Annotated in this window: 55 protein-coding genes, 1 tRNA gene and 1 pseudogene (1 of these 57 running past the window's edge); 28 read left to right on the top strand and 29 right to left on the bottom strand. The window is 64.2% G+C overall.

Annotated features, from left to right (window positions below):
• Window positions 1-263 carry the beginning of an acetyl/propionyl/methylcrotonyl-CoA carboxylase subunit alpha gene (locus Q2100_RS03645; protein WP_172527842.1) on the bottom strand. Its footprint begins 1,753 nt before the window's first position, so the window shows 263 of its 2,016 coding nt (coding positions 1-263); its start codon is at window positions 261-263; its stop codon lies beyond the left edge, outside the window.
• 5 nt (window positions 264-268) lie between these two features.
• Window positions 269-1,870, bottom strand: a complete 1,602-nt coding sequence (locus tag Q2100_RS03640) for an acyl-CoA carboxylase subunit beta (protein ID WP_067992181.1) — start codon at window positions 1,868-1,870, stop codon at window positions 269-271.
• Between the two features lie 106 nt (window positions 1,871-1,976).
• Between Q2100_RS03640 and Q2100_RS03635 the strand changes: the two genes are divergently transcribed.
• The gene (locus Q2100_RS03635; protein WP_370492758.1) at window positions 1,977-3,176 is read left to right on the top strand and encodes an acyl-CoA dehydrogenase family protein; all 1,200 of its coding nucleotides are present in this window, start codon (window positions 1,977-1,979) and stop codon (window positions 3,174-3,176) included.
• A 147-nt stretch (window positions 3,177-3,323) separates the two neighbouring features.
• Here the strand turns inward: Q2100_RS03635 and Q2100_RS03630 are convergent, their stop codons facing one another.
• Window positions 3,324-3,998: a TetR/AcrR family transcriptional regulator gene (locus Q2100_RS03630; RefSeq protein ID WP_011895453.1), complete on the bottom strand. Its 675-nt coding sequence runs from the start codon at window positions 3,996-3,998 to the stop codon at window positions 3,324-3,326.
• Window positions 3,999-4,106: 108 nt separating this feature from the next.
• Here Q2100_RS03630 and Q2100_RS03625 point away from each other — a divergent pair, with 108 nt between their 5' ends.
• The 8 genes and pseudogenes from Q2100_RS03625 to Q2100_RS03590 all read left to right on the top strand — a co-directional run bounded on the left by Q2100_RS03625 (window position 4,107) and on the right by Q2100_RS03590 (window position 13,783).
• Complete coding sequence (locus Q2100_RS03625; protein ID WP_011895452.1) at window positions 4,107-4,943, top strand: SDR family NAD(P)-dependent oxidoreductase; 837 nt, start codon at window positions 4,107-4,109, stop codon at window positions 4,941-4,943.
• A gap of 31 nt (window positions 4,944-4,974) precedes the next feature.
• Window positions 4,975-5,898 (top strand): hypothetical protein, encoded by a 924-nt coding sequence (locus Q2100_RS03620; RefSeq protein ID WP_011895451.1) that lies wholly within the window; start codon window positions 4,975-4,977, stop codon window positions 5,896-5,898.
• Window positions 5,895-7,565 carry a flavin-containing monooxygenase gene (locus Q2100_RS03615; protein ID WP_011895450.1) on the top strand — a complete coding sequence of 557 codons (1,671 nt, stop codon included), beginning with the start codon at window positions 5,895-5,897 and terminating at the stop codon, window positions 7,563-7,565. The genes Q2100_RS03620 and Q2100_RS03615 overlap by 4 nt, the downstream gene beginning before the upstream one ends.
• 71 nt (window positions 7,566-7,636) lie before the next feature.
• Window positions 7,637-9,151 (top strand): flavin-containing monooxygenase, encoded by a 1,515-nt coding sequence (locus tag Q2100_RS03610; protein ID WP_041800854.1) that lies wholly within the window; start codon window positions 7,637-7,639, stop codon window positions 9,149-9,151.
• Window positions 9,148-10,110 carry an alpha/beta hydrolase gene (locus Q2100_RS03605; RefSeq protein WP_067992185.1) on the top strand — a complete coding sequence of 321 codons (963 nt, stop codon included), beginning with the start codon at window positions 9,148-9,150 and terminating at the stop codon, window positions 10,108-10,110. The genes Q2100_RS03610 and Q2100_RS03605 overlap by 4 nt, the downstream gene beginning before the upstream one ends.
• A 62-nt stretch (window positions 10,111-10,172) precedes the next feature.
• A complete protein-coding gene (locus Q2100_RS03600) occupies window positions 10,173-11,762 on the top strand; it encodes a flavin-containing monooxygenase (RefSeq protein ID WP_068001988.1) in 1,590 nt (529 codons plus the stop codon).
• A gap of 352 nt (window positions 11,763-12,114) precedes the next feature.
• Window positions 12,115-12,819 (top strand): annotated as a pseudogene (locus Q2100_RS03595) (cytochrome P450); the annotation flags it as partial.
• Window positions 12,820-12,982: 163 nt separating this feature from the next.
• Entirely contained in the window at window positions 12,983-13,783 is an 801-nt protein-coding gene (locus Q2100_RS03590; RefSeq protein ID WP_109558230.1) for an SDR family NAD(P)-dependent oxidoreductase, read from the top strand.
• Between the two features lie 53 nt (window positions 13,784-13,836).
• Here the strand turns inward: Q2100_RS03590 and Q2100_RS03585 are convergent, their stop codons facing one another.
• Window positions 13,837-14,514, bottom strand: coding sequence for a TetR/AcrR family transcriptional regulator (locus Q2100_RS03585; protein ID WP_225397498.1), 678 nt, complete (start codon window positions 14,512-14,514; stop codon window positions 13,837-13,839).
• A 143-nt stretch (window positions 14,515-14,657) separates the two neighbouring features.
• On the opposite strand from Q2100_RS03585, the gene Q2100_RS03580 reads away from it, so the two are divergent.
• Complete coding sequence (locus Q2100_RS03580) at window positions 14,658-15,803, top strand: acyl-CoA dehydrogenase family protein (protein ID WP_011895443.1); 1,146 nt, start codon at window positions 14,658-14,660, stop codon at window positions 15,801-15,803.
• A 604-nt stretch (window positions 15,804-16,407) separates the two neighbouring features.
• On the opposite strand, the gene Q2100_RS03575 is transcribed toward Q2100_RS03580, so the two are convergent.
• The 7 genes from Q2100_RS03575 to Q2100_RS03545 form a co-directional block, all read right to left on the bottom strand.
• Window positions 16,408-16,605, bottom strand: a complete 198-nt coding sequence (locus Q2100_RS03575) for an adenylate cyclase regulatory domain-containing protein (RefSeq protein ID WP_231963591.1) — start codon at window positions 16,603-16,605, stop codon at window positions 16,408-16,410.
• A gap of 106 nt (window positions 16,606-16,711) precedes the next feature.
• Window positions 16,712-17,374 carry a TetR/AcrR family transcriptional regulator gene (locus Q2100_RS03570; protein WP_011895441.1) on the bottom strand — a complete coding sequence of 221 codons (663 nt, stop codon included), beginning with the start codon at window positions 17,372-17,374 and terminating at the stop codon, window positions 16,712-16,714.
• Window positions 17,375-17,787: 413 nt separating this feature from the next.
• Window positions 17,788-19,524, bottom strand: coding sequence for an acyclic terpene utilization AtuA family protein (locus Q2100_RS03565; protein WP_067992188.1), 1,737 nt, complete (start codon window positions 19,522-19,524; stop codon window positions 17,788-17,790).
• Window positions 19,521-20,333: a TIGR03084 family metal-binding protein gene (locus Q2100_RS03560; protein WP_011895439.1), complete on the bottom strand. Its 813-nt coding sequence runs from the start codon at window positions 20,331-20,333 to the stop codon at window positions 19,521-19,523. The genes Q2100_RS03565 and Q2100_RS03560 overlap by 4 nt, the downstream gene beginning before the upstream one ends.
• A gap of 2 nt (window positions 20,334-20,335) precedes the next feature.
• Entirely contained in the window at window positions 20,336-21,103 is a 768-nt protein-coding gene (locus tag Q2100_RS03555) for an enoyl-CoA hydratase/isomerase family protein (RefSeq protein ID WP_011895438.1), read from the bottom strand.
• Between the two features lie 386 nt (window positions 21,104-21,489).
• The gene (locus Q2100_RS03550; RefSeq protein WP_067992190.1) at window positions 21,490-22,998 is read right to left on the bottom strand and encodes a carboxylesterase/lipase family protein; all 1,509 of its coding nucleotides are present in this window, start codon (window positions 22,996-22,998) and stop codon (window positions 21,490-21,492) included.
• Between the two features lie 221 nt (window positions 22,999-23,219).
• Window positions 23,220-24,233: a helix-turn-helix domain-containing protein gene (locus Q2100_RS03545; protein ID WP_041800299.1), complete on the bottom strand. Its 1,014-nt coding sequence runs from the start codon at window positions 24,231-24,233 to the stop codon at window positions 23,220-23,222.
• Window positions 24,234-24,355: 122 nt separating this feature from the next.
• On the opposite strand from Q2100_RS03545, the gene Q2100_RS03540 reads away from it, so the two are divergent.
• The 8 genes from Q2100_RS03540 to Q2100_RS03505 all read left to right on the top strand — a co-directional run bounded on the left by Q2100_RS03540 (window position 24,356) and on the right by Q2100_RS03505 (window position 32,818).
• Entirely contained in the window at window positions 24,356-24,676 is a 321-nt protein-coding gene (locus Q2100_RS03540) for a 2Fe-2S iron-sulfur cluster-binding protein (RefSeq protein WP_011895435.1), read from the top strand.
• Window positions 24,677-24,698: 22 nt separating this feature from the next.
• On the top strand, window positions 24,699-26,090 hold the full coding sequence (locus Q2100_RS03535) for a cytochrome P450 (protein WP_011895434.1): 1,392 nt from the start codon (window positions 24,699-24,701) through the stop codon (window positions 26,088-26,090).
• On the top strand, window positions 26,087-27,289 hold the full coding sequence (locus Q2100_RS03530) for an NAD(P)/FAD-dependent oxidoreductase (protein ID WP_067992193.1): 1,203 nt from the start codon (window positions 26,087-26,089) through the stop codon (window positions 27,287-27,289). Before Q2100_RS03535 ends, Q2100_RS03530 begins: the two co-directional genes overlap by 4 nt.
• A 265-nt stretch (window positions 27,290-27,554) precedes the next feature.
• Entirely contained in the window at window positions 27,555-27,965 is a 411-nt protein-coding gene (locus tag Q2100_RS03525) for an SCP2 sterol-binding domain-containing protein (protein WP_067992196.1), read from the top strand.
• Window positions 27,966-28,013: 48 nt separating this feature from the next.
• A complete protein-coding gene (locus tag Q2100_RS03520; RefSeq protein ID WP_078290122.1) occupies window positions 28,014-29,630 on the top strand; it encodes a fatty acid--CoA ligase in 1,617 nt (538 codons plus the stop codon).
• 45 nt (window positions 29,631-29,675) lie between these two features.
• Window positions 29,676-30,782 carry an NDMA-dependent alcohol dehydrogenase gene (locus Q2100_RS03515; RefSeq protein ID WP_067992199.1) on the top strand — a complete coding sequence of 369 codons (1,107 nt, stop codon included), beginning with the start codon at window positions 29,676-29,678 and terminating at the stop codon, window positions 30,780-30,782.
• Window positions 30,783-31,052: 270 nt separating this feature from the next.
• Window positions 31,053-32,153, top strand: coding sequence for a BtrH N-terminal domain-containing protein (locus Q2100_RS03510; RefSeq protein ID WP_067992202.1), 1,101 nt, complete (start codon window positions 31,053-31,055; stop codon window positions 32,151-32,153).
• Window positions 32,150-32,818: a transglutaminase-like domain-containing protein gene (locus Q2100_RS03505; RefSeq protein ID WP_043985051.1), complete on the top strand. Its 669-nt coding sequence runs from the start codon at window positions 32,150-32,152 to the stop codon at window positions 32,816-32,818. The genes Q2100_RS03510 and Q2100_RS03505 overlap by 4 nt, the downstream gene beginning before the upstream one ends.
• A 224-nt stretch (window positions 32,819-33,042) precedes the next feature.
• On the opposite strand, the gene Q2100_RS03500 is transcribed toward Q2100_RS03505, so the two are convergent.
• Window positions 33,043-33,276, bottom strand: coding sequence for a hypothetical protein (locus Q2100_RS03500; protein WP_162291742.1), 234 nt, complete (start codon window positions 33,274-33,276; stop codon window positions 33,043-33,045).
• Between Q2100_RS03500 and Q2100_RS03495 the strand changes: the two genes are divergently transcribed.
• Together Q2100_RS03495 and Q2100_RS03490 are read left to right on the top strand one after the other, a co-directional pair.
• The gene (locus Q2100_RS03495; RefSeq protein WP_078281697.1) at window positions 33,244-33,627 is read left to right on the top strand and encodes a PaaI family thioesterase; all 384 of its coding nucleotides are present in this window, start codon (window positions 33,244-33,246) and stop codon (window positions 33,625-33,627) included. The two genes, Q2100_RS03500 and Q2100_RS03495, sit on opposite strands and share 33 nt — an antisense overlap.
• Before the next feature lie 181 nt (window positions 33,628-33,808).
• Window positions 33,809-34,858, top strand: coding sequence for an LLM class flavin-dependent oxidoreductase (locus Q2100_RS03490; RefSeq protein WP_062655119.1), 1,050 nt, complete (start codon window positions 33,809-33,811; stop codon window positions 34,856-34,858).
• A 47-nt stretch (window positions 34,859-34,905) separates the two neighbouring features.
• Here Q2100_RS03490 and Q2100_RS03485 read toward each other — a convergent pair whose 3' ends face one another.
• The 3 genes from Q2100_RS03485 to Q2100_RS03475 form a co-directional block, all read right to left on the bottom strand.
• A complete protein-coding gene (locus tag Q2100_RS03485; RefSeq protein ID WP_062655118.1) occupies window positions 34,906-35,370 on the bottom strand; it encodes a DUF6188 family protein in 465 nt (154 codons plus the stop codon).
• Window positions 35,371-35,445: 75 nt separating this feature from the next.
• A complete protein-coding gene (locus Q2100_RS03480; protein ID WP_067992207.1) occupies window positions 35,446-36,117 on the bottom strand; it encodes a TetR/AcrR family transcriptional regulator in 672 nt (223 codons plus the stop codon).
• Window positions 36,114-36,572, bottom strand: a complete 459-nt coding sequence (locus Q2100_RS03475) for a PaaI family thioesterase (protein ID WP_218620378.1) — start codon at window positions 36,570-36,572, stop codon at window positions 36,114-36,116. Before Q2100_RS03475 ends, Q2100_RS03480 begins: the two co-directional genes overlap by 4 nt.
• 155 nt (window positions 36,573-36,727) lie before the next feature.
• On the opposite strand from Q2100_RS03475, the gene Q2100_RS03470 reads away from it, so the two are divergent.
• Both Q2100_RS03470 and Q2100_RS03465 read left to right on the top strand, forming a co-directional pair.
• On the top strand, window positions 36,728-37,414 hold the full coding sequence (locus Q2100_RS03470) for a TetR/AcrR family transcriptional regulator (RefSeq protein WP_067992211.1): 687 nt from the start codon (window positions 36,728-36,730) through the stop codon (window positions 37,412-37,414).
• 485 nt (window positions 37,415-37,899) lie between these two features.
• Window positions 37,900-38,697: a coiled-coil domain-containing protein gene (locus Q2100_RS03465; protein WP_067992214.1), complete on the top strand. Its 798-nt coding sequence runs from the start codon at window positions 37,900-37,902 to the stop codon at window positions 38,695-38,697.
• A 308-nt stretch (window positions 38,698-39,005) separates the two neighbouring features.
• Here Q2100_RS03465 and Q2100_RS03460 read toward each other — a convergent pair whose 3' ends face one another.
• The 6 genes from Q2100_RS03460 to Q2100_RS03435 all read right to left on the bottom strand — a co-directional run bounded on the left by Q2100_RS03460 (window position 39,006) and on the right by Q2100_RS03435 (window position 44,139).
• Window positions 39,006-39,800 (bottom strand): hypothetical protein, encoded by a 795-nt coding sequence (locus tag Q2100_RS03460; RefSeq protein ID WP_070953155.1) that lies wholly within the window; start codon window positions 39,798-39,800, stop codon window positions 39,006-39,008.
• A gap of 83 nt (window positions 39,801-39,883) precedes the next feature.
• The gene (locus tag Q2100_RS03455) at window positions 39,884-40,636 is read right to left on the bottom strand and encodes a helix-turn-helix domain-containing protein (protein ID WP_043985060.1); all 753 of its coding nucleotides are present in this window, start codon (window positions 40,634-40,636) and stop codon (window positions 39,884-39,886) included.
• Window positions 40,633-41,469, bottom strand: a complete 837-nt coding sequence (locus Q2100_RS03450; protein WP_070953156.1) for a TIGR04255 family protein — start codon at window positions 41,467-41,469, stop codon at window positions 40,633-40,635. Before Q2100_RS03450 ends, Q2100_RS03455 begins: the two co-directional genes overlap by 4 nt.
• A 218-nt stretch (window positions 41,470-41,687) precedes the next feature.
• A complete protein-coding gene (locus tag Q2100_RS03445; RefSeq protein ID WP_131822210.1) occupies window positions 41,688-42,146 on the bottom strand; it encodes a transposase in 459 nt (152 codons plus the stop codon).
• A gap of 78 nt (window positions 42,147-42,224) precedes the next feature.
• The gene (locus Q2100_RS03440) at window positions 42,225-43,808 is read right to left on the bottom strand and encodes an AICE element replication initiation protein (protein WP_067992223.1); all 1,584 of its coding nucleotides are present in this window, start codon (window positions 43,806-43,808) and stop codon (window positions 42,225-42,227) included.
• A gap of 133 nt (window positions 43,809-43,941) precedes the next feature.
• The gene (locus Q2100_RS03435) at window positions 43,942-44,139 is read right to left on the bottom strand and encodes a helix-turn-helix transcriptional regulator (RefSeq protein ID WP_062657835.1); all 198 of its coding nucleotides are present in this window, start codon (window positions 44,137-44,139) and stop codon (window positions 43,942-43,944) included.
• Between the two features lie 168 nt (window positions 44,140-44,307).
• Here Q2100_RS03435 and Q2100_RS03430 point away from each other — a divergent pair, with 168 nt between their 5' ends.
• Window positions 44,308-45,477, top strand: a complete 1,170-nt coding sequence (locus Q2100_RS03430; protein WP_067992226.1) for a tyrosine-type recombinase/integrase — start codon at window positions 44,308-44,310, stop codon at window positions 45,475-45,477.
• Between the two features lie 52 nt (window positions 45,478-45,529).
• Here Q2100_RS03430 and Q2100_RS03425 read toward each other — a convergent pair.
• The 4 genes from Q2100_RS03425 to ponA2 all read right to left on the bottom strand — a co-directional run bounded on the left by Q2100_RS03425 (window position 45,530) and on the right by ponA2 (window position 50,453).
• Window positions 45,530-45,603: transfer RNA gene (locus tag Q2100_RS03425), tRNA-Pro, on the bottom strand.
• A gap of 268 nt (window positions 45,604-45,871) precedes the next feature.
• A complete protein-coding gene (gene cds1 / locus Q2100_RS03420; RefSeq protein ID WP_264015805.1) occupies window positions 45,872-46,975 on the bottom strand; it encodes an L-cysteine desulfhydrase Cds1 in 1,104 nt (367 codons plus the stop codon).
• On the bottom strand, window positions 46,972-47,931 hold the full coding sequence (locus tag Q2100_RS03415) for a metallophosphoesterase (RefSeq protein WP_264015806.1): 960 nt from the start codon (window positions 47,929-47,931) through the stop codon (window positions 46,972-46,974). The genes cds1 and Q2100_RS03415 overlap by 4 nt, the downstream gene beginning before the upstream one ends.
• 74 nt (window positions 47,932-48,005) lie before the next feature.
• The gene (gene ponA2 / locus Q2100_RS03410) at window positions 48,006-50,453 is read right to left on the bottom strand and encodes a transglycosylase/D,D-transpeptidase PonA2 (RefSeq protein ID WP_302912866.1); all 2,448 of its coding nucleotides are present in this window, start codon (window positions 50,451-50,453) and stop codon (window positions 48,006-48,008) included.
• Window positions 50,454-50,776: 323 nt separating this feature from the next.
• Here ponA2 and Q2100_RS03405 point away from each other — a divergent pair, with 323 nt between their 5' ends.
• Entirely contained in the window at window positions 50,777-51,094 is a 318-nt protein-coding gene (locus Q2100_RS03405; protein WP_264015813.1) for a WhiB family transcriptional regulator, read from the top strand.
• A gap of 9 nt (window positions 51,095-51,103) precedes the next feature.
• Here Q2100_RS03405 and Q2100_RS03400 read toward each other — a convergent pair whose 3' ends face one another.
• Window positions 51,104-52,246: an ATPase BagB gene (locus tag Q2100_RS03400; RefSeq protein WP_302912865.1), complete on the bottom strand. Its 1,143-nt coding sequence runs from the start codon at window positions 52,244-52,246 to the stop codon at window positions 51,104-51,106.
• Complete coding sequence (locus Q2100_RS03395; protein WP_302912864.1) at window positions 52,246-53,265, bottom strand: ATPase BagA; 1,020 nt, start codon at window positions 53,263-53,265, stop codon at window positions 52,246-52,248. Before Q2100_RS03395 ends, Q2100_RS03400 begins: the two co-directional genes overlap by 1 nt.
• A 60-nt stretch (window positions 53,266-53,325) precedes the next feature.
• On the opposite strand from Q2100_RS03395, the gene Q2100_RS03390 reads away from it, so the two are divergent.
• From Q2100_RS03390 to Q2100_RS03380, 3 genes are read left to right on the top strand one after another with little or no spacing between them, the layout of a single operon-like run.
• Complete coding sequence (locus Q2100_RS03390) at window positions 53,326-53,487, top strand: Sp36 family protein (RefSeq protein WP_014817956.1); 162 nt, start codon at window positions 53,326-53,328, stop codon at window positions 53,485-53,487.
• Window positions 53,484-53,939 carry a RidA family protein gene (locus Q2100_RS03385; RefSeq protein ID WP_302912863.1) on the top strand — a complete coding sequence of 152 codons (456 nt, stop codon included), beginning with the start codon at window positions 53,484-53,486 and terminating at the stop codon, window positions 53,937-53,939. The genes Q2100_RS03390 and Q2100_RS03385 overlap by 4 nt, the downstream gene beginning before the upstream one ends.
• Window positions 53,936-54,730 carry an MBL fold metallo-hydrolase gene (locus Q2100_RS03380; protein ID WP_302912862.1) on the top strand — a complete coding sequence of 265 codons (795 nt, stop codon included), beginning with the start codon at window positions 53,936-53,938 and terminating at the stop codon, window positions 54,728-54,730. Before Q2100_RS03385 ends, Q2100_RS03380 begins: the two co-directional genes overlap by 4 nt.
• 36 nt (window positions 54,731-54,766) lie before the next feature.
• On the opposite strand, the gene crp is transcribed toward Q2100_RS03380, so the two are convergent.
• Both crp and Q2100_RS03370 read right to left on the bottom strand, forming a co-directional pair.
• Window positions 54,767-55,441, bottom strand: a complete 675-nt coding sequence (crp, locus tag Q2100_RS03375) for a cAMP-activated global transcriptional regulator CRP (protein ID WP_005063269.1) — start codon at window positions 55,439-55,441, stop codon at window positions 54,767-54,769.
• A gap of 99 nt (window positions 55,442-55,540) precedes the next feature.
• Window positions 55,541-55,834, bottom strand: a complete 294-nt coding sequence (locus Q2100_RS03370; protein WP_264015814.1) for a hypothetical protein — start codon at window positions 55,832-55,834, stop codon at window positions 55,541-55,543.
• Between the two features lie 219 nt (window positions 55,835-56,053).
• Between Q2100_RS03370 and nth the strand changes: the two genes are divergently transcribed.
• Window positions 56,054-56,809 carry an endonuclease III gene (gene nth, locus Q2100_RS03365; protein ID WP_407667570.1) on the top strand — a complete coding sequence of 252 codons (756 nt, stop codon included), beginning with the start codon at window positions 56,054-56,056 and terminating at the stop codon, window positions 56,807-56,809.
• Window positions 56,810-56,987: the final 178 nt, after the last annotated feature.

The raw sequence follows: 56,987 nt of genomic DNA, 5'->3' as shown, positions 1-56,987 counted from the left end.
GACATGAAGCCGTAGCCGGGATGCACGGCGTCGGCGCCGGTGAGGAGGGCGGCGGCGATCACCCGGTCACCGTCGAGGTAGGTCTCCGCCGGCGAGGAACCCGGTAGCCGGACGGCCTCGTCGGCATCGTCCACGTGCCAGGCGTCGGCGTCGGCGTCGGAGTACACGGCGACGGTCGCGATGCCGAGTTCGCGACAGGTGCGAAACACGCGTCGGGCGATCTCTCCCCGGTTGGCCACCAGCAGCTTCTTGATCACGGGCATCGCCATCACATCCGGAACACGCCGTAGCCACGCTGGCCACGGATCTCGCTGTTGTGGACCACGGAAAGGCAGAACCCGAGAACGGTACGGGTGTCGCGCGGGTCGATGATCCCGTCGTCGTAGAGCCTGCCGCTGTTGGCCAGCGCCAACGACTCACGCTCGATCTGGCCCTCGACGGCAGCGCGCATCTGGGCGTCGGCCTCCTCGTCGAACGGGAGCCCCCGGTCGGCGGCCGACTCGCGGGCCACGATCGACAGCACGCCCGCGAGCTGGGCCGGGCCCATGACGGCCGAACGCGAGTTGGGCCAGGTGAACAGGAAGCGGGGAAAGTAGGACCGCCCGCACATCCCGTAATTGCCCGCACCGTAGGACGCGCCCATCACGATCGTCAGGTGTGGGACAGCGCTGTTGGAGACGGCGTTGATCATCTTCGCGCCGTCCTTGATGATGCCACCCTGCTCGTACTCCGCGCCGACCATGTAGCCGGTGGTGTTCTGCAGAAACACCAGTGGCGTGTCGATCTGGTTCGCCAGCTGAATAAACTGGGCGGCCTTCTCCGCCTCCTCGCTGAACAGGATTCCGCGCGCGTTGGCAAGGATCCCTACCGGGTATCCGTGGATCGAGGCCCAACCGGTGACCAGCGAGGTGCCGTATAGCGGCTTGAACTCGTCGAAGGCGGACCCGTCCACGATTCGGGCGATGACATCACGTGGGTCGAAGGGAACCTTCGGGTCCACCGAAGCGATCCCGAGGAGTTGGTCGGGGTCTCGCAGCGGGGGGGTCGGTGGCTGTGTCGGGCCGGGCCCGAGCTTGCGCCAGTTCAGTCTGGCCATGATGCGCCGCCCGATCCGGATGGCGTCCTGCTCGTCCTCGGCCATGTAGTCGGCCAGCCCGGAGGTGCGGGCGTGCATGTCGGCGCCGCCGAGCGACTCGTCGTCGGACACTTCGCCGGTCGCCATCTTCACCAGCGGCGGACCACCGAGGAAGACCTTGGACCGGTTGCGGACCATCACCACGTAATCACACATGCCGGGGATGTACGCGCCGCCTGCCGTCGAGTTACCGAATACCAGCGCCAGTGTCGGCAGGCCCTGCGCGCTGTGCTGGGTGAGGTCGTTGAATAGCTGGCCCCCGGGCACGAAGATCTCGGCCTGCGTGGGCAGGTCCGCCCCGCCCGACTCGACGACGTTGATGATGGGCAGCCGGTTCTCGCGGGCGACTGCCATGCCCCGGAACACTTTTCGGAAGGTGTAGGGGTTCGAGGCTCCGCCGCGCACGGTCGGGTCGTGCGCGATGATCATCGACTCGACGCCTTCGACGATGCCGATGCCGACCACAACGCTGCCGCCCACCGGAAACTTCGTGCCCCACGCCGCGAACGGACAGAGTTCCAGGAAGGCCGTGTCGGGGTCGATGAGCAGCTCGACGCGCTCCCGAGCCAGCATCTTGCCGCGGCTACGGTGCCGGGCGACGTACTTCTCGCCGCCGCCACCGTTGGCCAGCGCCAGCTGTTCGGCGAGCGCATGGAGCTGCGCGATGAGTCCCTCGCGATTCTCGAGGTATACCGGCGCGCGGGTGTCGACCCGGTCGGGCAGGACGTCAATCAACTTTCCTCCAGGTGACATCAACGTCGATCTCCTGACACGCTACGTTATCGGTCATTAACATTCGACGACAATGGGGTCGACGTGGCAATCGTGCCGTCCCCGAGTGATCACAGCAGGAGCAACTCACATGAAACAGCCGGATCAGCGGGAAGCGGAGGCGGCCGCAGCCGACCCGTGGATGACGCCCGAGCGCATCTCGTTGCGCAACCTCGCGATGTCGTTCACCCAGAAGGAGATCGTTCCTCACCTGCAAGACTGGGAGGACGCCGGAGAGCTCCCTAGAGAACTCCACCGCCGCGCAGCCGCAGCGGGGTTGCTGGGCATCGGGTTCGCCGAAGAGATCGGTGGCTCCGGCGGTGACCTGCGCGACCTGGTGCTGCTCACCGAGGCCGTGATGGAGGCCGGCGGCTCGTCGGGCTTACTGGCCAGCCTACTTACGCATCACATCGCAGTGCCCCATATGGCCGCGCAGGGCGATCCCGAGCAGATCCGCAGCTTCGTGGCGCCGACCCTGGCCGGGGAGAAGATCGGCAGCCTTGGCATCACCGAACCCGACACCGGTTCTGACGTCGCCGGCATCCGCACTACCGCACGGCGCGACGGCGACCACTACGTGGTCAACGGTGCGAAGCTGTTCATCACCTCGGGTGTCCGCGCCGATTTCGTGACCACCGCCGTGCGTACCGGCGGCCCGGGCCCGTCGGGGATTTCTCTGCTCGTGGTGGAGCGTGGCGCCACGGGTTTCTTGGTCTCGCGGGCACTGAAGAAGATGGGCTGGCTGTGCTCCGATACCGCCGAACTCGGATTCACCGACGTGCGCGTGCCGGTGGTCAATCTGGTTGGCCCCGAAGGCAGCGGATTCCTGCAGATCATGCAACAGTTCCAGGTCGAACGTGCTTTCATCGCCGTCCAGTGCTACGCCACGGCCCAGCGCTGCCTCGACCTGACGCTGGATTGGGTGAAGAAGCGCGAAACCTTCGGTCGACCGCTATCCACCCGACAGGTGGTGCGGCACAAGATCGTCGATATCGCGACGGCCGTCGACGTCGCCCGTACGTACACCCGTGCCGCTGTGGACCGCATCGTCGCCGGAGACACCGACGTGCGGATGGTCTCGATGGCCAAGAACCAAGCCGTAGAGGCCTGCGCGCTCGCCGTTGACACGGCCGTCCAACTATACGGTGGCATGGGCTACCTACGCGAGACCGAGGTCGAAAGGCACTATCGCGATTCGCGCATCCTGGGTATCGGGGGCGGCACCACCGAAATCATGAAGGAGATCATCGCCAAGCAGATTGGCCTCTGAGTGAAGCCGCCATTCGACAGCAGGAGCGTCGGCTTGGCAGGTCGACGAGACGGACCTTCCACCGTTTCTAAGGTAAGTCAACGGTGTGTCACGACCCCTGCGGCCAATGCAGCCTCCGCCACCGGGAAATTGCCTCCGGAGTACCAGCTAGCCAAACTTATCAACCACGTAGCGGCGAGCCAGCGTCTCAGCAAGTCTACTCGTATGTTCGACGATGTCGACCTGACTTACATCGACCAGTAGTCCTGCGTGCCAAGCGCTGATCAGTTCGACGAAGCCGCCGACCGCTACAAACGTGTCCATACGCAGAGCCATTTCGTCTGCGTCAGGCTTCAGATGCGGCTTGCTGGCGGCCATGACGAGCTGGGTTGCTTCCTGCAAGGCCACCGCTCGGCGATCTTGCAATGTTGAACTGCCGACGTGCTGTGTCAGCAGGATCTGTGCTCGCCCGGCATCCTGCGCGATGCGGAGAACAACGATCGAGATTGCGGCGCGAATGGTTTCGATCGGTGGTTGACCGACGCGTTCGGCAAATGTTGCCGAAACCTCGCCGAGCATCTCGTCCCGCACGTTGTCCCACGCTGCTACGAGCAACTCATCGCGCGTCTTGAACTCCTCGTAGAAATATCGGTCGTTCAGCGCGGCTCTGGAGCAGACCCCACGCATTGTCACGGCAGCCCATCCGCTTTCCGTCCAGATCTCCGTCGCCGCGTTCACTAGGCGCCGCCGCCGGTCAGCCCGTCGTTCGGCGCCAGTACGCCCGCCCCACCTTGCTGCCTTTGTCCGCACGAATACATCTTGACAAAGGCAGGAGCGCCGCATCAAACTGGTGGCAGGCGACCACAATTGTGTTCGCCGCCACCAGATGGCTGCAGGCCGGCTTGTCTCACAGGTCAGGCGTCGCCGTAATCTGCAAAGGATTCAGTAGTGATGGATATCTTGAGGTGGGACAGACCGCCTCGCCTGAGCCGCCGCGCCAACGCGGTCGTAACGGGAGCGGGCAGCGGAATTGGCCGTGCCTTCGCGGTGGAGCTCGCCCGTAGAGGTGGACGAGTGGTGTGTGCCGACATCGACCCGGTGCGTGCCAAGGAGACGGTCGGGCTCGTCGTCCAAGCCGGCGGCGAGGGGCTCGACATCGCATGCGATGTCACGGACGAAGAGCAGGTCCGCGAACTCGCCGACAGCGCCGAGAAGTGGTTCGGCGCGGCAGCCAGCCTGGTGATCAACAACGCGGGCATCGGAATCGGTGGCAATGTCATCGGCGCGACGCCCAAGCGGGACTGGGAAGCGACACTTTCAGTCAACTTGTGGGGAGTGATTTACGGCTGCGAGATCTTCGTACCGCGACTTCGTGCGAAGGGCAGCGGGGGAATTATCAACGTCGCATCGGCTGCAAGTTTTGGAGCAGCGCCCCGGATGGGTGCCTATAACGTCAGCAAGGCCGGCGTGCTCTCGCTATCCGAGACTTTGGCGGCCGAGCTGAGTGGTACTGGTGTGGCGGTGACTGTACTGTGCCCGACATTTGTCAAGACCAACATCGTCGATAACCCTGGTATTGAGGAGTCGGCCGCCAAGCTGGCAACGAATTTGATGAAGTGGACCGGCGTGTCGGCGGAATCGGTGGCGCGCAAAACGTTGGACGCGAACGATCGCGGTCAGTTGCACGTCCTACCCCAAGTCGACGCGAAGATTCTCTGGTTATTTAAGCGGGCAGTGCCTGCCACGTATACCCGTGCGCTCGGTTTGGTTGAGCGAATCGCGCGCTAAGTCATTCCAGACAAAGACAAAGGAGACTCCAATGGCATTCAAATACAGCGATATGCTCGAGACGATCAAGAATCGGCAGTGGGCGCTGGCCGACATCGATTGGGATGCGCCGGGCGCCGATAAAATCACTGATGAGCAGCGGCCCGAACTGAAGCAGTTCATGGCTGACGTGGTGTGGATAGAACACGTCGGTGCACGCGCGTTCGCCGCCATGGCGCCGAAAGCGCCGTTCGAGGCTCTAGGTGACATCTACCGGTATTTCCATGCCGAGGAGCAGCGGCACGCCAACGCGGAGCTGGCGCTCATGCAGCGGTGGGGGATGCTCGAGGAAGGGGAAATCCCGGTGCCGAACAAGAATATTCGACTGGTCATCGAGTGGATCGACCGATACGCCGAGGCCCTCCCGCTGACGGTGATCGGAGCGGCGATCCCAGCCTTGGAGACTGCGCTCGACGGAGCATTGCTCAAGTTCCTTCTCGACGAGGTGCAGGATCCGCTCTGCGCCGAGGTCTTCAACAAGGTCAACAACGACGAATCGCGGCACTTGGCAGTGGGATTCCAGGTTCTGAACGACCTCGGCGCCAGCCCCATGCGCATTCATGCGACTCAGACGATGGGGGCGCTCATCGACCCGAGAATCCTTCTCGGCGGCGTCCTCTACGTGCCGTTGCTCACCAGGATGTTGACCAATCTCAACGCCATGGGATTGTCGGAGGAGAAGCTCTACAACGCGGTGATGCGGTACGAGAACGTCGGAGATCGTAGTGAGTTCACGCGCCGCGTTCCGGGCTACCACATCTTGAAGGCTCACATGTCCGCCAGCATCAAGCGTTCTCAGCCATTGCATTTCATTTCGCAGCGGCTGGGTACCGCGATCGACCACTTCCCCACCGAGGTGCTCGGTAAGTCACCGACGTGGACAGAAGAGCTGACCTACGAACCGGTGGCCAGATGAGCGACACCACGACCGTCTTGATCGTCGGTGCGGGTTTCGCCGGCCTGGGAACCGCAATCCGGTTGCTACAACAGGGTATCGACGATTTCGTTGTCCTTGAACGTGCCGACGAGGTGGGTGGTACCTGGCGGGACAACACCTATCCCGGCGCGGCGTGCGACATCCCGTCGCTGCTCTATTCCTACGGGTTCGAGCAAAATCCGGACTGGTCCCGCGCGTATTCGGGCAGCGCCGAGATCCTCGGCTACATCAAGACGATGGTCGACAAGTACTCGCTGTCGCGTTTCATCCGGTTCGGAGTGAACGTCACCGGTCTGGAGTTCGACGAGGAAAGCGCACTGTGGACGGCGCAGACAGCTGACGGCTCGCAGTTCACGGCGCGCACCGCAGTGATGGCCAGTGGGCCGCTGGCGAATGCGAGCCTGCCGGACATCCGCGGACTGGACACCTTCGATGGTCACAAGATCCACAGTGCGCGTTGGGATCACGACTACGACATGAGCGACAAACGTGTCGCCGTGATCGGCACCGGAGCCAGCGCTGTTCAGATCATTCCCGAACTGGTGAAGACTGCGCGGTCGGTCAAGGTCTTCCAACGCACCCCCGGCTGGGTCCTCCCTCGGCCCGACTTCTCCCATCCGCAGTGGGTGCGGACGGCGTTTCGTCGCTTGCCTCGCGTGCAGAACGTCGGACGGCAGGCGTGGTTTTGGGGCCACGAGCTCATGGCCGTCGGCATGGTCTGGGATACCCCGGTCACCACTGGCATCCAGCTACTGGCGAAGGCGAATTTGCGGAGGCAGGTATCGGATACTTGGCTCAGGCGCCAGCTGACGCCGAACTTCCGTGCCGGCTGCAAACGGATGCTGATGAGCAGCGATTACTACCCCGCTCTTCAGCGCGACAACTGCAAGCTCGTCTCATGGCCGATCGCGACCCTGTCGCCGAATGGCATACGGACCGCAGATGGCATCGAACACGAACTGGACTGCATCGTCTTCGCCACCGGCTTCGATGTATGCAAGGCTGGCACACCTTTTCCCATCCGAGGCGCGCATGGTCGTGAGCTCTCCGACGAGTGGTCCCAGGGCGCCTATGCGTACCGGAGCGTCACCGTCGCAGGCTATCCCAATCTTTTCTTCACCTTCGGACCAAATTCAGGGCCCGGCCATAACTCGGCCCTCGTGTACATGGAGGCCGAGATCAACTACATCGTCAAAGCCATCGGCGCGATCATCGCGAATGATCTCAGTACGCTCGAGGTCCGCGAAGATCGGCAAAATAATTACCACGGCGAGGTACAGCAGCGGTTGGGAAGTACGACTTGGAATTCGGGTTGCAAGAGCTGGTACCTCACGAATGACGGATACAACGGCACCATGTACCCCGGTTTCGCCACCCAGTTCAAGCGCGCACTGTCCAAGGTCGACATGGGTGATTATGTAACGACCCCGACAACCGCACGAACTGAGCACCACCCAACCGAACACGCCCAAAACGGCTCGAATGTGGCCAAGGTTGCCCAGGGCCGCAAGGCCAAGGTAGCCCAGGGCCGAAAAAGCGCAGGCGCCCTGCCAACGCGGTCTGACGTCAAAGCCGACATCCTGGACGTGGGCGTCGGGAAGGTACCGCCTAAGCGCGCAGCCTCGAGAGTGAGGAAAGACGCTTGAGTGTCCATGTTGCGGGCGACGAGAATGCCCCCACCTCCGGAGCCCCTACGTACGAGGTCCCCACCCACGAGATATTGGTCATCGGAGCTGGATTCTCCGGGATCGGAGTGGGCATCAAGCTGCTGAAGGAAGGTTTCTCGGACTTCCTCATCGTTGATGAGGCCCAAGGGGTGGGTGGAACCTGGTACTGGAATACCTACCCGGGGATTGCAGTAGACATTCCGTCATATAGTTACCAATTCTCCTTTGAGAAACGCCCGTCGTGGTCCCGTACCTATGCGCCGGGGATCGAACTGAAGAACTACGCGAAGCATTGCGTGAAAAAATATGGCCTCGCGTCGCGCATCCGCTTCGGAGTCACGGTTGTGAGGGCTGAGTTCGACGAAGAATCGACATTGTGGCGTTTGTTTACCTCGACGGACGAGGAACTGACAGCGAGGTTCGTCATCAATGCCTCCGGGGTTCTCACGCGACCAAAATCGCCGGACATACCGGGGGTCGGGGACTTCGGCGGGGTCACGATGCACACGTCGCGCTGGGACCACCAGCAGACCCTCACCGGAAAGAGGGTCGCCGTCATCGGGACGGGCGCCTCGGCGGTGCAACTGATCCCCTCGATAGCCAAGGACGTGGACACACTCACCGTCTTTCAGCGCACCCCGATATGGTGTCTGCCGAAATTCGACTTCGCGGTGCCCCGCCCGCTGAGTGCTCTTCTCCGGCTCGCACCCGGAGCGCAGATCGCCGCGCGGGGAGCCAGCCAGGCCTTTGTCGAACTCACCTTTCCCGTCGCAGCGCACTTCCATACCGCCATACCGCTGGCGTCGGCGATCGAGCGTGCAGCGATCAGCTATATGCGTCGGCAGGTCACCGACCCGGTCGTTCGGGAGAAGCTGACGCCGCGTTACGCGCTGGGCTGCAAGCGACCAAGCTTTCACAACGAATATTTGAAGACGTTCAACCGCGAGAACGTCCTTCTTGAAACCAACCCCATCACCCGGGTGGATGAGACCGCGGTAATTACGGCCGATGGCGTCAGACACGAGATCGACGTGCTCGTCCTGGCAACGGGATTCAAGGTCATGGAATCGGACAGCATGCCCACCTACTCGCTCAGAGGTGTCGCCGGCCGAGACCAGGCACAGTGGTGGGACGAGAACCGACTCCAGGCATATGAGGGAGTCAGCGTGCCAGGATTCCCGAACCATTTCTCAGTGTTTGGCCCGTACGGATACAACGGGTCGTCCTACTTCGCACTCATCGAGGCACAGGCGGGTCACATTCTCCGTTGCCTCCGGCATGCCAGGACGGCCGACTCGAACTACGTCGAGGTACGCGAGGAGGCGAATCAACGCTTCTTCGCGGAGATGCTGGCACGGCGGCATACGCAGGTCTTCTGGCAGGACAGCTGCGCGGGCGCGAACAGCTATTACTTCGACAAGCATGGGGACGTGCCTCTGCGTCCCACGACGACGGTCGAGTCGATCTGGCGCAGTCGACGATTCGACTTGGCCGACTACCGTTTCGAACGGCGACCGGCGAAAAAGGCGGACACTGCCCCACAGAAGGTGGACACCGCCGGATGAGTTCACCTGCCAGGCCGAATCCGAGCATGGCGAGCCACCTGGTCGCGGCAACGGCGCGAGGCGTTCTTCGACCTCTCACGCAAGTGATTCCGGCCAACGACCATGGCTTCGCGGTCATGGACCGCGTGCTACGGGGAACACTCGTGGTGTCGCGGCCAAGGCGCGCAATCAGTGTCGAGAAGGTAGACACGCCCTTCGCCGGTGAACGTGTGCGAGGCGACTGGGTCAAGGCGGCCAACGTGGCCTCGGATGCTCCGCCGATTCTTTATATACACGGCGGCGCATTTTCTATGTGCTCTCCCGAGACCCACCGTGGCCTCATCAGCGAACTGTCCGCGGCCGCCCGCAGGCCGGTATTTGCCGTGCGCTATCGATTGGTCCCGAAATATCCCTTCCCGGCGGCCGCAGATGATGCACTGATCGCCTATCGATGGTTGACAGAGGGAAGCGCGATCACCGCGTCTTCTGGCACGGTGGCGCTCGCCGGCGATTCCGCAGGCGGCCAGCTTGCTGCGGCGACGGCGCTTGGCGCTCGGGAACATCGACTGCCGACGCCGGATGCCATGCTGCTGATGTCGCCGGTGCTGGATTTGACATGCCAACTCGCGATGGACCGTGATCTGCGCAGACGGGACCCCTTTGCGTCCGCCATCTCTGCGTCGAGAACAATTGGTCTGTACGTGGCGGGCGCCGATCCAGCCGACCCGAGGATAAGCGTGCTCGATGCTGATCTCACGGACATGCCACCAACTTTGATTCAGGTCGGCGGACGAGAGATGTTGCTCGACGACTCCAGAGTCTTTGCCAAACGTCTGCAAACTGCAGGGGTCTCCTCGCAGTTGCAAGTTTTCCGCGGCCAGATCCATGTCTTCCAGGCGATGTTTCGCCTACTGCCAGAAGCACGTGAGGCCCTCAGGCTCGGTGGCGAGTTCTTGGCTACTTCGGCCACCGTCCGTTGACAGCGTCCCTGCGCACGCCTTGACCACGAGGCGCCCCAGCACGAAGGTTGTATGAGCTAACGATGAAACCCGTGAAACGTGAACCAACCCAGGACAATCCCCCTGGTAACCCCTCGATCGTCATCATCGGCGCTGGCTTCGCCGGAATTACCCTTGCACTTCGCCTCAAACGCGCAGGGTTCGACAGGGTCCTCATTGTCGAAAAGGGCGATGGTGTCGGGGGAGTCTGGCGGGAGAACACCTACCCAGGGGCGGCCTGTGACGTCCCGTCGCAGTTGTACTCGATCTCCTCGGCGCCGAATCCCAGGTGGGGTCGGCGTTACGCAGAACAAGGCGATATCCTCGCCTACCTTCGCCGCGTCGCCGACGAAAGTGGTTTGCTGTCCCTCCTTCGGACCAAAACCGAAATCGCTAAGGCGGCCTTCGATGAGCGCACGAACACATGGCGTCTGACCACGACTACCAGTCAGGAATTGGAGTGCGATGTCGTCATTTCGGCCGTGGGCCAGCTGTCCCGACCCTCAGTTCCTGATATTCCTGGAATCTCGGGCTTCGCGGGCCCGTCGTTTCATTCCGCGAATTGGGACCACGATCTGAATCTCAGCGGCAAGCGGCTTGCGGTCGTCGGCACCGGCGCTAGTTCGGTGCAGTTCGTCCCGGTGGTCGCCGCAGGCGCTGAGCACTTGGACGTTTTCCAACGGTCAGCCCCATGGGTGCTGCCCAAATTCGACCGTCAGTACGGTGGGCGGCATCACCAACTGCTGCGCAAGTTGCCCATTCTGCGGCTCAGCGAACGTCTGATGATTTGGACGATATTCGAGTTCTTGGCGTTGGCACTCGTCGACGCGAAGCCAGTAGCGCGAGTCTTGGGAGTCATCGCCCTCCGGCACCTAGGTCGCCAGGTGTCGGATGCCCGGCTGCGTTCCCACCTGACGCCGGACTATGCGCCCGGGTGCAAGAGGATTCTGTTCTCCAGCGACTATTACCCCGCGCTCGCACGTCCCAACGTTTCATTGGTCACCGACGATATCCGGGCAGTAGAACCTGGCGGAATCCGCACGGTGAACGGCGACTTCCACGCCGCCGACGTGATCATCTACGGCACTGGCTTCAGTGCCACCGAGTTTCTTTCCCCGATGGAGGTCTACGGCCGCTCGGACCGGAAATTGTCGGACGTGTGGGCGGATGGCGCGCACGCCTACTACGGCCTATCGGTGCCAGAGTTTCCGAATTTCCTCATGATGTACGGGCCCAACACCAACGTGGGATCCGGGTCCATCGTCTACATGCTCGAATCGCAGGCCCGACACATCGTCAGGTTGATGAAGGTTCTCCGTGCCCATCCAGGAAGTGTTATCGAGGTCCGTGCCGATGTGGAGAAGCGCTTCAACGACCGGTTGAGTCGCCGCCTGGACAGATCCGTGTGGACTATGTGCACGAGCTGGTATCGCTCGGCGCGGGGGTCGATCTCTACCAACTGGCCCAGCCCGACCTTCTTGTATCGCCTTCGTGCGCGCAGGCCGAAGCGGCGCGCTTACGTCCTGTCGCGTCCCGCGCCCGCGAACTCGTCGCGCAGGGGGACACCCGAGCCGGCCAACACCCATCTGGCCGACATGCCCTATGCCCCAAGCGGGGCCGATAGCGTCGACTAGTGGCGGCTCTGTTCAGTGACGGGTATCCGAGGACGGCGGGGAGTCGCTGACATTCGAGCGGCAACTGTGACCGCCGTTGACAGGGTGGTCACCGGTGTAAACGATGGGTGAAATCCTTCCGATAATGCGAGAAACAACATCAAGGGGGCACTCGATGACCAAATCGCCGTCCGGTTCGGCAAGCAAGTCCCGTGACCGGCTGTTGTCGGTACTACTGAATCCCCTCCCGCAGCGCGTCGAGCGCGCTATCCAGGAGTGAGTCGACGATGGCCGGTTCGCGAACTTGCCGCGCCGCCGACCGGTAGCGGATTGAAGCCAGTTATCGGCGATCAGGGATTGCCTCTCGTTGGCCTTCGCCCGGAACTTACCGGCGGCACGCTCGGGGCAGAATGGTGATTTACTCGCCGCGCTATGTGAGGCGCGCGCCAGGACGGCGAACGCTTCACTGATGCGGACAGCATAAATCAAATGATCTTTCTGATGATGGCCGCTCATGACACGTCAACGATCACCACTGCCGCTGTGGCGTACTTCTTGGCGAAGAATCCTGAATGGCAGGATCGACTTCGTGCTGAGTCTGACCGTCTAGGCGACGATCTGTCGGACATTGAGGACCTGGAGGGGCTTACGGCGATGGACTTGGTCATCAAGGAGTCGCTCAGACTAGTTGCACCGGTACCGTTGGTTATGCGTAAGACGGTGACCGACACCCTAATTGATGGCTACTACGTCCCCTCCGGAGTGCTCGTCGTCATCACGCCTGCGGTCAACCACTTTGCGCCCACAGTGTCGACCGAGCCGGACCGGTTTGACCCAACGCGACTCGAGCCGCCACGGCGCGAGGATCAGGCCCACCGCTTCGCCTGGCTTCCGTTCGGAGGAGGCGCGCACAAGCGCATCGGGATGCACTTCGGCACCTTGGAGGTGAAGGCAATACTGCACGAGATGCTGCGGGAATTCACCTGGAGTCTGGATGACGGCTACCGCGTTCGGTGGGACAATACGTCCCTGCCTGTTCCCTGTCGACGGCCTACCTATTACGTTGTGTCGCCGATGATATCTAGGTCATTCCACGAGACTTTTGAGTGCTTAGCCGAGCACATCGCCCTTACAGGGCGCCGGCGGAATCGACGCAGTCCTCCAAGTGGCCTCGGAGATCCTCAACAAACCCCGGCGAACCGTAGTCGGCAAACCTACGCAAACTGCCGGAAAGGATGGTCATGCTAGAACCATCAACAGCCGTCGTCACAGGAGCAGGTCGAGGGATTGGTCTGGAGATCGCGAGACAACTCGCCGCTGCCGGTCACAAGGTTTTGCTCACGGATGTGGATGGCGACGCAGCGGAGCGCGCTGCCACCGAGGTCGGCGGTGGCGCTTGGAGCGCCACGCACGACGTACGAGATCCGTCGGGTCATCGGGAAGTCGCTGCTCAGGCTTTAGCCGCTGGCCCTCTGGCGGTGTGGGTAAACAACGCTGGGATCCTACTCGCGGGTAACAGCTGGAGTCACAGCGATGCCGAGATTGCGTCGATCCTCGATGTCAATGTACGAGGTGTCGTTGCCGGCTCACACGCGGCAGTTGTCGCTATGGGCGCGGGTGGGGGCGCGATCCTCAACATCGCGTCCCTCTCGGCTCTGGCGCCCATCCCTGGATTAGCGATGTACGCAGCAACCAAAGCGGCCGTATTGTCGTTCACCACATCGCTGCAGGGCGACCTTGACCATGCGGGATTGCCAATCCACGCACGGGCGCTATGCCCTGACGTGGTAAGTACGAAAATGGTCACCGACCGGGTTGCCGACCCTGGGGCGGCGCTTCTGTTCGCCGGACCGCGTCCAATGGATGCTGCGGCCGTGGCCCGCGCGGGACTCGAGTTGCTGGAGAGTCGCCAGATATTCCGGGTAGTTCCTCGGTGGCGTGGCGTAGTTGCGCGCACTAGCGATGCTGCGCCGTCGCTTGGATTGAAAGCTTTCGCGTTGATGCGCGGCGTCGGTGAGCGGCGCCAACGCAATCATCGTTGATGGCGGTGTCGAAGACGGAGGGTTTAGCGTGGGGAGGCTCGAATTGTACCTGGTCAGGTTTTCGGTTCGCAGAGTGGTAAGTGGGGATCAAGCTGGAATCCCAGTTCCTGCAGCCTGTCATTGATTATCAACCAGGTTTGCCGTGTCAACCGAATGACGAGTTCGTCACGAGTGGAGTCGCGATGGTCCAGCCACCATAGGACCGAAGCGTCCATCAAGCCCATGATGGCGGCGACATTGCGGTCTGCCGCCTCTGAGTCCTCGCCGTAGCGAGGAAAGTAACGGGCACCCGCGACGGCGAGTTCAGAGGCGAATGCGCTGCTGCCGGGCGCGGTCTTCTCGGTGCTGCGCCGATAGTGTCGGTTCACCAGGAACCGATAGAGGTTGGGGTGTTCGTCAGCCCACATGACGTGCTGAGTGACCGGCGCGCGTATCACGTCTAGCGGCGATCCCTGGACATCCAGAGTTAGGCGAATCTTCGCAGTGAGTTCGCGGTGGACGTGACGAGCCACGGCAAGATCGAGTTCTTCTTTACTTGCGAAGTGGCGGTAGAAGTGTGTGCGTCCCAAACCGGCCTTGTCTGCGATTTGGCCCGTGAGTGCGTGGGGCCCGTTCTCTTCGATTGCGCTGAGCGCCGCTTCGATGATCTGTTCACGACGTAGTTCACGGCCCGGCAACCTACTGGCCGCGCGGCGTACCGCTGTGGTGTCCACCCAGTGCTGTCGCTCCACGATGTCACCGTAACGCCCCGCGCTCTGGAAAGTTCTGGGTACGTGTTGTACCCGGCGTGCGATTCGTGGTACACCATGTACCCACAGGCGAAGCGAGACCATTGCGGGATCGGTGCGCAAGCAAACACAGTGAGGACTTTGTAATGGCAGCCAACCGCTCTAGCTGGATGGACGACGACCTCGACGCACTGCGGGATTTGGCACGTACGTTCTGTGAGAAGGAGGTCGCGCCGCACAGTGCCCGCTTCATCGAGCAGCACCACGTGGATCGGGACCTGTGGACCCGGGCGGGTGATCTTGGGTTGCTGTGCATGTCAATCCCCGAGCAGTACGGCGGAGGTGGGGGAACGTTCGCTCACGAAGCAGTCTTGATTGAGGAACAGGCCCGCATCGGCGATTCGGCATGGGGCGCGCCGCTTCATAGTGGAATCGTCGCCCACTACCTGCTCGAGTACGGCACCGATGAGCAGAAGGAACGCTTTCTTCCCAGACTGGCAACTGGTGAGATGGTTGGCGCGATTGCGATGACGGAGCCGGGCACTGGCTCCGATCTCCAATCTGTCACGACCAAGGCATCGCGCGTTGGAGACGAATACGTTGTCAACGGTTCCAAAACGTTCATCACCAACGGCGCTCAGGCCGACCTCATCATCGTCGTTGCGAAGACCGACCCCAGTGCCGGAGCGAACGGAATCTCGTTGGTTTTGGTCGAAGGCGATCGACCGGGCTTTCGGCGGGGTCGGGTGTTGGACAAGGTCGGTCAGCGCGGACAGGACACCTCCGAGCTCTATTTCGAAGATGTGCACATTCCGGTTGAGAACCTCCTGGGTACGACTGAAGGCCAGGGGTTCATTCAGTTGATGCAGCAACTTCCCCAAGAGCGATTGATCCTTGCGCTTGGTGCAGTGACAGTACTAGAAACAGCGCTCGAGTTCACTGTGGAATACACCAAAGATCGGCATGCCTTCGGCAAGCCCGTCTTCGCCTTCCAAAACACCAAGTTCAAGCTCGCCGAGGTCGCCACCGACGCCCACATCAGCCGCGTTTTCATCGACGACTGCGTCGCCCGCCATCTGCGCGGTGAACTCGACATCCCCACCGTCGCGATGGCGAAATGGTGGACTACTGAGCGTGCGATGGTCGCCCTTGATGACTGCTTGCAGCTCCACGGCGGCTACGGCTATATGACCGAGTATCCCATCGGCAGGATGTGGGCCGATGCTCGCGTTCAGAAGATCTACGGTGGGACAAACGAGATTATGAAGGAGATCATTGCTCGGTCGCTTTAGATCGAATTCGACCGCTAGATTGGTTACGAGGGGCCGCGATAGCGAGGTGGCGTTCGCTTATCAAGTCGGTGGTGACTGTTCATTAGGCGGTCACTGTTCACTAGGCGGATACCCGGCGAGCTCGCTTCAAACGGGGGCCTTACTCGGCCGGCCTGGGCGCGCCGCGCCCGAGACAGGTTGACCTTGCTGCTGACGCCCTTCAGACGATATGCGCCGGCGGACGACCACCGGAGGCCTGCGTCGTCGACGATCACCCGCGTGGAGTCCCACCAACACTGCGCCTGGCCGCGCCGCCGCGCTCACTCGGCTGGCCAGGTTCACGGGGTTGCCGAACCAGTCGCCCGCGCGCGAGACCGCTGACCCGGACGCCACGCCAATCCTCAAGGAAGGCAGGTCATTTGCTGACGCGCTGTCGATCAGGTCCAGCATCGTCGTCACCAGCGGCGTCGGTCGTGATGAGACCAGCATGACCGCGCCCCGAGGGTTTCACGAATCTCAACCGGTGGGTTGGCAGCCTCGCGCGCAGCAGTCGCGAGTCGATTCGCGAGCCTCTCCAAATCGTCGGGCTGAAGCTTTCAACATGTTCAGCGCGCGAAGCCACGCATCATCTCCGTGGCCTGCCCGATGCCTTCCGTGAGGGCCCGCAATATGGCGACTGTTTCGTCTGGATTCCGGTTTCCGTGCTCAGCTCGCGCAGAGAGACGTACCGTCCCTCATCACCCAGTACGCGGCTTGTAGGAAGAAGGAGAGGGGTTGGGGCCACCAGTCGGCTTTGATCAATCGTGAAGCCCTGGGCATGCAGCCAGGCAATTAGATGAGTCCTTTCCTGGCGGCTGTCGCCCTCAAGACCGTCGTGCAGACATACTGAGCGAGGTCGTCTTCGTGTGTTGCTGACACCCTGGACCTGCTTAGTGCTGCGGCGTACCGGGACGCGGACAGGATGGTTCAGTGTTCACGCCGCGCACCTGGTGACTCGACGCGGGGACGCCGAGCACGGCGTGACCCATCGCAACGAGCAGCGCAGAGGTCTGTTCGGGAGCCAGGCCAGTGCCGCGGTAGTGCAAGATCGATTGAATGGCTCCGATCGCTCCATGAACCATCGCCCGAAGTTCAATCTCATCGACCGCGGGCCGCAATTCTCCGACGAGGTGTACCCACTCTTCTAGATAGAGTCGCTGCTTTCGGCGCAACCGGCTCTGGTGCTGATCCGACAGATTGTGCACTTCGCGGTAATACACCATTGCCAGCTCGCGTTGATCCATTACCAAGGCGACTTGGTCTGACACCAGCAGGGTCAGCGCCTCCGCCTCGTCGCGGGACTGCTCGACGATCGCCGTCGCACGCTTAAGGAGTTTGTCCACCACTCGCTCGAAGAGGGCCGCCAGTAGATCGCTCTTACTGTTGAAATGGCGATAGATGGCCGGCCCGACAACCCCTGATGCAACGCCGATGTCGGCCATGGAGACAGCGTGGTAGCCCCGCTCGGCAATCAACTCGGTGGCAGAGGCGAGAATCCGTTCCCGACGTTCGCCGCCGACCCGGGTACGTCCGGCAACGACCACCTTGTTCACTACTACCTTCCTTCGCTCGCAACCAGGGCTCGCGCAGCACTGCAGCGCCGGGAGCTACACTACGAACGTTAACACCTGCTCACAATCCCAGGTTGAGTTGAAATGTAGACGCCCAGTGGCAGGTGGCTGGCGCCTGCGCGTGTGATCCCCATTCGTGGATGTGCCCGCTCATTGGCCAAGATCGGCAACCGCGTGGGCAGATCGCTGCGCCCTCTTTGGATGTCCAGTTCGGCAAGGAACTGGACAAAGCCATCTCTCCGTCTGCCGGACGCTGTTGGCGTCATCCGATCGTCATCACATCGTTCGGCAACACGGCTTTGGCAAAGGGGCTACGTCAAGCAGCAGGCAGAGGACGGCGACTTGATTGGCGATACGTCGACAGAGTGGCCCGGCTACTCCAAATTCGGGATTTGTCAGGTCGCGCCGACAAGGGATTGCGGTATGTCCACGATGCGGGAGCGCAGGTACTCGCACAAGCCCTTCGCCTGGGCATCCGGCCGGGTCGAGGATGCCACGCCTTCCCCCAGCAGCCCGTGCACCACAACGTTGAGCGCACGCAGGTTGGGCAGCTCGAATCGCTCTATGCGCAGCTGCGCAGCCTCCGGGCCGAGCAGCCCGCGCAGTCGCTCGACGGTTAAGTGCTCGCGCACCCAGGCATAGCCGGCGTCGTCGCGGGCCCAGAGACCAATATTGGCGTTGCCGCCCTTGTCGCCGGACCGCGCGCCCAGAACCGCGCCCAGCGGCGCGCGGCATGTCGGCTCGGTCGGCGGCGCGGCTGCCGCGCTGCCCCGGACCTTCGCGGCCGGCACGCTACCGGTCGGCGGATCGGCGATCCTCCGGCGCTCACCGTTGGGCAGCACCACGACCTGCGTCACGCTCGACCGGGGCACGGTCGCTGGGCGATACACGCCGAACACTGACTCCGACGTGGGTGGCGTGGTGGTGTGGAAGCCGGCATACCCGGCCAGAGCGATCTCCATGATTGCGCTCGAGAACGCCCGGCCGACCTTGCGCGGGTCGGTGTCCTTGACCGTGATCCGCAAGTGCGCGCACGCCTGGTCGTTGGTGGGGGCGTCCGGTGTGTCGAAACGCAGAAACCGGACGTCGACCTCGGCGAAGGATCCCCGGCCGCCGAGGATGTCGAACAGCTGCTGCTGCGCGAACGCGGCTTTCGCCTCCAGGTCCAAGCCGGTGAGCACCATCGTCATGGTGTTCCGGTAGCCCCCGACCTCGTTCAGCGCCACCTTGAGCGTCTCCGGTGGCGGGCTGCCGGTGACACCCGTGATCGCCACCCGGTGCTCGGCCTGCTGGGCCAGCGAGATCGTGTCGAAGTGAGTCACCACGTCGGGCCCCAGATAGGCCGGCTCGGCGATCTCGTAGAGCAGCTGGGAGGTGACCGTACCGACCGACACCAGCCCCCCGGTGTCGGCGTGCTTGGTGATCACCGACGAGCCGTCGGCCGCCACCTCCGCGATCGGGAAGCCCGGGTAGCGACGGTCGGTGATCTCGTCGAGGAAGGCGTAGTTGCCGCCCGTGGCCTGTGGTCCGCATTCGATGACGTGGCCGGCCACGACGGCACCGGCGAGCCGGTCCCAGTCGGTGCGCTCCCACCCGTGCCACCAGGCGGCCGGGCCGACGACCAGCGAGGCGTCTGTCACCCGTCCGGTGACGACGACGTCGGCGCCCGCACCCAGCGCTTCGGCGATACCCCAACCCCCGAGGTAGGCGTTGGCCGAGACCGGCTTGACCTCACCGACCGCAGGGGTGATCGCGGAGAGGTTCCCGCGCAAGTCGTCACCTTCGATGTGGGCGATCCGGACGGTGATACCGAGCCGGTCCGCAAGCTCGCGCAATCTGACGGCCAGCCCGGCCGGGTTGAGCCCACCGGCGTTGGCCACGATCTTGATACCGCGGTCGGAACAGGTGCCCAACACCTGCTCCATCTGGGTCAGGAACGTGCGCGCGTAACCGCCCGCCGGATCCTTCGCCTGGGCCTTCGCCAGGATGAGCATCGTCAGTTCAGCGAGGTAGTCCCCGCACAGCACGTCGATGCTCTGCTCGCCCGTCCCGCCCTCGACCATCTCCCGCGCCGCGGCGATCCGGTCGCCGTAGAAGCCCGAGCAATTTCCGATGCGTACCGGGTCCCTCACGACACACCTCCGTCGAACTGTCCTGCGGTGCGCCCGCCACCGGGAGGTCCGGCGAAGGCCTGCGCGATGGAGAGCCACTGGTCGGCGAGCGGACCGGTGACGTGCAGTGCGGTGTCGTCGCGATGCCTGCGCTGGGTGACGAGCAGGCAGAAGTCGTGCGCAGTGCCGGTGACCCGGTTGGGCACGCCGTCGGGGCCCCAGGTCCACAGCGTGCCCCCCGGTGCGGTGAGCTCGACACGGACGGGTTCCTCGGGCACCTCCAGGCCGTTGGCCATGTAGCTGAACGCCCGCGCTCCCACGCCGATGTGGGCGACGTGGCGCAACCGGGCCGAGGGCACACGGGTCACTCCCAGCGCGTCGGCGATGTCCTGACCGTGCGCCCAGGTCTCCATGATCCGCGCGGTCAGCGAGGAAGCCGCGCTCATGGGGAGGCCGAACCACGGCACCCGCATCGAGGGGTCGATCGCTGCGAAGGCAGCGACGAGGGCGCGGCGCGCGCCGTCGAACCAGGACAGCAGCTCCGCTGTCGGCATCGGCCGGTAGCGCTCGGCGATGGTGTCCGGGGAGATCCGGCCGTCGGCGAGCATGGGCAGCACCTCGGCCGTGAACCCTTCGGGGTCGGTGGCTGAGCGCACCGCGGCGTCGTCGAAGAACGCAAGATGGCTGATCTGATCGCGGACCGCCCAGCCTGCCGCGGGGGTGGGCGCGTCCCACCCGGCTTGCCCCTCGGGCAGCTCGGCGATCAGTGACCACAGCTCGGCCGTTTCCGCCCCGATGTCGGTGATCAAGGACTCCATCGGCACGGCCACGTCTAACGTCCCTTCCAAACCGGTGTGCGCTTCTCGCGGAACGCGGCGGGACCCTCTAGCGCGTCGGCGCTGAGGTACACCGGCTCCCATATCTGGTCGGCGTGGGCGTAGGCCTCCGTCAGGTGGTGCGCTGCGGAGAGGTATACGGTCTTTTTTGCCGCGAGTACGGACAGCGGTGCGTTGGAAGCGATCCGCAGGGCGATCTCCTGAACTCGTACCCGCAGCTCCGCTGCGGGCACGACCTCGTTCACCATGCCTACCTCGCGGGCGCGCTCGGCAGTGATCGGGTCGCCGGTCATCAAAATCTGCAGCGCAATCCGCGGCGGCAGCAGCCACGACAGCGGGACAGCCCATGGCGAGCCGCGGCCTACCTTGACCTCGCTGACCGCGAACCTGGCGTGCTCGGCTGCGATGACGAGGTCGCACTGCTGGGCCAGTAGGAATCCGCCGGCGAAGGCGACGCCGTTCACCGCGGCGATGGTCGGCTTGGCGACCTGGATGTTGCGCCCGAATTGCGGCGCGAAGTCTGGCGGCGGAACCGTGAGCGCCGTCTCCGCCATCTCTTTAAGGTCCCCTCCGGCGCAGAACGCCTTATCGCCTGCCCCGGTCAGCACCAGAACCTTGGCGGAGTCGTCGGCGTTGAAGCGGTGAACGCTGTGGAACAGTCCCTGCCGGACCGCCCCGTTGAGCGCGTTCCGTGCCTCGGGGCGATTGATCGTCAACCAGGCCACCCCGTCGACGACCTCGTAGGTGATCGCTTCCTCGCTCATCAATCCCCGTCCTGATCGGCACCCGCCCTCCCGATGTGAGGGCTCGTTCACTCGCAGTACGTTACCCGGCAGAATGTCGCGAGGACCAGTTGGTGAGCGAACGCGTTGCGTCCGGCGGCGCAACCCGACCGGCGTGGCCAGCTCCGTAAATGTTGGGTTCGCCACCTCGTCGGCCGCATTCGGTTCGAGCGATTGACGAGATCGGATCCCAAGGCCGCAACACGGGGTTGCATTCGTACGTCAAGTCCTCGGCAAGAATGTGGCCCTCTTCGGCCTTTTGGGATTGGCACGCCGGAGGTGCTCCTTGCCACCGTTTCACCCTTGGCTCCCAGAAACAATCGGTGCCAAATGCTGTGAACGCATGCGTCGCCGCGGGGAACCGCTCGTCAGCGTCCGAGGACTTGAAAACCTTCCCATGCTTTCCGGCGGTCGGCGTGGGGGTCGTTGTCCACTCGCGAAGCGCGATCGAAGACGAGGACCGGACGGGCGTCGCTGGTGTAGCGCGGCCAGCCGTCTCCTGGAACTCCGGTGCGTGCGAAAGCATCCCAGCGCCCTTGCATGTCGTCGCTCACGCGTAGGGCCGAGCGGCGATCGGCTCCGGCGCTGAGTAGCCGACCGAGCGGCGTGCGGTAGGCGTCGAACACCGCAAGAAGCTCCGTCGCATGGGTGGCACCCAGCCCGGCCCATTGCAGAGTTCGCGGGGCGAAGTCATAGCGGTACAGATATGTGGGGGCGTGCCGACTGTGGGAATCCGCGAGCTGCCACAGTGTCGATCCGAATGTGAAGTCGGCCCCCAGTCGGATACAGGCATCGGGGGCCGGATATTCGGGATAGGCAGCAGTAATTCGCTCGCGACAGGTGGGTTCCGCTCCCGCTAGTAACGCTTCGATCTTGGCTTCGTTCGTCGGGAGGAGTTTGAGGAAGCGAGTGAACAACCGGCCCTCGTCGGCGTTCGTACCGACGATCAGCGGCACACGGTACGCCTTGCCGTCGCGCATCGCTTGAATGGGCTCGGACGGTAGATAGTCGGTTCCGAATGTGCATCCCACCGGGTAACCGCCAGCAAGGTCCGATGCACTCGTGGTGAGCAAGCGATCGAATGCATTCACCAGTTGAGCCGGACGCGCCGCCAACAGGAGGCGGGCGGGCTCCCGCTCGTCGGCGCAGAGAATGGATGCGAACTTGGCGGCGAACTCCGCGGCCAGCTCCTGGGAGCGGGATAGCGCGCCGGCCGGACTTTGTGAGATAGCCTGTGCGAAAAGCCCTTTCGCCGCTGGCACGGCCAGCAAAGTGGTAACGGCGTGCGCGCCCGCGCTCTCTCCGAAGATCGTCACGTTATCGGGATCGCCGCCGAATGCCGCGATGTTCTCGCGTACCCACCTGAGCGCCGACACGAGGTCACGCAAGTAGAGGTTGTCGTCAATATGGATGTCTGCGGTGGACAGCGACGACAGGTCGACAGCCCCTAGCGCGCCGAGGCGGTAGTTTGCCGATACGTACACGCAACCGCTGCGGGCAAGCGACGCGCCATCATAGATCGGTGTCGCGGAACTGCCCAGGAAGTACGCCCCGCCGTGAATGAAGAACATCACGGGCAGAGGTCGGTCCGAGCCGCCGTCGGGTGCAACGACATTGAGGGTGAGGCAGTCCTCGCTCATGGGCTGGAACTTGCCCGGACCGACGATGGTGTATCGGCGGGGCTGTGGAGCGCAGTAGCGGAATCGGTGGCAGGGTCGGACGCCGTCCCACGCTTCGACCGGCTGGGGAGCCTTGAACCGCAGCGCGCCGACTGGTGGCTTGGCGTAGGGAATGGAACGCCAGCGATTGACGCCGTCCCGCGTGAATCCTTCGATGGCGCCCGAGGTGAGTTCGGTGCGGACTGTCTTCGCTGGCATGTATCGACAATAGCGAATGACTATTCACACCAGCGCCCGGCTCTGCCGTTCAGTCGCCGTGTCGGGCACGGTTTGGCCTGCTACTGATGACTCACTCGACTTCGGTCAGCGGCCTCCACGGCCGTTCGGTGACGTCGTGGCTGATTCTTAAGCACCGGTTACTTCTTTTCAGAAGAAGAAGCTACCCATGACCGGCTATCTCCGGGCGTGCGGGGACATCCTCAGCGTTGTGAGCGTCGGTACTCGCTCGGAGAGCGGCCGGTCCATCGCTTGAAGGCGTGTGAGAAGTTAGCAAGATCGCCGTATCCGAGCTCGGTCGCGATCTGGCTTGCCGACATTGATCGGGTGATTAACAGCATCATCGCGCTCTCCCGCAGACACGACTGGCGCAACTCGCGAAACGTGGTGCCCTCTTCGGCGAGCCGGCGTTTGAGTGTGCTGGTGGATACCGAGAGTTCGTCTGCGACCCGCTGGCAACTTCGCTGTCCGGGATCCTCGTCCAACAACCGTCTCACCTTCTTGGAGAAGGACGTGGCTCCGCTCTGCTCGTCGAGGGTCCGCCTCAGCTCGGCGACGGCGAGTCGATACGCAAGGGGATCGGAGAACCGGCACACTTCATTGAGCGCGTTGACGGGAACATGAAGGTAGGACATCGGTGCGTCAAAGAACAGGCGCCCGGCTAGTACCATCTCTGCCGCGAGTTTGTTCAGGGAGACCGGCGCTGACCAACTCAAGTGGAGCGTGACGGTCAGCGCGTCACTGACGAGCATGTCCAGCAGTCGTAACAACGCCGAGCCGGTATATGTGACTGCTAAGCAGTCCAGGGCCCGATCGCCTGTGTGCCCCCAGAGCCCGACGGTGAGACCTTGGTCGTTTGGACGGAATTGTGCATTGATCGCCGTGGTGATCAACGGTAGATAGGTGAGCAGCTCGACGATCTCGGCTACCGAGCCTGCGCTGACCAGCGGGACGCTCAACGGGCCGAAAGATGTCAACTGTGCCTGTCCTGCAAACGAGAAGCCGAGCAGGGTTGCCCGGTCGACGTCTAGATCGGGGTACAGATCGCGAAACCACCGCAGTGGCGCCTGGACATCGTGCTGCATCAGCGTCGCCTCGTCGGTTCCCTCGCGCGCCATGATGGTGCGAAGCCGCGCGACGGCGTCCGGGTCGAGTGCCTGGCTCTCCAGCATTTGCACGAACGCGACCGGAGGCACACCGGCGTTGCTGAACTTCACCGATCGTGCCCCCTGAGCCCAATCCACAAGTTCCTGATCCGCGCAAACATAGCGGAAGCGCTCGGATTGGACAATCCTGTTAACAAGTATTCACATTCAGGGCAACTTAAGAGGAGTCGGTAATGGCCGTTGTCACTTTTGTCTCCCACGACGGCGACAAGCACCAGGTGCCTCTCGATGAAGGCCAGTCACTCATGCAGGTCGCGACCAACAATGCAGTGCCTGGCATCGACGGCGACTGCGGAGGCGAAGCGGCGTGCGGTACCTGCCACGTCGTCGTCGATCCGCAGTGGTCCGATCAGGTCGGCTCCTCCGGCGTCGGCGAAGAGGAGATGCTCGCGATGAACCCCGAGCGTCAGCCGACCTCTCGGCTGTCCTGCCAGATGACGGCCTCCGAGGCATGGGACGGCTTGATCGTCCATCTGCCGGAGTTCCAGATGTGACGACGAAGGGAAGTGGTCAAACATGGTAAAAATCTCTGAAAAGGTCGCCGAGAAAGTTCAGGCGACCATCCCGATCGACCTGCAGATTCAAGGTGCACACGCCTACGACAAAACTCGGCGTTGGGTGACCGGTACGAACGGGAAGAAACTCTTTGTAGAGCGTCCTATTCCGCCGGCCGAGGAGGTCGAACTCGCCGACATCGATCTCAGCAATCCTTTTCTCTATCGCCAGGGGCGCTGGCAGTCATACTACGAGCGCCTGCGTAACGAAGCTCCGGTCCATTATCAGCGGCACAGTGCCTTCGGCCCGTTTTGGTCCGTCACCCGGCATGCCGACATCGTGGCCGTCGACAAGAATCATGAGGTCTTCTCCGCTGAGCCATTGATCGTCATCGGGGTGCCGCCCCGCTTCCTGGATATCAAGATGTTCATCGCGATGGATCCACCACGCCACGACCTGCAGCGGGCGGCTGTCCAAGGGGTGGTCGCACCCAAGAACCTACGGGAAATGGAGGGTCTGATTCGCTCGCGCGTAAGGGAGGTGCTGGATAACCTCCCCGTGGATCAGCCGTTCGACTGGGTTCACGACGTCTCGATCGAGCTGACCGCTCGAATGCTTGCGACCCTGCTGGACTTTCCGTACGAGCAGCGTCGCAAGCTTGTCGAGTGGTCGGATCTGGCAACCTCGATGGAGCAAACCAACGGCGGTCCCTCGGACCTTGACGAGACGTTCGTCGGCATGCGCGCCATGGCCCGAGATCTCAGCCGGCACTGGCACGACAAGGCGGCCCGGACCGGTGCCGGAGAAGAGCCTGGGTTCGATCTGATCACCATGCTGCAGAGCAATGAAAGCACCAAAGACCTGATCGACCGGCCGATGGAGTTCTTGGGCAACCTTCTGCTGCTGATCGTCGGAGGCAACGACACGACCCGGAACTCGATGAGCGGCGGCGTTCTCGCGTTGAACCGCTACCCGGACCAGTTCGAGAAGCTGAAAGCAAATCCCGACCTGATCCCCAACATGAACTCCGAGATTATCCGATGGCAGACGCCACTCGCCTACATGCGCCGGATCGCCAAGGCCGACACCATGCTGAATGGTCAGTTCATTCGCAAGGGTGACAAGGTCGTGATGTGGTACGCATCGGGAAACCGCGATGAGCGCGTATTCGATCGGCCCGACGACTTCATCATCGACCGGGACAACGCCCGCAACCACATCTCTTTCGGGTTCGGCGTCCACCGCTGTATGGGCAACCGGTTGGCCGAGATGCAGTTGCGGATCCTGTGGGAGGAGCTGCTTCCTCGTTTCGAGAAGATCGAGGTCATTGGTGAGCCCGAATACGTGCAATCCAACTTCGTCAGGGGAATCAGCAAGCTGATGGTCCGCCTCACCCCGAAAGCCGGCGCATGACTTTGCATCGAGCGGTCATCGTGGGCGCCAGCCACGCGGGCGCCCAACTGGCGGCCAGCCTTCGTCAAGAAGGATGGGACGGCGAGATCGTCCTCGTCGGCAATGAATCGGCAGCGCCCTACCAACGCCCTCCGCTGTCGAAGGCATATCTGGCCGGGAACTGCACAGTCGACAAGCTCGCGATCCGCAGCGCCGAGTTTTACACAAAGCTGCGAATCGAAGTTCTGGATGCGACGGTGGAGGCAATCGATCGCGCAGCGGGTCACCTCTCGCTGAGCACCGGCGAGGTGCTGCCCTACGACAGGCTCGCGCTGTGCACGGGCGCGCGCCCCCGTCGGCTCTCCACCCCAGGCGCCGACCTGGCCGGAGTCTTCTACCTACGCACCGCGGCGGACGTCGAGATGATCCGAGACGCCACCAGACCGGGGCGTCGAGCCGTGATCATCGGCGGCGGTTACATCGGATTGGAGACGGCTGCCTCCTTGCGTGCGTTGGGTCTAGAGGTCACCGTGCTCGAGGCGACGGAGCGCGTCCTCGAACGGGTGACCGCCCCGGAGGTATCGGCGTTCTTCGACCGGATCCACCGGGAGGCGGGCGTCAACATCCAGACGGGCGCGCGGGTCGAGGCTCTGTCTGGCGACGGCAAAGTCGGCGAAGTAGTCCTGGCCGGTGGCGAATCGATTTCCGCCGACCTCGTCATTGTCGGCATCGGCGTTGAGCCGAACACCGAGCTCGCCGCTGCCGCGGGCTTGGTCGTCGACAACGGCGTCGTGATCGACGACCAAGCCCAGACCAGCGACTCCGCCATCATGGCCGCCGGGGACTGCGTCAGCCACGACATGGCTCGTTACGGCCGCCGTATACGTCTGGAGTCCGTGCCCAGTGCGGCCGAGCAGGCCAAAGTCGCGGCGGCGACTTTGTGCGGGAAGTCCAAGAAGATATCAGCGCTGCCTTGGTTTTGGTCAGATCAATACGACCTCAAGCTCCAGATCGCGGGTCTCAACACCGGGTACGACGAGGTGGTCCTCAGCGGCGACCCGACCCGCGACCGCGACTTCACCTGCTTCTACCTGCGTGCCGGCGAGCTCATCGCCGCCGACTGCATCAATCGCCCCCGCGACTTCATGTTCAGCAAGCGGGTCATTACGCAGCAGGTCCCCGTCGAACGGGCCGAACTCATGCTCGCCGGCTCGGTCTGAGGTCATGGCTGCATGGGCGATGGGACGGCGACTGCGATTGCGACGCGTGTGTCGGAGACGAACGTCAGCGAGAACCGCCATCCAACTCCGCTGGCCGCGGGGACTGGCTAGCGGATGCCGCCGGGCACCTCGGCGGTGTTACCGCAGCGCATCAGAAGCTAGTGGAGGTCGCCAACAGGCGTGACGATTTTTGCGGGGGGAGCATCGTCTTGAGTCGATGCTCGCGACTGTTCTGTTCTGACAACGAGATTGGTGGAGATTGACGGTGGCGGTATTCAAGGACGAGGACGAGGTCTATGCCTTCTTGGGTGGGATCTTTCAACGGGGCTTGGAGAAGGAGGGACTGGCGGACAAGCTCGCAAATTCGGGTGTGGTGTTACGGGTGCACTACACCGATCCGGACGCGGTGGTAACGGTGGACATGCCGAAGAAGGTGGTGGAGACCGGAGCGGCCAGTACCGCGGTGCCCAACGTGGAGTTGTTCATGTCGGCGGACACTGGAAACAAGTTCTGGCTGGGCAAGGTGAACCTGACGATGGCGATGGCCAAGGGGACGGTGCGCGCAAAGGGCCCGGTGCCGAAGTTGATCAAGTTGATTCCGCAGGCCAAGAATCTGTTCCCCGAGTACCGGTTGATGCTGCAGAGTCAGGATCGGCAGGACCTCATCGATGCGTGACCGTCGCCTCATCAAGGGTTGTCGGGCGGGCTCTCGATGAGGAGCACGATGCAGGACGTTGCGTTGACGGTGCCCGCGATCGTGGCCCATGCTGCGGCAGTCCATGGCGATCGCGAGGTGTTGACCGCACGCGGACCCCAACAGATCTCTGGGGTGTCGTATCATGAGTTGGGGCAGCGTGCGGCGCGGTTGGCGAATGCGTTGCGCGAGATAGGCATTTGTGGAGACGAGCGTGTCGCGACGCTGCAGTGGAGCAACCAGGAGCACCTGGACTGTTACGCGGCGGTGCCGTCGATGGGTGCGGTGCTACATACGTTGAATCTGCGGCTGCCACCTGAACAGCTGACGTGGATCGCCAATCATGCCGAAGATCAGGTGATCATCGTCGACGGTACGGTGCTGAACCTGTTGGCGGCGGCGTTGCCGTCGATGACCTCGGTGCGCACGGTGCTGGTGACCGGCACGGGTGATCTTACCGCAGTGCAGGGCTGCGGAAAGGACGTCCTTCGCTACGACGATGTGGTGGCAGCCCAGCCGAGCACGTTCGACTGGCCCGACGTCGACGAGCAGTCGGCCGCAGCGATGTGCTACACGAGCGGTACTACCGGGCACCCGAAAGGCGTTGTCTACAGCCACCGTTCGACGTGGTTGCACTCTCAATCGGCGTGCACCTCGAACGCCTTGGGCATCGGTCATGACGACACGGTGTTGGCGATCGTTCCGATGTTCCACGCTAATGCCTGGGGGTTGCCGTATGCGGCGATGATGGCGGGGGCGCAGCTTCTGCTGCCTGACCGTTTCCTGCAGGCGGGGCCATTGGTGGAGATGATCGAGGCGGCCCGGCCCACGATGGCGGGCGCTGTGCCGACGATCTGGACCGATGTCTTGCACTACCTGCGCGACAATCCCGGCCACGACGTGAGTTCGCTGGAGATGGTGGCGTGCGGTGGTTCGGCGGTTCCGAGGTCGTTGATGACTGCCTATGACGAACTGGGCATCCGAATCGTGCAGGCCTGGGGGATGACTGAGACCTCCCCGCTGGCTGCGGTCGCTCTGCCGCGGAACACCGACACCCCGGAGAGGTCCCTTTACCTGCGGGGAACCCAAGGCAGGGTAGTGGCCGGTGTGCAGGCGCGCATCGTTGATGACAGCGGTGCAGAACAACCTTGGGACGGACTGTCGGTGGGGGAGATTCAGATCCGCGGCCCGTGGATCACTCAGTCCTATTACGAGCATGACAGTCCGGCGGTGTCGCCGGACGGTTGGTTATGCACCGGGGATGTCGGGACCATCAGCGCCGATGCGTTCATCACTCTCACCGACCGCGCCAAAGACGTGATCAAGTCTGGAGGGGAGTGGATCTCCTCGGTGGAATTGGAGAACGAGTTGGCCGCTCACCCTGCAGTACGCACCGCCACGGTGATTGGAGTGCCCGACGACAAGTGGCAGGAACGGCCGCTGGCAGTGGTGGTCCTGGCCGCTGACTGCACCGCCACCGCTGCGGAGTTGACTGAGTTCCTGCGTGCACGGGTGGCCAAGTGGTGGCTACCGGAACGGTGGGCGTTCGTCGCCGACGTTCCGTTGACGTCTACTGGCAAGTTCGACAAGAAGAAGCTGCGCCGCCAGCATGCCGACGGTGAGCTCGCCGTCGAGACGCTGGCGTGAACCATCCACTGCTACGGAAGCACCGACGTTGAGGAGAGGACACACATGAAAACACGCGCTGCCGTGCTCTGGGGCTTGGGAGAGAAGTGGGAGGTTGATGAGATCGAGCTGGATCCGCCCGGTGCGGATGAAGTGCTGGTCCGGTTGACCGCCAGCGGGTTGTGCCATTCAGACGAACACCTGGTGACCGGTGATCTGCCGTTTCCGCTGCCCGTCGTCGGTGGTCATGAAGGCGCCGGCACCGTGGTCGAGGTGGGTGCAGGTGTCGAGGACCTGGCCGAGGGCGATTCGGTCATCCTGACGTTCCTGCCGTCTTGCGGGCACTGCTCTTACTGCGCGCGCGGGATGGGAAACCTGTGCGACATGGGTGCGGCGATCATGATGGGACCCCAGATCGACGGCACCTACCGCTTCCATGCCCGCGGCGAGGATGTCGGCCAGATGTGCTTGCTGGGCACGTTCTCGGAATACACCGTGGTGCCGAAGGCCTCCTTGGTCAAGGTTGACCACGGGACACCGTTGGACAAGGCGGCCTTGATCGGTTGCGGTGTCACGACCGGTTACGGCTCGGCGGTACGCACCGGTGACGTGCGCGCCGGGGATACCGTGGTCGTGATCGGCGCCGGCGGCATCGGCATGAATGCGATCCAAGGCGCCCGCATCGCTGGCGCGTTGACCATCGTGGCTGTCGACCCAGTGGAGTTCAAGCGCGAACAAGCTGGCGGTTTCGGCGCGACGCATGCCGTTGCCACCATCGATGAGGCCTGGTCACTGATCAGCGACATCACCCGTGGCAAACTCGCCGACGTCTGCGTCTTGACCACCGACGTCGCCGAAGGGGCCTACACCGCTGAGGCGCTATCACTGGTCGGTAAACGCGGCCGTGTGGTCATTACCGCGATCGGACACCCCGAAGACACGTCGATGTCGGGCTCGCTGCTGGAATTAACGCTGTATGAAAAGCAGATCCGCGGTGCCCTCTACGGCTCGTCCAACGCCGCCCACGACATCCCGCGGCTCGTCGAACTCTACAACTCCGGACAACTCAAACTCGACGAGCTGATCACCCGTGAGTACACCCTCGATGAGATCAATGAGGGCTACGACGACATGCGGTCAGGCCGCAACATCCGAGGACTCATCCGATTCTGACAGAGCACCGAAAGCAGGGAAGCGCAAAACGGCACCAAGCGAGCTCAGTACAACGATGGCGATGCTGCGGGTCAGGGGCTCTCACCGTTGACGCTTTGATGCGGATAGCGATCGAAAGCAATGTTTCCCATAGTCATAGGCGGTCGAGCTGCGCGGGTGAGATTGGCTGCGGTCGACCAGTTCTGGCACCTACCGCCAGCCGCGACGCCTTGATGGAACGTAGCTTTCGATGAGTCTTAACAGTGCTATTGGACAAGAGAGGAAGCGGCGATGGCGAGGATTGAAATTCCCTATCCCCACAGGAGAGGAGGGCACTGTGGTTCCGGTGCGCTGCGTGACCTTACTGAATGGGCACAACTAGGATGGGGGACAGAAACACTCAGTGAAGGATTGGTCTTCACCCTCGGCGGAGCCTTGGACTTCTCGTACGTCCGCTCTACGCAATTGTTTCCCCAGATCTACCTGGTAGGACGAGGAAGCGACCTGGAAAAAGACTACCTCTCCCGAGTTGGTGCAAACTGCGTAGTGCGATCGACCGATGACGCAGACGTGGGATGGTCATTTGTTACCGACGAAGTCGACAAGGGCCGACCCGTCATGGTCTGGGCTGACATCGGCGAACTTCCTTACCTGCGCGTCCGATTGCACATGAGCCGTCACGACATCGTCATCACCGGATATGATGACGAACAAGGGGTTGCCTATGTGGTCGATAATGACCGCGAGACCACCCAAACGGTGGCTTATGACGACCTGCGCCGGGCGCGGTCCTCGGTAGGGTTCCCTACACCGACCCGGCACACCACATATCACGTCGACTGGCCGGAGCGAGTGCCCGACCTTGGGCCGATTGCCGCCACTGCATTAGCCGCGAGCGCAGCTTTCATGCGCGGCGGTGCCGTAGGTGCGCCGCTACTGCGCATCGAGGCAGCTGAAGTCGAGGCCTCCGGTTTGAAGGGTGTGCAGGAGTTCGCCGATGACGTACGGCATTGGCCAACGGTGTTTGATGACGACGCCCTGACCGCGGCATTGTTCGGGCTCGGGGCGTTCATCGAGAAAGCCGGAACCGGTGGCGGGCTCTTTCGTATGCTGCAAGCACAAGGTTGCCAGAATATCGCCGATCTCCTCGGGGACGCCGCCGCAGCCGAAGCGGCGGCCGCGGCCCGACACGCTTCCCAAGCGTGGTCTGAGCTTGCGGCCGCAGCCACCGATGCCGGCACATCGCTACGGAGTCGTAGTCTCGCTGCGGCCAAAATCGCCGCGACGATCCCGGACTCCGAAACACGCCTCGTCGAAGCCCTCGAAACGGCCAGTCGATCCGTTGGCACTGTCGATACCGGCCTCGAGGCTTATCTGAAAGGCTATCTGTGAGCGACACTTCAAACGAATCGAGTTTCCTGGAGACAACTGGGTTCCTCGATTGGCAGCACGACGATGTACAGCGCTTCACCGAGGACGCGGTCGGTGACGTTCGTGACCCTGTGCAGAAGGCGAGGTTGATCTTCACCGCTGTGCGGGACAGGATTTGGTACGATCCCTATAGCACCGACGACGATCCCGAGCATTATCGGGCGAGCTATGTAGCGACAGCGTCGAGGGCGTATTGCATACCGAAGGCGGTGCTGCTGACCGCGGCAGCTCGTGCGGCGGGCATTCCGGCCCGGCTCGGATTCGCGGACGTGCGCAACCATCTGCAGACCACCACATTGCGTGCCCGGATGGGAGGTACCGACGTGTTCGTCTACCACGGATATAGCGAATTACAACTCAACAACCGCTGGGTGAAGGCCACTCCGGCGTTCAATGCCGAGCTCTGCGCGCGATTCGGTGTACCTCCGATCGACTTCGACGGCCACACCGATGCGCTCCTCCATGCCTACGACGGTGGGGGAAGCCAACACATGGAGTACCTCAACGACCGCGGTTGGTACCACGATCTCCCCTTCACCGACATCGTTACAGAGTTGCATCACCGGTACGGCCCGCTCATGGCTGGCGCTGGAGCCCAGCGTGACGCCTTCTCCCAGGAGTTGTGAGGCGCTGCGGACTGTGTGCCAGTTCATTGTGACGCGATCTGGCCGGCTATGAATACACTGCAGTCCAAGGGATTACGGGCAGGACCAGATAGCCGACAGTGTCCTAATCGGAAGGTGTGTCGCAGCGATGATCTCGGCGGGCTAACGAGTCCTACATACATATCTACCGGCGATCAGCCCAGTCGACGCCGGCGCAATTCTTCAGTCGTGTGGTGAACCACGCGCTACGAGGGTCTATTTAGGAGGGTTTCGTCATCGAAGAGCAAGCGGAAGAAGATTCGGCCATCGCATGGTGGCATAGCTTTCAGGATCGTGCTGTCGCCGCCGACGGCGACTACCTTGATGCGCACCACCCGTGGTGCCTTGGTTGCGGCACAGACAATCCGCACGGTCATCGCCTGCGAGCGCGTCGGCATGGCGACGGGGTGGGTGCCAGGCATATCTTCGACGGCAGACATCGCGGCGCACCCGGTATCGCACATGGCGGCGCAGTCATGACCGTACTCGACGACATGGTGGGCATGTTGCTGTACGTCGTCGGTGAGATGGCCGTCACCCGCAGGTTCGATACCGAGTTCTACGCGCCGGTGTTGCTGGGGGTCCCCTACGAGGTCAGCGCGGAGCTGGTGTCCAAGACCGGCCGGAAACTCGAAGTCCGGACAGAATTGCGCGAGGAGACTACCGGTCAGCTAGTCGCGTCCGCCTCAGGGTTATTCGTCGTCGTCACGATGGCGCACTTCACTAGTTCCATACAGAAGGCGACTTCGACACCCTGCATTGTGCGGTCACCCAGGGAGGGAAGATGCTGAGCACCAGCCTTGGAGGTGGCGCACGGCTGGCCGCGCGCGTTCCACGTCTCTTACCCCGCTCGACGCAAACATCATCAACGCACTCATGTACCTGGTCGCCGAGGATCACCTCCACCAGACGGCGGCCACGGGTCAGCGCCGTCGTATTCGACGGCCCGCGCCCGCGCACAGGAGACCGGTCATGAGCACCTACGGCCTGTCGGTTCTCGGCGCGGATTTGAAGTCACTGGCCCAGACCGCACACGCCGCCGATGCGGCCGGGTTCGACGCCGTATGGGCCTCGGAGTTCTACTCCCGGTCGGGTTCGATCTCCATGGCCGCGATGGCCAACTGCACACAGAACTGCCGGATCGGTTCCTCCATTCTCTACGGCGTCGGCCGAAGCCCCCTGGTGCTGGCCACCGAGGCGCGTGATCTCGACGAACTCTCCAACGGACGGCTGGTGCTGGGCATCGGCAACGGCACCAAGCGGATGATGAGCGACTGGCACGGCGTGCCCGACACCTCCGCGCCCGCGCTGCGGATGGAAGAACTCGTGATGCTGCTGCGCCGGATATGGAACCTGCATGAAGGCCCGATCCATCACGAGGGTCGTTTTTACAGAATGAATCTCACGCCGACCGGCGACGTGGGACCCTCCAGCCGGCCGATCCCGATCGTCACCGCCGGTGTCCGGCCTCGGATGTGCGAGGCGGCCGGGCGGGTGGCCGACGGGCTGGCCGGACATCCCCTGTTCACCACCACCTACGTCGAGGAGATCGTCCGGCCCGCTATCGCCAGGGGTGCCGCGCACACCGGCCGCGACCCCAATGACGTGGAAATCATTTCCATGGTGATGTGCGCCATCCACGACGACGCCGAGGTCGCCAGGCGCGAACTGGCGCAGCAGATTGCGTTCTACTCCTCGGTCAAATCCTACGAGACGGTACTTGATGTGAACGGCTTCGCCAGCGAAGGCCGAACCATCCGGGAAGCATTCGCCCAGCGCGATTTCCCGGCGATGTTCGCCGCGGTGTCCGAGGAGATGATCGACACCATGGGCGTCGCGGGGACGGCACACGAGGTCCGTGAACAGCTGAGACGCTACGACGGCGTCCTCGACCACATCATGCTGTATTCACCATCGGTTGGCATCGCTCCCGAGCGCGTGCAGCAAAACCTCGACAGCATCATTCGGGAATGCTCGCCCGCCTCGATGTCGCCAGGGCAGTCCGGTCCACGTTCAATCTGATCCACGCATTGCCGCCGAAGTTGACCCGTCCCCGTCCGCGGTCGCATTTAGTGCGTCTGTCGCGCCGACCCCGCCGACGGTTGTGCGGCGTTGTTGAGGATGTTGGCGTCGTCGCTGTCGGGGAGGTCGTGGCGGACCACGCGTACCCGCCCCCGGGGTAGGCATGCCATGTAGCCGTGGCGCTTGCCGTACAACTCCCATGCCGTTTCCTCGGAATCGGGGTCGACGTCGATGCTGTGTCCACGCGAGAACCTCAGGTGTAGCCCTCCATCGTCGCCGGACCAGGCCTGAGTGCACACCGCGCCGGCGAGGTTCAACAACGGGCGTTCGTCAGTCGCGATCTTGAGTGGATCGATGCGTACCGCTTCTGCGGGATACGGGTCGACCGCAGGCAGTGTCAGCAGCAAGGGGCACGAGATGACAATCTCGTTGTAGTCGTCCAGGTCCAGGACCAGGCCGTCGCGCACGGAGACGCGTTGCACGACACAATTTTCGATCCATTGGGTATACATGGCACTCTCCTTCGCCGCGTCATCGAGCCTCGCCCTAAGGGTACTTCAGGTAGCGCTGCGATACTACTAGTATCGTTATGCGGTTTCCGCGGGTCGTGCGCGGCTGGTCACCACGCGCCGAGTGGCCAGGTCGATGCGTTCGCGAGTATCGGCGGCCGACGCTCGGTGGCCACAAAAGGCCACGAGGTTGGCCAGCCACACGTCGGAGATGATCGCGGCGATGTGTAAATCGGCTGGAGTCGGTTCGCCGCCCCTGAGCGTGCGGGCCAGCAGGGTCTGAATTTCGGCGGCGGCGCAGTCTAGTTCTGCGGCTGCCCGGGTGTCTGCAACGGCGAACGCTCGTGTCATGGCTGATGTCAGCCAGGGATCGCGCTGCCAGCGGTCATGTAGGTGTGTGGTGAGACGTTCGAGCCGTTCCAATGGCGTGCCGTCACCGCTAGCCCAGTCGTCAGCCGAGTCGAGTCGGCGAAACTCGCGCGATAGCGCCGCCACCAACAAGTTGGTCTTCGCCGGGAAGTGGCGGTAGAGCGTGCCGACGGCGATACCGGCCCGCTCGGCGACCGACCGCATCTGAACCGCCTCATAGCCACCTGACGTGGCCACGAGCAGGGCCGCGTCCAGAATCGCTTCCCGGCGCTGGGTGGATGAATGCGAGGCGGGCGCTACAGCGGTCCGCGTCCGGCCGCCGGCTGATTTTGCCTCCAGCGGTCGGGTTTTGCCATGGCTGCGAGAAAGGGGGAGCGTCATGGTCGCCCGTCGTCGAGGCCGCCGTGACGTGAGAACTGTTCGAGAAGGCCGCCAAAAGCACTGACGTCGCCGTGCGCAGCGAAGTGATCCTGGCTGACCGCGACAAATACCGCAGTGGCGGTGAAGCGGTTGGCCCCATCGGAATCAGTGCCCGTCGCCATGACGTGCAGAGCCCGTCCTTCGCGGCACCGGATGTGGGCGGTGATCCTGTGGGGTTGATGCAGAGGTACCGGCCGCAGATACTCCACTGTCAGGCTGCGAGTCACCGCTGGTGTGCCGGCGATCCACAATGTGAATCCCAAGACGTCATCGCACGCCGCCGCAACTGCTCCGCCATGGGCCAGCCCAGGAGCCCCGATGTGGCGCTCGTCGAAAATCACGTCGGAGTACACCGCGTCGCCGCGGCGGTGCACCACCAACTGCAGTCCGTGGGGATTGTCGGGGCCGCAACCCATGCACGTTGTCGTGTGCGAAGGTAACCGCTTCGGCAGCGACGCGCTTTCCGGCACAATCACGCTCCAATACTATCGGTTTCGCTTCGATACCGTTAGTACCACACTGCTAGACTGCCAGGACAGCATCGCGTGAAATCGACCGCCGAGGTGAATGAGTGAGCGACAGTCAGCCAGCGCCGGTCCCTGACGATGACGTGGACCCGCGGCGAATCCGGTCTCGAAATCGACTGCTGGATGCAGCCGCGACCCTTCTGAGCACTGGCGGCGTGGAAGCCGTCACGATCGATGCCGTCACCAAAGCGTCCAAAGTGGCCAGAACCACGCTTTACCGCCATTTCCAAAGTTCGTCGCACCTGCTCGCAGCCACGTTCGAACGCTTGCTTCCCCAGGTGGCGACTCCGGTACCGACCAGCGGCCCTCTGCGTGACCAGTTGATCGAATTGCTAAGCCGCCAAGCCGCTCTTTTCAACGACGCGCCACTGCATGTCACGACGCTGGCATGGCTGTCCCTTGGTCCCACCGGCCCGACGAACGAAGCCGATGATCGACACACATCCGGCGCGTTGCGGGCCCGAGTCGTCGACCAGTACCGGCAACCGTTCGACGCCATACTCTCTAGCCCGACGGCGCAAGCCGAGTTGGAGAACTTCGACCGAGAACTGGCGCTGTGCCAACTGGTCGGCCCACTGGCGTTTGCCCGGATGACCGGGATTCGCGGCATCACTCACGACGACTGCGAGAACCTCGTCGATGGCTTTCTCGCCGCCCACTGCAAGAGCGACGATGGCGAGACCAAGCGCGTGAAGGCCGCCAGTCTGCATGCAGGGCGACCGCTCGCATAGCCCTCTAGCGGCAACGAGTTTCACTGCGCCCAGTCTGGCTGGTCTTCGAACTTTCCTCTGCACTCCAGTCACGTCGGCGATGGCACCGGCGAAATGTTCGCCGTCACTCGCTAGGGGCCGTGCACGCAGATCGCAGGCATGCCCACGACGACTATGTCGGGCCAGGCGACGTGAACCGCCTCAGCGTTCGCAGTGCGGTTGCTCGCGTTGAGACCCCGTAGCACTTTCGTCAATGGCATTGCGGATCGATGCGTGTTTATCGTCCGACGAAAAGTGATCGTGCTGGCCCCAGAGTGCAAGAGGTGTGTCGGAATTGGAGGAACTGGCTGGCAGGGATGGCTTGGTGGCAAGCGGGGCGGGTTACTCGGCAGTGACGACAGCGGCCGGGGCGCGCCATCGGAAGTGACGCTGAGCGACGCGCGGAACTGAGACGAATGTGGCTGTGGTCGTGGACGAAACCTCGTGTTGCTTCGTAGGTTGTCGACATGACTGCTGTGTCGAAACTGGAGGCGCGTCGTCGCGCCGTCGAGGCGCAACGCCGAGCGAACGAAGTGCGAGCGCAGCAGGACCGTGCCAACGCCGATGACGCGACCGCCGTTCGGGCGTTGATCGGACGCCTGCAGGATGTGGACGAATGGCAGGCCCGTCGCGTCGCGCAGTCTCGCCAGCAAGCGGAGGCGGAGGCGCAGCGCAGGCGCAGCCGCTATTACGCGGAAGCCTGTGCATCGATCAAGGACATGCGGGAACGTGGCGCGACGTTGGCGGCTATCGCCGAGCTGGTCGGTGTTGATGTCAGAGAGATACGCGCGCTGCTGCGCAGCAAGGCGGCGAAAGCCGTTAAGAAGCAACCGGCTGCGCGCGCTGATGCATGGCGCGACGCTCGTGTGGACACGGAGTGGCCGCGGTGCGTGCGATGCGATGTGTTGATGATGGATCCTGAAGACAGGCCACGTCGCGGACGCTGCCGGCTCTACTGCTCGGACACGTGTCGGCGCGACTCATCTGCTGCACGCATGGCTGCCGAGCGCCACGGAACGCCGATCCGCGTCGTCGAGGTGCCGAGGGCCGGTTCCGCGACCGACCTCGCCCTGACGCCTGAAGATTCACCGGCTCCTGTCCCTGTCAGCGCGCTCGACGCCGCAGACATTGCCTCCCGGGACGAGCGGGCGCTGTGCACGCTGCTAGCGAGGCTCACGGAACGGGCACGGCACAAGGACCTCGACCGAGCGACTCTGACGGCGGCGCGTGATCTCGCCAAAGCTGTTTATCCGTATCGCGCCTGAACGGCTCAGCAACCGTATCGATCATCTGGTCGTCAACGCCCGTTGTGCCCGCGTGATGCGCGCTGCGTAACCTGGGTCACGTGGCAGATAACCCGCCAGGCAATCGATGTGCGTCCTGCGCAACATCGGCATCGGCGTTGCCGAGCGCCCTAGGGCGGATCCGTCGCCAGTGAGCGCAGTCGCTCGTAACCTGCCTTCTGACTCCGCGATCCGGCCGGGAGCGGACCGCGGCGTGCTTCGATAGGTACGTGGGGCCACCCTGTCCGAAATCAGCTGTGCGATTGGTGAGGCGGACACCCCGAGTGGGTCTATGCAAACCGTCCGCGCTCGAGAGTCGGCGCTTCGATGGGTACCGACGCGCGATAGAGTCGCACGGGGCATTTGTCGACCGTGAGGAAATGGATTGGTTCCCAAGTAATCCCGGCGGCGTTCAATGACTTCCGATGGGACTTCCATTCGTCGCGAAGCGGTTTCTTCTCCGACGGTCCGAAGCGGACGTCTGTCAGCACGAGTAGTCGCACACGCTTCGGATACAGTGTGGTCCCCTCGACGATCTCCAAACGAAGCTGTTCGACGTCATCGCACCAGTCCTGCGACTTCTTCGCCTTCGAAATGAGTTTGCGCAGAGCTTCGAATACCGGACCGGCAAGCGCATCGTGCACAGCAGGCCGGCCAAGTTTGCTGGCAAGGCGCTGTCCGAGAATGAGCTCGTCCTCAATCGAGGCGAACCCCACGACCGGTTCCTGCGCAGCGAGCAAACCCTTGCTGACCGGAACGATCGCGCGCAGGTCCACGGCCCAAACCGCTCCAGGAACCGGAGGCTCACTTAGCCAGACGTAGTCGGAGAGCTGATGGTCTTTGATCTGCTGGACCTTCTCCGTCGAAAAGACTGAGATGTCGCGTACCGGGCATGCCTGCACCAGCGGATGCCGCATCCCGGGACCGCCCGCAATGTCGCAGGTCTGTGACACCACCGCGGCATACCCGCTGTCACTCAATGGTGCTGACCGAGCACGCACCTCACCCAACGCTCCATCGGCAGCGGGTTCTCCGGTTACAGGGTCGTCTACCCACGCTGGGACGATCCATGCGCCGCGATCCATCGGGAGAAGATGCCCTTGCCGCCACCGCTCCAGAGCGAGAAGCGTGTGCGGGGGCCATCGCTCCGGCAGGAGTCGATCAATAGTCACCGGGCGAATCCGTCCTCGACGTTCTCGGTCACCACCGGACCACCGGTTCGAATGATCGGTGTCTCGACGTGTTCGGCGATCCCCTCGTATACCGAAGTGCCGATCTCTCGCCGAGGGAACGGCGTCCGATCCACAGCCAGGTCAACGAGGTCGTCGAACCGGCCGTCGAGTAGTGCGGAGGCTCGCTTCTTGTCGGCACGCAGCCACCTGTTCATCGGCTGGTCCAGTGTGCTGCGGAGGTCGTCGACGGCGTCCGCCAACTCCCACAGTCCACCCAAGCTGGCTACACGGGGCCGGCTGGCGGGGGGCTTTGCCGCCCACGAGTGGAACGTGCGCTTGTTGATGCCGGTGGCCTTGAACATCTCCTTCTGCGTTAGGCCCAGTTCGGCTCGGATTCGTTCGAAGGCATCAAGAACATCGACCGTCTCGTCGACCTGTTGCTCGTCGGACAGCACCGTATCGATGAATGTATACGGCATCGTCAACCACAGCGCCGAGCCCGGAAGGTTCATCTGCCCGTCGAGACTCTTGAAAACTTCGACGCGAACCTGATCCCATCCGCACGGGTCGAGGGCTCCAGAGAAATGCGCGACGACATCCCGCAACCCCGGCGATGAACTCATCTCCACGAACGTGCTGGACCAGAGTCCGTCCTCGCAAGGGGCCGGGTACAGGCCCTTTTGTGCTCGGGCCCAGGAAGGTGACCGGAGCACGCGGGAGCCGGTCGGCTGCTGCTCCATGATCGTCATTTCGCGCTCCCTTCTCGAAGCTCTTTCAGGTAGGTATCGGTAACCGACGCCTGAAAAAGTGACAACGAAGTGCGGTTCAGCCGCTCCGCTGAGATGACGACCTCTCGCACGTCGAACGTGAATGAGGAGTGGCGGAACACGTCCGTATCGAGTAGATACTGCACGCACTTGCCCGAATCATCGCGAACTGGTCCATGCCGCAGCAACGCGCCGTGATGATCATCAAGCCGGATCTCCACCTGCTGTTGAGCACCTCGAACACTGCCGCCGAACACTGGGTTAAGCACAGGGCCCAGAAGGGTGTCGTCGATCCGGCCACGCCAAGCCTCTGCAGAGTTGAACCCACTGTCATGGAAGCGGTCGACGTACCGCAGACCGATGCGGTGCACCAACGATGGCTTGACTAACCGTCCGAGAGATTCGACCAGAACGGTTAGCGGAGCCTTCATGCTGGTACGCCACCGCTCGTAGCGGTTGACCTGCATGATCAGGATGTCGGGCATGAGCGTGACGTGTGCTCCGTCCGCGGAAGCAATTTGCCACCCACTGGACTCCGCTGCCACCTGGGAAACGCCGTTGGCCCCGAAGTCGATCCTCATCTGCTGTTGGACGGTGGGTTGAATGCTCGGGAAGTCCACCCCCGTGTTCTCCACAAGGTCGTCCCGGAAAGCAGCGGCGACCTCCGGTGTGATCTCGTCGGTACGGGCGGTATACCGGATCTCGATCACTGCGACTTCGAGGGGAGCGTTTCCGAGCAGGGTCGGATCGGCCGAGGGCAGCCCCCCCAATGGAACGTCCTCAGCTGGGCGAAGTGTGTGTGGATCGATGGTCATACTGTCCTGTCCATAGAGATGCACCTTAGATGCACCTACCGACAAGTGTAGGCGCTATCGTCAGAGATGAGGAGCAGGAGAGGCAGCGGCCCCCGGTCCGGAAATAGCGAACGCGGCTTCAAGGGATCTATGCGCCGCTCGATCGCATCTCGTCTGTCGACACGGGAGTGCGAAAGGCCATTTCGAAGCGGATGGTGCCGCCGCAAAACGGAACCTACCTAAGGACGGCTTAGGCGCAGTGTGCTGCTCTGCCGCCGTTGGGCCGGCCCGCACGCCGTCAGAGAGCCATTTGCCCTTCCAACACCGTGGGCTGTCAACGCGGCGATCTCGGCAGGTAGGTCAGCCACGAAGCGGAGCTCCAGTTCGTCGATTGCGTCTCGTCGCGCCGCTTCGAGAAGCAGGGTCGCATCGTCACGATGGGGGAGAACTCCGTGATCGCGCGCATAGCGATCTGTGACGGTATCGATGAGATCGTCCAACGAGGTGGTGAGAAGAAGCGCATCGTCGCCGGCGTGGCGCTCTGCGAACTCCTCGCGGCGTTCGCTGGACCATGTTGCTGGATAAGAAAGATCTGACAGATACAGCTGCTTGATGGCCGCCTCCAACTGGCCTGACCACCCGTAGTCAGGCCAGTCGTGGATGACCGCCTGGACGATCGCGTCGAATTGCGTGCTCACGAAGACCACTCCTCCCGTTGAGGGACCTGGTCCAGATTCTGCCCGATGGTGCCGACGCCGCTAGCCCGACAAGCGCGGTCACGACGCCTCGACGTCTAGATCGTCGGCTGAATGACCCTTCGGGACAGTCTGGCGGTGCGCGGGCAGCTCTTGAACAGAGGACGACTGCTCCCGCGGAGCCGAAATGCGCGAGGGACGCGAGGATTGCGAGTGTTGTTTGGCCGACACATCTTTGTAGGGCGGGTAGACGGTCCACAACAGGACATTCCGATGATTTCGAGCGCCATCGTCTTCGATCGCCCAACCCAGACTCCGTAGCGCGGGTGCGTGCCGTCGTAGGACGGCCGTGACATCCCGCCCGTTCCGGGGCCACTCCTTCGGCCTGCGCCAGGTGTCGCCGGTTGGCGTGACTGTCGCCAGCAGGTCGCCTCCGGACTTTGCGACGAGCGGTTCCCGGATGTGCAGCCGTAGCTGTTCGATGAACGGGTCGGCGGACAGGCTGTCTTCGGAGAGTTGATTGGCGCGTGACAGGTAACGCCGGAAGCCATGGGTCGACAGAATCTCGTCAACGGCCGCCAGCGTGCGACTGAAGTCCGCCATCCGTGGCGACACGTCGACCGAAATGGTTTCCAGCCGTTGATGGACGACGGCGGCCAGATCGAGAAGCCCGCCCAAAATCCCTGGTAGAGCCGTGCGCCACTGTTGTCGCATCGTGGCTTCCGGTTGTCGCATGTGGCGATCAATGCGTCGCAGGTCGACAGTCGCCAGTCGCTCCGCGAGGTCGGGCCGCACTGCTCCGACGTCGATGCCGTTGATGATGACGCACCGCCGAAATTTGATGACTGCGAGATCGGAGTCTGTGTACAACGCCCGTTTGACGTTGCCGTCGCCGGTGGCGGCGCGGCACAGAGAATCCGACAACCACGGCGAGATAGTCGACAGGTTGTCCAAGGCAACGACCCACGAACCGGAGGCTGCAGTGACCCACGAGTCGGCGTCACGCGGTGCCTGCCGCAGGGGGACCGGTGACGGGTCGATGAGATCGACCAGCATGCGCGTGGTTGTGCTCTTGGCGCTGCCCTGCTCGGCGAACAGCGCCAAGATCGGGTGGGGGACGTCCGTCTGGACAAGAGCGGCAACGAGGGCAGCAAGGAGGACCGGTCGGTCTTCAAAGTCGACGTTGACGAAATCCCAGAGCTTCTCGACATTCCCGCCCTGAGCCGGCAGCGGCATCGCCCCGGTCAACTTGGTACGCAGAAAGCGCACAGGTGCCCGTTCGGTGAGCGTCCACCGGCCCTGTCGGATACGAATCGTCTGGACATCGGGCCGTCCGGTGTCGATGTAAATGGTGCCGTCATCGTCAGCGACGCGGAGGTTGAGGCGTTCGGGCGGCTTCGTGGCAGCCAAACCTTCGAGGATCAGGGTGGCGTCAGTCAGCGCCTGGCCGCCGGCGACCGCGCCGGTTTCGGCGAAGTACCGTGCGGCGAGGTCGGCGCGTAGACCGGCCTTGCCGGCGCGGAGCAGCATCACCAAGTGCGGGCGGTCGCGGTCAGCGCCGAACGGCTCGCCCTCTTCTGAGAGCCCGAGCAGGTAGCGTTCCTGTGCCATGCTGACCAAGCGTGCGGCTACCGACTTCTTGTCCGTCTCGGTGTTGTCGCTCATAGGATTTCCTGCATACGGTGCTTATGCAGGCTGCGTTGACGAGCTATTCTCATGTGGAACTTCCGTGTCGGATGATCAGGTGGTTCGAACAAAGACCTCGGCTAGGCCCCGGGGTCTTTTTCGTGGGTGCGGTTCACGCGGCGTCTCCGCCTCCGCGCCGGGTTGCGCTTTCTTGCTCCGAGATCCATCGCAGCACTTCGTCGCGCCGGTAGACGACTCGGCGGCCCAAGGTGAAACTGGCCGGTCCGATGTCGCAGTGGCGCCAGTAGCGGAGAGTTCCAACGGGAATGCCGATGATGTCTGAAACCTGTTTGGCACTCAGTAGATCCATGTAGCTGCTCCTCAATAGTGGGTTCTGTCAACGAATCCAACGGTGGTGGTGGCGCCCTGCATTTGTCCACCAGTACCCTCAACTTCGCCTATAAATTGGCTCCAGTCGAACGATTTCGTCGGCTGTCGGTGGTCGGTGGGAATCTGGCACCCAACGGAGGTGGCTCACATGCAGCGACGAAACCGCCGCGCCGGCGTCGAGGACAGGTGGCGTCGATCGGACGGGACCCCTGCCGCGCGCAATGGCAAAGGGCGCCGATGGTTGGCCCGGTATGTCGATGATCAAGGCGGTGAGAACACCCGTTCGTTCGACCGCAAGGTGGACGCTCAGGCCTTTCTCAACGAGATCACAGCCGCGCAGACGATAGGAACCTATGTCGCGCCAAAAGCCGGGCGCATTACCGTCCGTGAATTGCACGCCAAGTGGCTTGGTACCCAGGGCCATTTGAAGGAGACGACGGTTGCGACACGCGCGTTCGCATGGTCGGGCTACGTCGAAGGCCGGTGGGCCGCGGTCGCAGTAGCCGACGTGCAATCGTCGGATATCAGGGCGTGGGTGCAGCAATTGGCGGCGGGTGGAGCCAAACCGGCCACCATCGAGAATGCGCTTAGCGTCCTGAGACAGATTCTGGAGATGGCCGTCGACGATCGACGGATCCCCCGCAATCCGTGTATGGGAGTGAAGTCGCCGCGACGACAGCACCGAGCACGGGGCTACCTGACGCACCGGCAGGTGGAACTTCTGGCCCGCGAGGTCGGCGAGTACGCCATCGTTGTTCGATTTCTGGCCTACACCGGGTTGCGCTGGGGCGAGATGGCAGCGCTGCGGGTGGAGTCATTCGACATGCTGCGTCGCAGGGTGAATATCCGTGAGGCGGTCGCCGAGGTGAAGGGACGTGTGGTGTGGTCGTCGCCGAAATCCCACGAACGTCGCTCGGTGCCGTTCCCGGCGTTCCTGGCCGAGCCGCTGGCCGTGCTCATGATGGGTAAGCGGCGTGAGGACTTGGTGTTCACATCGCCAGGAGGAGCACTGCTGCGAGTGTCGACGTGGCGGCCGCGGGTCTTCAACGTGGCCGTCCAACGTCTCCAGGCAGCAGACCCGGCGTACCCCACCGTGACACCGCACGACCTTCGCCACACGGCGGCGTCGCTGTCGATCAGCGCGGGGGCCAACGTCAAGGCCGTCCAGACGATGCTCGGGCACGCGTCCGCAGTCCTGACCCTGGACACCTATGCAGACTTGTTCCCGGACGACCTGGAGCAGGTTTCGGTTGCACTAGATGCGGCGCGGATGCGGTCTTTGGAATCCACTGCGGACCAGCTGCGGACTGGGAAGTAAGAAGGCCCCGACCAGAATTCCCGGTCAGGGCCTCTACCTGCGAACACACCAGTCGGGGTGGCGGGATTCGAACCCACGACCTCTTCGTCCCGAACGAAGCACGCTACCAAGCTGCGCCACACCCCGCGTGAAGCTTTGACAGGGTATCGCACCGGCGGGCCGATAAGCCAAACGGATACCGCGACCGGTCAAGCGGCGCAGATCACTTCCGCACACGGGAAGGAAGTGGGTACCCCAGACGTTAACCACGATGACGGCAGAGCGCCGATCGAGAGGCAGAATCGAGGCACGACATGACCGGGTTGGGAGCGTCCATCTATCTGGGGTTCTTCGTCCTGGCGGCAGTCTGGCTGTTCCTGACCTCCGACGGCCCGCTCATCAAGGGCTCCGACGATCAGGACCAGCGGCAGGACCGCTCGAACTCCACGAGTGACTCGGCGGACTCCGAGGGGTCGATGCCCTGGCTGGTCAGCCACTCGTCACAGAAGTAGGTGTCGGCGTAGCGGTCGCCGCTGTCGGCGATCAACGTCACCACCGAGCCGCTGCGCCCCGCCGAGGTCATCTCCGCGAGCAACCCGAACGCGCCCCACAGATTCGTCCCCGTCGACGGCCCCACCCGCCGCCCGAGCACGGCGCTGACGTGGCGCGCAGCCGCGACCGATGCCGCATCCGGCACCACCACCATCCGGTCGACCACACCCGGCAGGAACGACGGTTCGACGCGCGGCCGCCCGATCCCCTCGATGCGTGACGACGAGCCCGTCGCATCGTCGCGCCCCTGCGCGTAGGCCGGGAAGAAGGCCGAGTTCTCCGGATCGACCACACACAGGCGGGTCGCGTGCCTGCGGTAGCGGATGTAGCGGCCGATCGTCGCACTGGTGCCGCCGGTGCCCGCACCCACCACGATCCACTCCGGGATCGGGTGCGCCTCGTCGCGCATCTGCTCATAGATCGACTCGGCGATGTTGTTGTTGCCCCGCCAGTCGGTGGCCCGCTCGGCGTTGGTGAACTGGTCGAGATAGTGCCCGCCGGTCTCCTCGGCGAGCCGCTCGGCCTCCGCGTACACCTGTGACGACTCCGCCACGAAATGGCAACGCCCACCCTGTGATTCGATGAGCGCGATCTTCGACGGGCTGGTCGACGACGGCATCACCGCGATGAACGGCAGGTTCAGCAGCGCCGCGAAGTACGCCTCGGACACCGCCGTCGATCCCGACGACGCCTCGATGACGGTGGTGTTCTCGCCGATCCAGCCGTTGCACAGCGCATAGAGGAACAGCGAGCGCGCCAGCCGGTGCTTGAGGCTGCCGGTGATGTGGGTCGACTCGTCCTTGAGGTACAGCGCCACATCGGCGTCGGCGCACCACGCGGACGGCAACGGATAACGCAGCAGATGGGTGTCCGCACTCCGGCGGGCGTCAGCCTCGATCAGCCGGATGGCGTTGTCCAGCCACTCGCGCGGCTGACTGCGGGCTGCGGTGGCGGCCCGGTCGATCACCGCGCCGACACGGCCGGGTGCGACTGGCCGGCGCGGCTGCCCACGTCCTTGCCGCCGATCGGCGCGGCCACCAGGGTCAGCATCGTGGCCTCGGGCCTGCAGCAGAACCGCAGCGGAGCGAACGGCGACGTGCCGATACCCGCCGAGACGTGCAACTGCATGCGGGCACCCCAGCGCGAGGCGCCCTTGGCCCGCGACCGGTCCAGTTCGCAGTTGGTCACGATGGCGCCGTAGAACGGCAGGCACAGCTGGCCGCCGTGCGTGTGCCCGGCCAGCACCAGCTGGTATCCGTCGGCGGCGAAGCGGTCCAGCACGCGCGGCTCCGGCGAGTGCGTCACCCCGAGGGTGAGGTTCGCGGTCGAGTCGGCGGCGCCGGCGATCGCGTCGTAGCGGTCCCGCTTGAGGTGCGGGTCGTCGACTCCGCCGAGGGCGATCTTCAGGCCGGACACCTCGAGCTCGCGGCGGACATGCGTCATGTCGACCCAGCCGCGTTCGGTGAAGGCGGCGCGCAGGTCCTGCCAGGGCAGTGGCTGACCATGCACCCGGTGGCTGGGATTGGTGATGTAGTTCAGCGGGTTCTTCAACCGCGGCGCGAAGTAATCATTGCTGCCGAACACGAACACGCCGGGCACCGACAGCAGGTCGCCGAGTGCCTGGACCACCGCGGGCACCGCCCGCGGGTGGGCGAGGTTGTCGCCGGTGTTCACCACGAAGTCCGGCTGCAGCCGCGCCAGGTCCCGCAGCCACGCCTGCTTGCGCCGCTGACCGGGGCGCATGTGCAGATCGGACAGGTGCAGCACCCGCAGCGGCGACGAACCCGGCGTCAGCACCGGCATGGTGACCTCGCGCATCACGAATGCGTTGCGCTCGATCAACGACGCGTAGCCGATGCCGGCGGCCAGGCTGCCGACGGACACGGCGGCGGCGTTCTTCAGAACCGTCGAAGGGTCGGGCATGACTCGCAGCCTACTGCGAGTCGTGCCCGCTCACCCCCTCGCGCCCCGCAGCCGTAAGCAATCGCACAGGTCGATCACGGTGGCGGCGGCGGCGCCGGTGGCGGCGGCGGCCCGAGCACCGGCACGGTGATCGGCGGGAGCCCGGGGATCTGCACGACGGTCTGGCCGACCGGCGCAGGCGGGCCGCCCGGCAGACCGGGGATGCCGACCGGCGGCGGTGGAGGCGGTGAGATGCCGTTGCTGACCTGGATGGTGACGATCGATCCCGGGATCGTCTGCCCGCTCGGCGAGGTGCCCACCACGGTGCCCGCCCGCGAGCCGCTGTTCACCGAACTGATCTGGTCGGCGACCTGGAATCCGGCGTCCCTGATCCGCTGCCGGGCGCCGTCGGTGGTCAGGCCGACCACACTGGGCACCTGCGACCCGGGGCCGCCGTCGACGTAGCGCGGGTCGGTCGGCGGCAGCACCACGTCACCGAAATTGGTGGCGATCGGCTTCATCGCCGCGAACCACGTGCGCGCCGGTTCGTTGCCGCCGAACAGACCGCCCGAACCGCACTGGCGCAGCGGGAACGAACACAGCTCGCTGGGCTCGGTCGAGTCGTCGTAGATGTAGTTGGCCGCCGCGTACTGGTTGGTGAACCCGAGGAACGCCGAGGACCGGTTGGATTCGGTGGTGCCGGTCTTGCCCGACATCGGTAGGTTCCAGCCGACCGAACCGGCGGCGGCGGCCGCGGTGCCCGAACCGGTGTCGTCCTTGCTCAGGGCGTTGGCCAACGTGTTGGCCAGGCCTTCCGGCACCGCCTGCTCACAGGTCTCGGTGGTGACCGAGACCTCGTTGCCCGCGCGGTCGAGAACCTGGGCGATCGGGTTGGGCGGGCACCACATGCCGCCGGAGGCGATGGTCGCGCCGACGTTGGACAGTTCCAGCCCGTTCACCTCGATGGGGCCGAGGGTGAACGAACCGATGTTCTGCCGTTTGACGAAGTCGGCGAGGCTCTCGTTGCTCTCCGGGTCGTAGTCGCGGGCGGTGCCGGGCAGCGCGTAGGACCGCAGGCCCAACCGCACGGACATGTCGACCGCCCGCTGCACGCCGACCTGCGAGATCAGCTTGGCGAACGCGGTGTTCGGCGAGGTGGCCAGCGCATCGGTCACGTTCATCGTGCCGCGGTAGCCGCCGGCGTTGCTGACGCACCAGGTGGCCGCGGGGCAGCCCGGCCGGTCGCTGCTGCCCAGGCCCTTGGCCTGGAACTGCCCGGGAACCGACAGCTGCGTGTTGATGCCCATGCCCATGTCCATCGCGGCGGCGACGGTGAAGATCTTGAACACCGAACCGGCGCCGTTTCCGGCCAGCGAGAACGGCTGGGGCTGCATGGTCTCGCCGGCCTCGGTGTTGAGGCCGTAGGTGCGGTTGGACGCCATCGCCAGCACCGGGTGCGACTCCTTGCCCGGCTTGATCACGCTCATCACGCTGGCCACGCCCTCGAGGTCGGGGCTGGCGAACTGGTTGATCGCCGACTTCACCGGGCCCTGCACGTCGGGGTCGAGCGTCGTCCTGATCAGGTAGCCGCCGCGGGCCACCTGCTCCTTGCTGATCCCGGCGCGCGCCAGGTACTCCAGCGCGTAGTCGCAGAAGAACGCCCGGTCACCCGCGGCGATGCAGCCGCGCGGCAGTTCGTTGGGCACCGGCAGGATGCCCAGCGGCTGCTCCTTGGCCGCCCGCAACGCCTCTGCCTCGGCCGGGATGTTGTCGATCATCGTGTCCAGCACCAGGTTCCGCCGCGCCAGCGCGCCGTCGGGATTGGTGTAGGGGTTCAGCGTGCTGGTGGACTGCACCATGCCGGCCAGCAGCGCGGACTGCTGCCAGTTCAGTTCCGACGCGTTCACCCCGAAATAGGTCTGCGCGGCGTTCTGGATGCCGAACGCGCCGTTGCCGAAGGACACCAGGTTGAGGTAGCGGGTGAGGATCTCCGGCTTGGTGAACGTCTTGTCCAGCGTGAGCGCCATCCGGATCTCCCGCAGCTTGCGGGCGGGTGTGGTCTCGATCGCCGCGCGCCGCTCGGAGTCGGTCTGCGCGATCACCAGCAGCTGATAGTTCTTGACGTACTGCTGTTCGAGGGTCGATCCGCCGCGGGTGTCGGCGTCGCCGCGCATGTATCCGGCGAGGCCGGTCAGGGTGCCCTGCCAGTCGACGCCGTTGTGCTCGGCAAACCTCTTGTCCTCGATGGAGACGATCGCCAGCTTCATGGTGTTGGCGATCTGCTCGCTGGGCACCTCGAAGCGGCGTTGCGAATACAGCCAGGCGATCGTGTTGCCCTTGGCGTCGACCATCGTCGACACCTGCGGGATCTCGCCCTCGACCAGTGCCGCCGAGCCGTTGGCAACCACGTCCGACGCCCGGTTGGACATCAGCCCGATGCCGCCGACCACGGGAAACAGCAATGCCGCCGTCAGCACACTGGCCAGCAGGCAGCACCAGGCGAGCTTGATGAGCGTGACGGCTCTGGGGGGGCGCTCCGGCATGGGTACAGAGTAACGAGGCCGCCGGAGGACATCCCCTGACCGGCATGATTGCCCGTTCGGACCCCGCCGCCGGGAGCCGCGTGACCCGGCAAACTGGGCGTGTCGGCACGGGAGTGCCAAAAAAGTGCCCGACAAACTGTTGCGTAAATACCCGCTGACCACCTAGCTTGGACACACAGTGCGATCCAGGACACACTTTCTGGCGCAGTGTGGCGTAGATCGCAGCAGTGATCTACTCGGGTGGACTCGCCGACCGGGGCGGCGGCAGAACGAAGGGATCGCTGGTGTCAAAAAATGGGCTCGCGGCGCAACGTACGACCACTATTCTCCCCTCCCCGACACCGTTACCGGGCGCCGAGGCCGAGGCGCGAATCGCCTGGGTGTCCCAGGCGCGCTGTCGTCAGGCTGATCCCGATGAGCTCTTCGTCCGCGGCGCGGCCCAGCGCAAAGCCGCCGTCATCTGCAGGCACTGCCCGGTGATCCTCGAGTGCGGAGCCGATGCACTCGACAACCGCGTCGAGTTCGGCGTGTGGGGCGGGCTGACCGAACGGCAGCGCCGCGCCCTGCTCAAGCAGCATCCCGAGGTGAACTCCTGGGCCGAGTTCTTCTCCGCCCAGCGCAAACATCGCAGCGCCGTCTGACGCCTGCCCTCAGGCCGGTTCGGCCTGCTGATTCACCGCCCCCGTGATCTGATCGGCGATTGCGCGCAGCGCATCGAGATCGGACACGTCGAAAGGTAGTGACGGGACGCCGACGATCGCCACGTGCGGGTTGGCGCCGGTGAACCGGGACAGCAGCCGGACCTCCCGCTTCGCGGTCGACGCCCTGGCGGCGTGCACCTGCAGCACGGCCGCGGGCAGCGAACTCGGATCCTTTGCCAGAAGCTCCTCGGCGGCCTCGGACGCCTTGTCGGCGTGCAGGTCGCACAGCATCGGATGGGTGCGGTTGAGGATCAGGCCGGCGAGCGGCATCTTCTCCTGGGACAGCCGGTCGACGAAGAACGACGCCTCACGCAGCGCGTCCGGTTCGGCCGCCGACACCACCACGAACTGAGTGCCCCGCCTCTTGAGCAGGGCGTAGGTGCGATCGGCCTTCTCCCGGAAGCCGCCGAACGTGGTGTCGAGCATCTGCACGAAACCCGCTGCGTCCGAGAGCATCTGCGAGCCGAGGATCGTCGACATCGCCTTCATCGCCAGGCCGACGGCGCCGGTGACCAGCTTGCCGATGCCGCGGCCAGGCGCCAGCAGCATCCGCCACAGCCGGCTGTCCATGAAGCTGCCCAGCCGCTTCGGGGCGTCCAGGAAGTCCAGGGCGTTGCGTGAGGGTGGGGTGTCGACGACGACCAGATCCCACTTGTCCTCGCCGAGGAGCTGGCCCAGCTTCTCCATAGCCATGTACTCCTGCGTGCCCGCCAGCGACGTGGCGACCGTCTGATAGAACTGGTTGTCCAGAATCGCTTCTCCCCGTTCGGGTCCCGAATACTGGATCACCATCTCGTCGAACGTGCGGCGCATGTCGAGCATCATCGCGTGCAGTTCGCCGGTCACCTCGGGCGCCAGCGGCACCCGCTGCGGGGTGTTGCCGAGGTCCTTGATGCCCAGCGCCTGAGCCAGCCGCTTGGCCGGGTCGATGGTCAGCACCACGACGGTGCGGCCGTACTCGGCGGCCCGCAACGCCATCGCGGCGGCGGTGGTGGTCTTGCCGACACCTCCTGCGCCGCAACACACCACGACGCGGTTGGCCCGGTCGGACAGGATGGCGCCCAGATCGAGGGCGGGCGGGGTGGTGCTCATCACCGGACTCCTTGCTGGGCGAGCTCTTCGGCCAGTTCGTAGAGGCTGCCGAGGTCGACGCCGTCGGGCAGTGCGGGCAGTTCGAGCCGCGGGATGTCGAGCCCGTCGAGCTGCTCGGCGCTCTCCGCCCGCGCGGCGATGCGGGTGGCATGCTGGATGGTCTCGGTGAGCAGGCCGGCGAATTCGTTGTCCGACAGCGTGATTCCGGCACCGGCGAGTTCGGAGCGGACGGCCTCGGCGTCGAGGTTCCCTTCGGCGGCCCCGGTCAGGTCATCGGCGTCGAGGTACGTCGGGATGTTGCGGTTGACGATGACGCTGCCGATCGGCAGGTCGATGGCCTTCAGCTCGTCGATGGCCTCCAGCGTCTCCTGGATCGGCAGCGCCTCCAGCAGGGTGACGAGGTGGATCGCGGTGAGCTCGGAGTGCAGCACCTTGACCACACTCTCTGCCTGGGAGTGCACCGGGCCGCCCTTGGCCAGATCGGACACCGCCTTGGTGACGTCGAGGAAGCGGGCGATGCGGCCGGTCGGCGGTGAGTCGACCACCACCGCGTCGTACACCGGCTGCTTGCCCTTCTCGGCCCGGGTGACGATCTCGCGGATCTTGCCGGTCAACAGCACGTCGCGCAGGCCGGGGGCGATCGTGGTGGCGAACTCGACGGCGCCGATCCGGCGCATCGCCCGCCCGGCCAGCCCGAGGTTGTAGAACATGTCGAGGTATTCGAGGAACGCGGCCTCGGTGTCGATGGCCAGCGCGTTGACCTGCCCGCCGCCGTCGGCAGTGGCGATCTTGACCTCTTTGTAGGGCAGCGGCGGCACGTCGAACAGCTGCGCGATGCCTTGTCGCCCTTCGACTTCGACGAGCAGCACCTTGCGCCCGCCCGCCGCGAGGGCCAACGCCAGCGACGCCGCGATGGTCGATTTGCCGGTGCCGCCCTTGCCGGTCACGAAATGCAGCCGCGCCTTGGTCAGCCGCGAGGGCCAGCCGACGGGTCTACCGCCGTTGGTAGTGGATGCCACCACTGCATGCTAGCCAAGCGGGCATGCCGGACCGAGGGCACGGACCGATAAGCTCGGCGCATGAGCGAACCGACCCGCTGGGAATACGCCACGGTGCCGTTGCTGACGCACGCCACCAAACAGATCCTCGACCAGTGGGGAGAAGACGGCTGGGAGCTGGTGTCGGTGCTGCCCGGCCCGACCGGCGAGCAGCACGTCGCGTACCTGAAACGGCCCAAGTGACCTGGTCCGAGAAGCTCACCGAACTCGGGATCGAGCTGCCCGGGGTGGTGACGCCGCTGGCGGCGTACGTGCCCGCGGTGCGGACCGGCGATCTCGTCTACACGGCCGGCCAGTTGCCCATCGTGGCCGGTGAGCTGACTGCGACCGGCAAGGTCGGCGCCGAGGTGAACCCCGAGCAGGCCAAGGCGCTGGCCCGATTGTGCGGGCTCAACGCGCTGGCCGCGGTGCACGCACTCGTCGGGATCGACGCCGTGGTGCGAATCGTCAAGGTGGTCGGCTTCGTCGCTTCGGCCCCGGGCTTCCACGGCCAGCCCGGTGTGGTCAACGGCGCGTCGGAACTGTTCGGCGAGGTCTTCGGCGAGGCCGGTGCGCACGCCCGGTCCGCGGTCGGCGTCTCCGAACTGCCGCGCAACGCACCGGTGGAGGTCGAGATCGTCGTCGAGGTCGCGTGAGCGACGGGGCCGCCGCGCTCGCGCATCCGGCATACGGGCAGCTTCGCCCGGTGACGGCGACGGCGTCGGTCCTGCTCTGCGACAACCCGGGCATCATGACGCTCGACGGCACCAACACCTGGGTGCTGCGCGGGCCGGGCAGTGCCGAGATGGTGATCGTCGACCCCGGCCCCGACGACGACGAACACGTCGCCCGGCTGGCCAAACTCGGCAGGATCCCGTTGGTGCTCATCAGCCACAAACACGGCGACCACACCGACGCGATCGACAAGATCGTCGAGCGCACCGGCGCTGTGGTGCGGGCGGTGGGCAGCGGATTCCTGCGCGGACTGGGCGGACCGCTGACCGACGGTGAGGTGATCGACGCCGCGGGCCTGCGCATCAAGGTGATGGCGACACCCGGGCACACCGCCGACTCGCTGTCGTTCGTCCTCGATGACGCCGTGCTGACCGCCGACACGGTGCTCGGTCGCGGCACCACCGTCATCGATCACGAGGACGGCAGCCTGCGTGACTACCTGGAGTCGCTGCGCCGGCTGAAGGGGCTCGGCGGGCGCACCGTGCTCCCGGGCCACGGCCCAGATCTCGGGGACCTCGAGGCGGTGACCGCGATGTATCTCGCCCACCGCGAGGACCGGCTCAACCAGGTCCGCGACGCGCTGCGCACCCTCGGCGACGACGCCACCGCGCGGCAGGTCGTCGAACACGTCTACACCGACGTCGACGAGGAGCTGTGGGAAGCCGCGGAGTGGAGCGTGCAGGCGCAGTTGGACTACCTACGCTCCCAGTGATCCTGACTACCGGGCGCTGTGCTGGATGCCCGCTCGTTACCTCGCTCGGCGGGCCAACCGCTCGGAGTCGCTGATCAGCACGCTCTTGCCCTCGAGGCGGATCCAGCCGCGGTGGGCGAAGTCGGCCAGCGCCTTGTTGACGGTCTCGCGTGAGGCGCCGACGAGCTGGGCGATCTCCTCCTGCGTGAGGTCGTGGGTGACGCGCAGTGCGCCGCCCTCCTGGGTGCCGAAGCGCTGCGCCAGCTGAAGCAGCTGCTTGGCCACCCGGCCCGGAACGTCGGTGAAGATGAGGTCGGCCAGGTTGTTGTTGGTGCGCCGCAGGCGGCGGGCCAGCACGCGCAGCAGTTGCTCGGCGATCTCGGGGCGGTCGGCGATCCAGGCGCGCAGTGCGTCACGGTCCATCGAGACGGCGCGTACCTCGGTGATGGTGGTGGCGCTCGACGTCCGCGGACCGGGGTCGAAGATGGACAACTCACCGAACATGTCCGACGGGCCCATGATCGTCAGCAGATTCTCCCGGCCGTCCGGAGAGCGACGGCCGATCTTCACCTTGCCCGTGATGATGATGTACAGCCGGTCGCCGGGCTCACCCTCGGCGAACACGGTGTGCCCGCGCGGGAAGTCGACGGGCTGAAGCTGCTTGGTCAGCGCGGATACGGCGCTGGGCTCGACTCCCTGGAAGATTCCGGCCCTGGCCAGGATCTCGTCCACGTTGCCCCTTAAGCTGTTCGGTGATATGACATGCGCTATCCGCCCCTGACTGGTTAGCGAAGCCAGTGTAGAGGTACGCGCTCTCGCAACGTGCCAACGCTACACAGGATTGGCGTGGCGAGTCGGCTGAAATTGCGGATTGGGCCGATGCGTCAGATGAAGTCGCGTGGGCAAACCCGTCGGGGCGAGTCGGGTCGGCAGGGTCTCCACCGTTGCCTCGCGGTCGTGCCGTCGCCGCTGCTGGCCGACGATCGCCTCACTCATCCCGTCGCGCGCCAGCGTGTCGACGTCGGCTGCCTTGGCCTGAGCCAGGAATTCGGCGACGTCGGTGGCCGACACCGTATCTCGGGTGAGTCCGGACTCCAGCCGCTCGAGCCCGAACGTCGCCAACATCAGCAACACGGGGATGAAGGCCACGAGCAACCAGGACACACGGGGAAGTAAACACGCCGAAGGTCTCAGCAGGATCACGGTTTGTCACCGGTACGCACCGCCCCGAAACAGCCTCCGAGCAGGCCGGGAACCGCTTCGGGCGCAGCCGTGTCGGTGACGGTCAGTAGGCTTGCCGTCGTGACTACTGGTGCGTCGTCGGCCGAGAAGCCGACGCGGTCCGTGCCGGCGCGGCGCCCGTCGGCCAAGAAGTGGGACAACGAGACCCGCCTCGGCCTGGTGCGGCGTGCCCGCCGGATGAATCGCGAACTCGCCGTTGCCTTTCCGCATGTGTACTGCGAACTGGACTTCACCAATCCGCTCGAGCTGACGGTCGCGACCATCCTGTCGGCGCAGAGCACCGACAAGGGGGTCAACCTCGCCACGCCGGCACTGTTCGCGAAGTACCGCACCGCGCAGGACTACGCGCAGGCGGACCGCACCGAACTCGAAGAGCTGGTCCGCACCACCGGCTTCTACCGCAACAAGGCCAACTCGCTGATGCGGCTGGGCCAGGAACTGGTCGAGCGGTTCGACGGCGAGGTGCCCGCCACCCTCGAGGAACTCGTGACGTTGCCCGGGGTGGGCCGCAAGACCGCCAACGTCATCCTGGGCAACGCGTTCGACGTCCCCGGCATCACGGTCGACACCCACTTCGGCCGGCTGGTGCGCCGCTGGCGGTGGACCGCCGAGGAGGACCCGGTCAAGGTCGAGCATGCGGTCGGAGAACTCATCGACCGCAGCGAGTGGACCCTGCTGAGCCACCGGGTGATCTTCCACGGGCGTCGCGTCTGCCATGCCCGCAAGCCGGCCTGCGGCATCTGCGTGCTGGCCAAGGACTGCCCGTCCTATGGCACCGGCCCCACCGATCCGCCGACGGCCGCCGCGCTGGTCCGCGGCCCGGAGACCGAGCACCTGCTGGCACTGGCCGGCCTCTAGCGATCCGCCGAATCCTCGTGAGCACCTCGACCCGCTGGACCGTCGTTGTGCTCGCCGTCGTCGTGGCGCTGATCGGGGCGCTGTGGCTGCAGCTGCAGGACGACGACGCCGCGCCCGGCGGCGGTACCCCAGCGGCCCGGGACCGCAGGGACGCCGACACCGCCGAAGCCCTCGCCGG

The organism is Mycolicibacterium arseniciresistens (assembly GCF_030519285.1).
GTDB lineage: Bacteria > Actinomycetota > Actinomycetes > Mycobacteriales > Mycobacteriaceae > Mycobacterium > Mycobacterium arseniciresistens.
This window is presented reverse-complemented; position numbering and strand designations above follow the sequence as displayed.

Excerpts from the sequence above, each read along its gene's own strand:
- Q2100_RS03630 (WP_011895453.1), bottom strand. The coding sequence starts at position 3,998 with ATGCGGCGCTCCTGCCTTTGTCAAGATGTATTCGTGCGGACAAAGGCA.
- Q2100_RS03625 (WP_011895452.1), top strand. The coding sequence starts at position 4,107 with ATGGATATCTTGAGGTGGGACAGACCGCCTCGCCTGAGCCGCCGCGCC.
- Q2100_RS03620 (WP_011895451.1), top strand. The coding sequence starts at position 4,975 with ATGGCATTCAAATACAGCGATATGCTCGAGACGATCAAGAATCGGCAG.
- Q2100_RS03615 (WP_011895450.1), top strand. The coding sequence starts at position 5,895 with ATGAGCGACACCACGACCGTCTTGATCGTCGGTGCGGGTTTCGCCGGC.
- Q2100_RS03605 (WP_067992185.1), top strand. The coding sequence starts at position 9,148 with ATGAGTTCACCTGCCAGGCCGAATCCGAGCATGGCGAGCCACCTGGTC.
- Q2100_RS03600 (WP_068001988.1), top strand. The coding sequence starts at position 10,173 with ATGAAACCCGTGAAACGTGAACCAACCCAGGACAATCCCCCTGGTAAC.
- Q2100_RS03590 (WP_109558230.1), top strand. The coding sequence starts at position 12,983 with ATGCTAGAACCATCAACAGCCGTCGTCACAGGAGCAGGTCGAGGGATT.
- Q2100_RS03580 (WP_011895443.1), top strand. The coding sequence starts at position 14,658 with ATGGCAGCCAACCGCTCTAGCTGGATGGACGACGACCTCGACGCACTG.
- Q2100_RS03555 (WP_011895438.1), bottom strand. The coding sequence starts at position 21,103 with ATGAGCGAGGAAGCGATCACCTACGAGGTCGTCGACGGGGTGGCCTGG.
- Q2100_RS03550 (WP_067992190.1), bottom strand. The coding sequence starts at position 22,998 with ATGCCAGCGAAGACAGTCCGCACCGAACTCACCTCGGGCGCCATCGAA.
- Q2100_RS03540 (WP_011895435.1), top strand. The coding sequence starts at position 24,356 with ATGGCCGTTGTCACTTTTGTCTCCCACGACGGCGACAAGCACCAGGTG.
- Q2100_RS03535 (WP_011895434.1), top strand. The coding sequence starts at position 24,699 with ATGGTAAAAATCTCTGAAAAGGTCGCCGAGAAAGTTCAGGCGACCATC.
- Q2100_RS03530 (WP_067992193.1), top strand. The coding sequence starts at position 26,087 with ATGACTTTGCATCGAGCGGTCATCGTGGGCGCCAGCCACGCGGGCGCC.
- Q2100_RS03520 (WP_078290122.1), top strand. The coding sequence starts at position 28,014 with ATGCAGGACGTTGCGTTGACGGTGCCCGCGATCGTGGCCCATGCTGCG.
- Q2100_RS03515 (WP_067992199.1), top strand. The coding sequence starts at position 29,676 with ATGAAAACACGCGCTGCCGTGCTCTGGGGCTTGGGAGAGAAGTGGGAG.
- Q2100_RS03510 (WP_067992202.1), top strand. The coding sequence starts at position 31,053 with ATGGCGAGGATTGAAATTCCCTATCCCCACAGGAGAGGAGGGCACTGT.
- Q2100_RS03500 (WP_162291742.1), bottom strand. The coding sequence starts at position 33,276 with ATGTCTGCCGTCGAAGATATGCCTGGCACCCACCCCGTCGCCATGCCG.
- Q2100_RS03490 (WP_062655119.1), top strand. The coding sequence starts at position 33,809 with ATGAGCACCTACGGCCTGTCGGTTCTCGGCGCGGATTTGAAGTCACTG.
- Q2100_RS03485 (WP_062655118.1), bottom strand. The coding sequence starts at position 35,370 with ATGTATACCCAATGGATCGAAAATTGTGTCGTGCAACGCGTCTCCGTG.
- Q2100_RS03480 (WP_067992207.1), bottom strand. The coding sequence starts at position 36,117 with ATGACGCTCCCCCTTTCTCGCAGCCATGGCAAAACCCGACCGCTGGAG.
- Q2100_RS03475 (WP_218620378.1), bottom strand. The coding sequence starts at position 36,572 with ATGGGTTGCGGCCCCGACAATCCCCACGGACTGCAGTTGGTGGTGCAC.
- Q2100_RS03465 (WP_067992214.1), top strand. The coding sequence starts at position 37,900 with ATGACTGCTGTGTCGAAACTGGAGGCGCGTCGTCGCGCCGTCGAGGCG.
- Q2100_RS03460 (WP_070953155.1), bottom strand. The coding sequence starts at position 39,800 with ATGGATCGCGGCGCATGGATCGTCCCAGCGTGGGTAGACGACCCTGTA.
- Q2100_RS03455 (WP_043985060.1), bottom strand. The coding sequence starts at position 40,636 with ATGACGATCATGGAGCAGCAGCCGACCGGCTCCCGCGTGCTCCGGTCA.
- Q2100_RS03450 (WP_070953156.1), bottom strand. The coding sequence starts at position 41,469 with ATGACCATCGATCCACACACACTTCGCCCAGCTGAGGACGTTCCATTG.
- Q2100_RS03440 (WP_067992223.1), bottom strand. The coding sequence starts at position 43,808 with ATGAGCGACAACACCGAGACGGACAAGAAGTCGGTAGCCGCACGCTTG.
- Q2100_RS03435 (WP_062657835.1), bottom strand. The coding sequence starts at position 44,139 with ATGGATCTACTGAGTGCCAAACAGGTTTCAGACATCATCGGCATTCCC.
- Q2100_RS03430 (WP_067992226.1), top strand. The coding sequence starts at position 44,308 with ATGCAGCGACGAAACCGCCGCGCCGGCGTCGAGGACAGGTGGCGTCGA.
- Q2100_RS03415 (WP_264015806.1), bottom strand. The coding sequence starts at position 47,931 with ATGCCCGACCCTTCGACGGTTCTGAAGAACGCCGCCGCCGTGTCCGTC.
- ponA2 (WP_302912866.1), bottom strand. The coding sequence starts at position 50,453 with ATGCCGGAGCGCCCCCCCAGAGCCGTCACGCTCATCAAGCTCGCCTGG.
- Q2100_RS03400 (WP_302912865.1), bottom strand. The coding sequence starts at position 52,246 with ATGAGCACCACCCCGCCCGCCCTCGATCTGGGCGCCATCCTGTCCGAC.
- Q2100_RS03390 (WP_014817956.1), top strand. The coding sequence starts at position 53,326 with ATGAGCGAACCGACCCGCTGGGAATACGCCACGGTGCCGTTGCTGACG.
- Q2100_RS03370 (WP_264015814.1), bottom strand. The coding sequence starts at position 55,834 with ATGTTGGCGACGTTCGGGCTCGAGCGGCTGGAGTCCGGACTCACCCGA.